Origin of the sequence: Sporosarcina sp. P25 (assembly GCF_002743235.1) — a bacterium.
Lineage (GTDB): Bacteria > Bacillota > Bacilli > Bacillales_A > Planococcaceae > Sporosarcina > Sporosarcina ureae_B.
This window is the reverse complement of the sequence record NZ_PDYV01000011.1, coordinates 57,672-112,485: the sequence shown is the minus strand read 5'-3', so window position 1 is coordinate 112,485 and position 54,814 is coordinate 57,672. Positions and strand designations below refer to the sequence as shown.

General features: G+C 40.3%; 60 protein-coding genes, 1 pseudogene and 1 riboswitch (1 of these 62 running past the window's edge). Of the genes and pseudogenes, 42 read left to right on the top strand and 19 right to left on the bottom strand.

Going from position 1 to position 54,814, the window contains the following annotated elements; all coding sequences use genetic code 11:
- Positions 1–153 precede the first annotated feature (153 nt).
- Entirely contained in the window at positions 154–1,533 is a 1,380-nt protein-coding gene (locus CSV70_RS11135) for a glycine--tRNA ligase (protein ID WP_099626513.1), read from the bottom strand.
- A gap of 315 nt (positions 1,534–1,848) precedes the next feature.
- Between CSV70_RS11135 and ccpN the strand changes: the two genes are divergently transcribed.
- The 9 genes from ccpN to CSV70_RS11090 all read left to right on the top strand — a co-directional run bounded on the left by ccpN (position 1,849) and on the right by CSV70_RS11090 (position 10,821).
- The gene (ccpN, locus tag CSV70_RS11130) at positions 1,849–2,487 is read left to right on the top strand and encodes a transcriptional regulator CcpN (protein ID WP_085133505.1); all 639 of its coding nucleotides are present in this window, start codon (positions 1,849–1,851) and stop codon (positions 2,485–2,487) included.
- 11 nt (positions 2,488–2,498) lie between these two features.
- Positions 2,499–3,317, top strand: a complete 819-nt coding sequence (locus tag CSV70_RS11125; RefSeq protein WP_085133506.1) for a pyruvate, water dikinase regulatory protein — start codon at positions 2,499–2,501, stop codon at positions 3,315–3,317.
- A gap of 167 nt (positions 3,318–3,484) precedes the next feature.
- Positions 3,485–5,293 (top strand): DNA primase, encoded by a 1,809-nt coding sequence (gene dnaG / locus CSV70_RS11120; protein WP_099628935.1) that lies wholly within the window; start codon positions 3,485–3,487, stop codon positions 5,291–5,293.
- 15 nt (positions 5,294–5,308) lie between these two features.
- A complete protein-coding gene (gene rpoD / locus CSV70_RS11115; RefSeq protein ID WP_099626516.1) occupies positions 5,309–6,478 on the top strand; it encodes an RNA polymerase sigma factor RpoD in 1,170 nt (389 codons plus the stop codon).
- Between the two features lie 80 nt (positions 6,479–6,558).
- A complete protein-coding gene (locus CSV70_RS11110) occupies positions 6,559–7,125 on the top strand; it encodes a hypothetical protein (RefSeq protein ID WP_099626517.1) in 567 nt (188 codons plus the stop codon).
- Positions 7,126–7,233: 108 nt separating this feature from the next.
- Positions 7,234–8,373, top strand: a complete 1,140-nt coding sequence (locus tag CSV70_RS11105) for an acyl-CoA dehydrogenase family protein (protein WP_099628934.1) — start codon at positions 7,234–7,236, stop codon at positions 8,371–8,373.
- A gap of 137 nt (positions 8,374–8,510) precedes the next feature.
- Entirely contained in the window at positions 8,511–8,888 is a 378-nt protein-coding gene (locus CSV70_RS11100; RefSeq protein ID WP_198166039.1) for a c-type cytochrome, read from the top strand.
- A gap of 117 nt (positions 8,889–9,005) precedes the next feature.
- A complete protein-coding gene (locus CSV70_RS11095) occupies positions 9,006–9,707 on the top strand; it encodes a tRNA (adenine(22)-N(1))-methyltransferase (RefSeq protein ID WP_099628933.1) in 702 nt (233 codons plus the stop codon).
- A complete protein-coding gene (locus tag CSV70_RS11090) occupies positions 9,700–10,821 on the top strand; it encodes a Nif3-like dinuclear metal center hexameric protein (RefSeq protein ID WP_099628932.1) in 1,122 nt (373 codons plus the stop codon). The genes CSV70_RS11095 and CSV70_RS11090 overlap by 8 nt, the downstream gene beginning before the upstream one ends.
- A 38-nt stretch (positions 10,822–10,859) precedes the next feature.
- Here CSV70_RS11090 and CSV70_RS11085 read toward each other — a convergent pair whose 3' ends face one another.
- Together CSV70_RS11085 and vrrA are read right to left on the bottom strand one after the other, a co-directional pair.
- Positions 10,860–11,825 carry a 4-hydroxy-3-methylbut-2-enyl diphosphate reductase gene (locus tag CSV70_RS11085; RefSeq protein ID WP_099628931.1) on the bottom strand — a complete coding sequence of 322 codons (966 nt, stop codon included), beginning with the start codon at positions 11,823–11,825 and terminating at the stop codon, positions 10,860–10,862.
- 69 nt (positions 11,826–11,894) lie between these two features.
- Complete coding sequence (vrrA, locus tag CSV70_RS11080; protein ID WP_085130367.1) at positions 11,895–12,344, bottom strand: VrrA/YqfQ family protein; 450 nt, start codon at positions 12,342–12,344, stop codon at positions 11,895–11,897.
- Between the two features lie 106 nt (positions 12,345–12,450).
- Between vrrA and CSV70_RS11075 the strand changes: the two genes are divergently transcribed.
- Entirely contained in the window at positions 12,451–13,746 is a 1,296-nt protein-coding gene (locus tag CSV70_RS11075; protein ID WP_099628930.1) for a DEAD/DEAH box helicase, read from the top strand.
- Entirely contained in the window at positions 13,743–14,645 is a 903-nt protein-coding gene (locus tag CSV70_RS11070; protein WP_143560419.1) for a deoxyribonuclease IV, read from the top strand. Before CSV70_RS11075 ends, CSV70_RS11070 begins: the two co-directional genes overlap by 4 nt.
- Before the next feature lie 34 nt (positions 14,646–14,679).
- Here CSV70_RS11070 and CSV70_RS11065 read toward each other — a convergent pair whose 3' ends face one another.
- Entirely contained in the window at positions 14,680–14,922 is a 243-nt protein-coding gene (locus tag CSV70_RS11065) for a hypothetical protein (RefSeq protein ID WP_099626522.1), read from the bottom strand.
- 99 nt (positions 14,923–15,021) lie between these two features.
- Between CSV70_RS11065 and CSV70_RS11060 the strand changes: the two genes are divergently transcribed.
- From CSV70_RS11060 to CSV70_RS11050, 3 genes are read left to right on the top strand one after another with little or no spacing between them, the layout of a single operon-like run.
- Positions 15,022–15,792: a metal ABC transporter ATP-binding protein gene (locus tag CSV70_RS11060; protein ID WP_099661038.1), complete on the top strand. Its 771-nt coding sequence runs from the start codon at positions 15,022–15,024 to the stop codon at positions 15,790–15,792.
- Positions 15,789–16,619 carry a metal ABC transporter permease gene (locus CSV70_RS11055; protein ID WP_085130375.1) on the top strand — a complete coding sequence of 277 codons (831 nt, stop codon included), beginning with the start codon at positions 15,789–15,791 and terminating at the stop codon, positions 16,617–16,619. Before CSV70_RS11060 ends, CSV70_RS11055 begins: the two co-directional genes overlap by 4 nt.
- A 25-nt stretch (positions 16,620–16,644) precedes the next feature.
- Complete coding sequence (locus CSV70_RS11050) at positions 16,645–17,061, top strand: Fur family transcriptional regulator (RefSeq protein ID WP_085130377.1); 417 nt, start codon at positions 16,645–16,647, stop codon at positions 17,059–17,061.
- Positions 17,062–17,353: 292 nt separating this feature from the next.
- Here the strand turns inward: CSV70_RS11050 and CSV70_RS11045 are convergent, their stop codons facing one another.
- The 4 genes from CSV70_RS11045 to CSV70_RS11030 are packed head-to-tail and all read right to left on the bottom strand — an operon-like array spanning position 17,354 to position 20,018.
- Positions 17,354–17,944 carry a hypothetical protein gene (locus CSV70_RS11045; RefSeq protein WP_099628929.1) on the bottom strand — a complete coding sequence of 197 codons (591 nt, stop codon included), beginning with the start codon at positions 17,942–17,944 and terminating at the stop codon, positions 17,354–17,356.
- Positions 17,941–19,068, bottom strand: coding sequence for a flavodoxin-dependent (E)-4-hydroxy-3-methylbut-2-enyl-diphosphate synthase (ispG, locus tag CSV70_RS11040; RefSeq protein ID WP_085130381.1), 1,128 nt, complete (start codon positions 19,066–19,068; stop codon positions 17,941–17,943). The genes CSV70_RS11045 and ispG overlap by 4 nt, the downstream gene beginning before the upstream one ends.
- Positions 19,069–19,123: 55 nt before the next feature.
- On the bottom strand, positions 19,124–19,468 hold the full coding sequence (locus tag CSV70_RS11035) for a hypothetical protein (RefSeq protein WP_085130383.1): 345 nt from the start codon (positions 19,466–19,468) through the stop codon (positions 19,124–19,126).
- A gap of 46 nt (positions 19,469–19,514) precedes the next feature.
- Positions 19,515–20,018, bottom strand: coding sequence for a DUF1189 family protein (locus tag CSV70_RS11030; protein ID WP_099628928.1), 504 nt, complete (start codon positions 20,016–20,018; stop codon positions 19,515–19,517).
- A gap of 242 nt (positions 20,019–20,260) precedes the next feature.
- Here CSV70_RS11030 and CSV70_RS11025 point away from each other — a divergent pair, with 242 nt between their 5' ends.
- From CSV70_RS11025 to CSV70_RS11010, 4 genes are all read left to right on the top strand, one after another.
- Positions 20,261–21,892, top strand: coding sequence for a Na/Pi cotransporter family protein (locus CSV70_RS11025; RefSeq protein ID WP_099628927.1), 1,632 nt, complete (start codon positions 20,261–20,263; stop codon positions 21,890–21,892).
- 21 nt (positions 21,893–21,913) lie between these two features.
- Positions 21,914–22,396 carry a DUF456 domain-containing protein gene (locus CSV70_RS11020; RefSeq protein ID WP_085130389.1) on the top strand — a complete coding sequence of 161 codons (483 nt, stop codon included), beginning with the start codon at positions 21,914–21,916 and terminating at the stop codon, positions 22,394–22,396.
- A gap of 87 nt (positions 22,397–22,483) precedes the next feature.
- Positions 22,484–23,092, top strand: coding sequence for a superoxide dismutase (locus CSV70_RS11015; RefSeq protein WP_085130391.1), 609 nt, complete (start codon positions 22,484–22,486; stop codon positions 23,090–23,092).
- Between the two features lie 99 nt (positions 23,093–23,191).
- The gene (locus tag CSV70_RS11010; RefSeq protein WP_085130393.1) at positions 23,192–25,342 is read left to right on the top strand and encodes a peptidoglycan D,D-transpeptidase FtsI family protein; all 2,151 of its coding nucleotides are present in this window, start codon (positions 23,192–23,194) and stop codon (positions 25,340–25,342) included.
- A gap of 54 nt (positions 25,343–25,396) precedes the next feature.
- On the opposite strand, the gene CSV70_RS11005 is transcribed toward CSV70_RS11010, so the two are convergent.
- Together CSV70_RS11005 and CSV70_RS11000 are read right to left on the bottom strand one after the other, a co-directional pair.
- On the bottom strand, positions 25,397–25,846 hold the full coding sequence (locus CSV70_RS11005; RefSeq protein WP_085130395.1) for a hypothetical protein: 450 nt from the start codon (positions 25,844–25,846) through the stop codon (positions 25,397–25,399).
- On the bottom strand, positions 25,843–26,202 hold the full coding sequence (locus tag CSV70_RS11000; protein WP_085130397.1) for a hypothetical protein: 360 nt from the start codon (positions 26,200–26,202) through the stop codon (positions 25,843–25,845). The genes CSV70_RS11005 and CSV70_RS11000 overlap by 4 nt, the downstream gene beginning before the upstream one ends.
- A gap of 173 nt (positions 26,203–26,375) precedes the next feature.
- Between CSV70_RS11000 and rpmG the strand changes: the two genes are divergently transcribed.
- From rpmG to CSV70_RS10970, 6 genes and pseudogenes are all read left to right on the top strand, one after another.
- Positions 26,376–26,525 carry a 50S ribosomal protein L33 gene (rpmG, locus tag CSV70_RS10995; protein ID WP_029054517.1) on the top strand — a complete coding sequence of 50 codons (150 nt, stop codon included), beginning with the start codon at positions 26,376–26,378 and terminating at the stop codon, positions 26,523–26,525.
- Between the two features lie 55 nt (positions 26,526–26,580).
- Positions 26,581–27,165: a 5-formyltetrahydrofolate cyclo-ligase gene (locus tag CSV70_RS10990; RefSeq protein WP_085130399.1), complete on the top strand. Its 585-nt coding sequence runs from the start codon at positions 26,581–26,583 to the stop codon at positions 27,163–27,165.
- Positions 27,158–27,343, top strand: coding sequence for a YqgQ family protein (locus tag CSV70_RS10985; RefSeq protein WP_085130401.1), 186 nt, complete (start codon positions 27,158–27,160; stop codon positions 27,341–27,343). Before CSV70_RS10990 ends, CSV70_RS10985 begins: the two co-directional genes overlap by 8 nt.
- Positions 27,344–27,468: 125 nt before the next feature.
- Complete coding sequence (locus CSV70_RS10980; protein ID WP_085130403.1) at positions 27,469–29,364, top strand: LTA synthase family protein; 1,896 nt, start codon at positions 27,469–27,471, stop codon at positions 29,362–29,364.
- A gap of 68 nt (positions 29,365–29,432) precedes the next feature.
- A complete protein-coding gene (locus tag CSV70_RS10975; RefSeq protein ID WP_099661037.1) occupies positions 29,433–29,741 on the top strand; it encodes a hypothetical protein in 309 nt (102 codons plus the stop codon).
- Positions 29,742–29,753: 12 nt separating this feature from the next.
- A pseudogene (locus tag CSV70_RS10970) lies at positions 29,754–30,452 on the top strand (YqgU-like beta propeller domain-containing protein); the annotation flags it as partial.
- 151 nt (positions 30,453–30,603) lie between these two features.
- On the opposite strand, the gene CSV70_RS10965 reads toward CSV70_RS10970, so the two are convergent.
- The gene (locus tag CSV70_RS10965; RefSeq protein ID WP_029054522.1) at positions 30,604–30,786 is read right to left on the bottom strand and encodes a DUF2759 family protein; all 183 of its coding nucleotides are present in this window, start codon (positions 30,784–30,786) and stop codon (positions 30,604–30,606) included.
- Positions 30,787–30,944: 158 nt separating this feature from the next.
- Here CSV70_RS10965 and CSV70_RS10960 point away from each other — a divergent pair, with 158 nt between their 5' ends.
- Positions 30,945–31,580, top strand: coding sequence for an MBL fold metallo-hydrolase (locus CSV70_RS10960; RefSeq protein WP_085130407.1), 636 nt, complete (start codon positions 30,945–30,947; stop codon positions 31,578–31,580).
- 60 nt (positions 31,581–31,640) lie between these two features.
- Here the strand turns inward: CSV70_RS10960 and CSV70_RS10955 are convergent, their stop codons facing one another.
- Positions 31,641–31,883, bottom strand: a complete 243-nt coding sequence (locus CSV70_RS10955; RefSeq protein WP_085130409.1) for a DUF2626 domain-containing protein — start codon at positions 31,881–31,883, stop codon at positions 31,641–31,643.
- A 344-nt stretch (positions 31,884–32,227) separates the two neighbouring features.
- Here CSV70_RS10955 and comGA point away from each other — a divergent pair, with 344 nt between their 5' ends.
- From comGA to CSV70_RS10880, 14 genes are all read left to right on the top strand, one after another.
- Entirely contained in the window at positions 32,228–33,232 is a 1,005-nt protein-coding gene (comGA, locus tag CSV70_RS10950) for a competence type IV pilus ATPase ComGA (protein WP_099628925.1), read from the top strand.
- Complete coding sequence (comGB, locus tag CSV70_RS10945; RefSeq protein WP_158232269.1) at positions 33,219–34,271, top strand: competence type IV pilus assembly protein ComGB; 1,053 nt, start codon at positions 33,219–33,221, stop codon at positions 34,269–34,271. The genes comGA and comGB overlap by 14 nt, the downstream gene beginning before the upstream one ends.
- A 14-nt stretch (positions 34,272–34,285) precedes the next feature.
- Positions 34,286–34,597: a competence type IV pilus major pilin ComGC gene (gene comGC / locus CSV70_RS10940; protein ID WP_099626530.1), complete on the top strand. Its 312-nt coding sequence runs from the start codon at positions 34,286–34,288 to the stop codon at positions 34,595–34,597.
- Positions 34,587–35,042, top strand: a complete 456-nt coding sequence (locus CSV70_RS10935; protein ID WP_198166043.1) for a type II secretion system protein — start codon at positions 34,587–34,589, stop codon at positions 35,040–35,042. Before comGC ends, CSV70_RS10935 begins: the two co-directional genes overlap by 11 nt.
- Entirely contained in the window at positions 35,035–35,334 is a 300-nt protein-coding gene (locus CSV70_RS10930) for a hypothetical protein (protein ID WP_085130420.1), read from the top strand. The genes CSV70_RS10935 and CSV70_RS10930 overlap by 8 nt, the downstream gene beginning before the upstream one ends.
- A complete protein-coding gene (gene comGF / locus CSV70_RS10925; RefSeq protein WP_158232412.1) occupies positions 35,331–35,765 on the top strand; it encodes a competence type IV pilus minor pilin ComGF in 435 nt (144 codons plus the stop codon). The genes CSV70_RS10930 and comGF overlap by 4 nt, the downstream gene beginning before the upstream one ends.
- A gap of 162 nt (positions 35,766–35,927) precedes the next feature.
- Positions 35,928–36,434, top strand: coding sequence for a shikimate kinase (locus CSV70_RS10915; RefSeq protein ID WP_085130426.1), 507 nt, complete (start codon positions 35,928–35,930; stop codon positions 36,432–36,434).
- A 134-nt stretch (positions 36,435–36,568) separates the two neighbouring features.
- A riboswitch (glycine riboswitch) is annotated at positions 36,569–36,661 on the top strand.
- Positions 36,662–36,824: 163 nt separating this feature from the next.
- Positions 36,825–37,925, top strand: a complete 1,101-nt coding sequence (gene gcvT / locus CSV70_RS10910) for a glycine cleavage system aminomethyltransferase GcvT (protein WP_099626531.1) — start codon at positions 36,825–36,827, stop codon at positions 37,923–37,925.
- 20 nt (positions 37,926–37,945) lie between these two features.
- Entirely contained in the window at positions 37,946–39,292 is a 1,347-nt protein-coding gene (gcvPA, locus tag CSV70_RS10905) for an aminomethyl-transferring glycine dehydrogenase subunit GcvPA (protein WP_099626532.1), read from the top strand.
- Positions 39,285–40,772 (top strand): aminomethyl-transferring glycine dehydrogenase subunit GcvPB, encoded by a 1,488-nt coding sequence (gene gcvPB / locus CSV70_RS10900; RefSeq protein WP_099626533.1) that lies wholly within the window; start codon positions 39,285–39,287, stop codon positions 40,770–40,772. The genes gcvPA and gcvPB overlap by 8 nt, the downstream gene beginning before the upstream one ends.
- A 536-nt stretch (positions 40,773–41,308) precedes the next feature.
- Complete coding sequence (locus CSV70_RS10895; RefSeq protein WP_099626534.1) at positions 41,309–42,145, top strand: malate synthase; 837 nt, start codon at positions 41,309–41,311, stop codon at positions 42,143–42,145.
- 395 nt (positions 42,146–42,540) lie between these two features.
- The gene (locus CSV70_RS10890; protein ID WP_099626535.1) at positions 42,541–43,527 is read left to right on the top strand and encodes a LacI family DNA-binding transcriptional regulator; all 987 of its coding nucleotides are present in this window, start codon (positions 42,541–42,543) and stop codon (positions 43,525–43,527) included.
- Positions 43,528–43,682: 155 nt separating this feature from the next.
- Entirely contained in the window at positions 43,683–44,957 is a 1,275-nt protein-coding gene (hisD, locus tag CSV70_RS10885; protein WP_099628923.1) for a histidinol dehydrogenase, read from the top strand.
- Between the two features lie 43 nt (positions 44,958–45,000).
- Positions 45,001–46,317, top strand: coding sequence for a GntP family permease (locus CSV70_RS10880; RefSeq protein WP_085130440.1), 1,317 nt, complete (start codon positions 45,001–45,003; stop codon positions 46,315–46,317).
- A 222-nt stretch (positions 46,318–46,539) separates the two neighbouring features.
- Here the strand turns inward: CSV70_RS10880 and CSV70_RS10875 are convergent, their stop codons facing one another.
- The 4 genes from CSV70_RS10875 to queC form a co-directional block, all read right to left on the bottom strand.
- Positions 46,540–48,579, bottom strand: coding sequence for a catalase (locus CSV70_RS10875; RefSeq protein WP_199092922.1), 2,040 nt, complete (start codon positions 48,577–48,579; stop codon positions 46,540–46,542).
- Between the two features lie 269 nt (positions 48,580–48,848).
- On the bottom strand, positions 48,849–49,337 hold the full coding sequence (queF, locus tag CSV70_RS10870; RefSeq protein ID WP_085130444.1) for a preQ(1) synthase: 489 nt from the start codon (positions 49,335–49,337) through the stop codon (positions 48,849–48,851).
- Positions 49,338–49,351: 14 nt separating this feature from the next.
- Positions 49,352–49,903: a VUT family protein gene (locus CSV70_RS10865; RefSeq protein WP_085133510.1), complete on the bottom strand. Its 552-nt coding sequence runs from the start codon at positions 49,901–49,903 to the stop codon at positions 49,352–49,354.
- Positions 49,903–50,568, bottom strand: a complete 666-nt coding sequence (gene queC / locus CSV70_RS10860; protein WP_085130446.1) for a 7-cyano-7-deazaguanine synthase QueC — start codon at positions 50,566–50,568, stop codon at positions 49,903–49,905. Before queC ends, CSV70_RS10865 begins: the two co-directional genes overlap by 1 nt.
- Before the next feature lie 442 nt (positions 50,569–51,010).
- Between queC and CSV70_RS10855 the strand changes: the two genes are divergently transcribed.
- Together CSV70_RS10855 and CSV70_RS10850 are read left to right on the top strand one after the other, a co-directional pair.
- Positions 51,011–51,442, top strand: coding sequence for a DUF1801 domain-containing protein (locus CSV70_RS10855; RefSeq protein ID WP_085130448.1), 432 nt, complete (start codon positions 51,011–51,013; stop codon positions 51,440–51,442).
- A gap of 81 nt (positions 51,443–51,523) precedes the next feature.
- Positions 51,524–52,072, top strand: a complete 549-nt coding sequence (locus CSV70_RS10850) for a DUF7010 family protein (RefSeq protein ID WP_085130450.1) — start codon at positions 51,524–51,526, stop codon at positions 52,070–52,072.
- Positions 52,073–52,265: 193 nt separating this feature from the next.
- Here the strand turns inward: CSV70_RS10850 and CSV70_RS10845 are convergent, their stop codons facing one another.
- The 3 genes from CSV70_RS10845 to CSV70_RS10835 all read right to left on the bottom strand — a co-directional run bounded on the left by CSV70_RS10845 (position 52,266) and on the right by CSV70_RS10835 (position 54,646).
- Positions 52,266–52,430 carry an aspartyl-phosphate phosphatase Spo0E family protein gene (locus tag CSV70_RS10845; protein WP_085130453.1) on the bottom strand — a complete coding sequence of 55 codons (165 nt, stop codon included), beginning with the start codon at positions 52,428–52,430 and terminating at the stop codon, positions 52,266–52,268.
- A 494-nt stretch (positions 52,431–52,924) separates the two neighbouring features.
- Entirely contained in the window at positions 52,925–54,190 is a 1,266-nt protein-coding gene (locus tag CSV70_RS10840; RefSeq protein WP_099628922.1) for an AAA family ATPase, read from the bottom strand.
- 60 nt (positions 54,191–54,250) lie between these two features.
- Positions 54,251–54,646, bottom strand: a complete 396-nt coding sequence (locus CSV70_RS10835; protein ID WP_099628921.1) for a rhodanese-like domain-containing protein — start codon at positions 54,644–54,646, stop codon at positions 54,251–54,253.
- 129 nt (positions 54,647–54,775) lie between these two features.
- On the opposite strand from CSV70_RS10835, the gene CSV70_RS10830 reads away from it, so the two are divergent.
- Positions 54,776–54,814 carry the 5' end (the start) of a lipoate--protein ligase family protein gene (locus CSV70_RS10830; protein ID WP_085130459.1) on the top strand. 795 nt of this gene lie beyond the right edge of the window, so the window shows 39 of its 834 coding nt (coding positions 1–39); its start codon is at positions 54,776–54,778; the stop codon falls past the right edge of the window.

Genomic DNA, 54,814 nt, shown 5'->3' with positions numbered 1-54,814 from the left:
TGCTTGTTCTTTTAAGGTAAACAATCGTTCAGTCACATTCATCCGCTCCCACATCTTTTTATTCATTATAAACAAAAGTACCCTATAGGATAGACTTTTTTCAAAGTGTCTATCTTATAGGGTACATTTTACTTCTTCTGGGCTTTTTTATAATTAAAATTGTAGGTGTTTTTGAATATATGCTGTAACGTCTTCAATAGGCATACGTTCTTGCTCCATGGAATCACGGTGACGAACAGTCACTTGTTTGTCTTCCAACGAATCAAAGTCAAATGTAATACAGAATGGAGTTCCGATTTCATCTTGACGACGGTAACGACGTCCGATGGATTGAGAATCATCATATTGTACTGGGAAATGCTTTGAAAGCTCCGCATATACTTGTTGTGCATCATCCGCAAGCTTTTTGGATAATGGAAGGACTGCTGCTTTGATTGGCGCTAATGCTGGGTGGAAACGAAGAACAGTACGTGTATCGCCGTCTTCAAGTTCTTCCGTATCGAATGCGTCACATAAGAAAGCCAACGTTACGCGGTCCGCACCAACGGAAGGTTCGATACAGTAAGGTACGTATTTTTCATTCGTAATTGGATCTTGGTAATGGAAGTCTTCGCCTGAATATTCCATATGACGGTTCAAATCGAAGTCCGTACGGTTAGCGATCCCCCATAGCTCTCCCCAACCAAATGGGAATTTGTATTCGATATCCACAGTTCCTTTAGAATAGTGGGATAGCTCATCTTCATTGTGTTCGCGAAGACGAATATTATCTTTCTTCAAACCAAGTTTCAATAATAATCCTTCAGACTGGTCAATCCAGTACTTATACCATTGCTCATCTTCGCCTGGTTTACAGAAGAATTCAAGTTCCATTTGTTCGAATTCACGAGTACGGAATGTGAAGTTACCCGGTGTGATTTCGTTACGGAAACTTTTTCCTACTTGTGCGATACCAAAAGGTACTTTCTTTCTCATAGAGCGTTGAACATTCTTGAAGTTCACGAAGATTCCTTGTGCCGTTTCAGGACGTAGGAAAATTTCGTTCGCAGAGGAATCTGTTACGCCTTGGCTTGTTTTGAACATTAAGTTGAATTGACGGATTTCCGTATAATCCAACGCACCACATGTAGGACATTTGATTTCGTGTTCTTGAATCAAATCGAACATTTTATCAAACGGTAGGCCATCGACGACCATTTCAATTCCCTTTGCATCCAATGCTTCTTCGATTAATTTGTCTGCACGGTGACGGGTATTACATTTTTTACAGTCGATCATCGGATCATTGAAGTTTCCGATATGACCGGATGCTTCCCAAACTTTCGGGTTCATCAGGATTGCGGAATCAAGACCTACGTTATAAGGTGATTCCTGGATGAATTTCTGCCACCAAGCGCGTTTGATATTGTTTTTTAGTTCGACACCTAGAGGACCGTAATCCCAAGTGTTTGCCAAACCACCATAAATATCAGACCCTGGGAATACGAACCCCCGTTGTTTTGAAAGATTGACTACTTGTTCCATAGATAACATTCTAAACGCCTCCAATTAAAATAAGCACACGTCTCCGGACATAGATCATGTCCGGGGACGAGTGCATGATAACCCGCGGTTCCACCCCGATTGGTTTTTCAACCCACTTTCATAATGAATGTTTCAACTCCCGGCTGCCGTTTTCGTGTAGGTACAGGCTTTCACTATCCCTGTTCGCTCAAAATATACACTACTTATTGACCGTTCTTCGTTTACTTGATTCAAAATTAGTTTAGCATGCTTCTCCTTTCTTCGCAATAGCGAGCGTGTTGATATATAATTAGACAGTAAATACAACTTTGAAGTCTGAAGGCGGTGACATGTTTGGAATTAAATACACGTCAGAATGAAATCCTCGACATCGTCAAAGGAAACGGTCCGATTACAGGGGAGCAAATTGCTGAGCGTTTACATTTGGCGCGCGCTACGATCCGGCCGGATTTGGCAATCTTGACGATGGCTGGATTTTTGGATGCACGACCGCGTGTAGGTTATTTCTATTCTGGCAAGAAACCTATCAAATCCGTTGCAGATGGCATGGTGGATATGATTGTAGCCAATTACCAATCGAGGCCAGTCGTCATCACTGAAAATCTATCTGTCTATGACGCGATTTGCCAGCTGTTTTTAGAAGATGTAGGTACGCTATTCGTGGTGGACCAACAGTCGTTATTGACAGGCGTTGTGTCACGAAAGGATTTACTGAGAACGAGCATCGGAAGAACAGAATTAGAAAAGATACCCGTGCATGTCATTATGACAAGAATGCCGAATGTCACATATTGCAAAAAAGAAGACACACTCATTTCCGTTGCCAAAAAAATGATGGACAGTCAAATCGATTCATTGCCTATAGTTCAAGAGCGTGAAAAAGGACTAGAAGTAATGGGACGGGTGACGAAAACAAATATTACTGCCGCTTTTCTTTCATTAGTGGAAGATCAAGATGTATGAGGAGTGACTGCATGACAAAATTCACATTATTTATTGTCTCCGATTCTGTCGGGGAAACTGCAGGTCTTGTGACGAAAGCGGCTGCGAGTCAATTTCGACACGATTTGGAGACGGTTTCAATAAAAAGATTTTCGTATATAGAAGAGAATTCACAATTGGAAGAGATTGTATTCTTAGCAAAGCAACAGCAAGCATTGATTGTCTTTACCTTAGTCAAAAGCCAGATGAGAGAGCAGCTACATCTACTTTGTGAAGAATTGAAAGTACCTTTCGTAGACTTGCTCGGTCCATTGATTGAGAAGATGGGAGACCAGTTGAAACAAGAACCATTTGAAGAGCCCGGTCTTGTCAGGAAGTTGGATGATGATTATTTTAAGAAGATTGAAGCCATCGAGTTTGCAGTTCGCTATGATGACGGAAGAGATACACGTGGCATATTGGAAGCGGATATGGTCCTAATCGGTGTTTCGCGTACATCCAAAACGCCGTTATCTCAATATCTTGCGAATAAAGGTTTTAAAGTGGCCAACGTACCGCTTCTGCCAGAAGTGGACCCGCCGTCAGAACTTTTTTCTATTGATCCTGCAAAGTGCTTTGGCCTATGTATTTCCGTTGAGCAATTGAATTCGATTCGGAAATCTCGCTTGAAGACATTAGGCTTGAAAGATGATGCAAACTATGCGAAAATAGCACGTATTCAACAAGAGATTGACTATTTCAATGAAATTACTACACGTGTCGGTTGTGAAGTCATCGATGTGACGAATCGCGCGGTAGAAGAGACAGCCAATACGATTCTTAAAGCATTTTTAGCAAGGAAGGCCAACTGAAAGAATTAGTTGGGTCTTCTTTTTTCTGTGTGTCTCCACTCGACTAACATGTCATAAATGTGACATAAATGCAGATACTAAAAATATTTATAGCAAAAAATGTCGATAAAGAAGGATTTTTGTGAAGCGTCTAGAATTTATGTATATAGAGTGGAAATGGTGATAGAATGACAAGAATATCTGATGATACAATTGAGGAAATCCGTTCAGGAACCGACATCGTCGATTTGATCAGCGAATATGTCCAATTAGCAAAAAGAGGTAAAAACTGGTTTGGACTTTGCCCGTTCCATGAAGAAGGCAGTCCGTCTTTCTCTGTTTCCGAAGACAAGCAGCTTTTCCATTGTTTTGGTTGCGGCGCAAGCGGAAATGCCATCACGTTCATGATGGACATGGAAAACCGGTCATTCATCGACTCCATCGTCAAACTAGGCAGCCGAATGGGATTAGAATTGGAAAGTTCCCAAACAGACAACCAAGCGTCAAATTCCTCGTCTAATCAAAAAATGCTGAAAGCCTACACACTGGCTGCTAATTTTTATAGCCATCTGCTCTTAAACACCATAGAAGGCGAAAAAGCATTAGAATATCTAGAAAAAAGAGGATTTACGCGTGACGAGATAGAACAGTATGAAATAGGATGGTCTCCCATTCAATCAGATGCCTTATCGGCACTGCTAAAGAGACAAGGTTTTGATATGAAGGAAATGGAAACGGCAGGGCTTTGTTTCCATAAAGAAGATGGCTCAGGTTATTTTGACCGTTTCAGAGGAAGGATCATGTTTCCGATTCAGGATGATAATGGTGCAACAATCGCATTCTCCGGCAGAAGGTTGGAGGATTCTTCTTCTGACGCTAAATATATCAATAGTCCAGAAACTCCCGTCTTTGAAAAGAGTAAGGTTTTGTTTAATTTTCACCGTGCACGTCTTAATGTTCGAAAAACGGGTAAAGTAGTATTATTCGAAGGTTTCATGGATACGATTGCAGCAGATCGTGGCGGAATAGGAAATACAGTGGCTGTTATGGGTACTGCATTGTCCGCGCATCATATCGTGAAATTGAAGCGAATGGCAAAAAAGATCGTCATTTGCTGCGATGGTGACTCAGCTGGCTGGGGGGCTGCCAAACGATTTGCTGACCAATTAATGGATAGCGGAATGGATGTACTGATTGCCACCTTACCTGATAAAATGGATCCTGATGATTATATCAGTCAGCATGGTTCAGAAGTATTTTCAGAAAAGGTGCTTGATCAAGCGTTATCTTATATTTCTTTCGTAGCGGCCTACTATAGAAGAGATAAGAATTTATCCGTTGATCATGATATCAAGCAATATGTACACGAAGTATTTGACGAACTGGCTCACCGTTGTTCTCCTATCGAGAAGGATTTATTGATCCAGCAACTCCACAATGAAACACATGCTTCAAAAGAGTCACTTGGTCAAGAATTCACCAAGTCGATTGCTAAGAAAGCGAAACAATCGCGAGATACAAGTCCTGATGAAGACAGAACTGTACAAGTTACGAGAGCCCCGGTGAATCGTGCGGAAACAGATCGTGCGGAACAATTACTTCTTGCGCATCTGCTGATGGACGCAGATCTATTCGAGGAAAAACGACTGGAACTTCAAGATTTATTTGTGCGAGATGATATCATCAAAATATTCTTTAAGTTAGCAGCGTTTTATGAACAATATGATTTGCCAAACTATCAGCGATTTGCAGAAACGTTGGAAGACCGGCAACTAAAGAAAGTAGTCATGGAAGCCATCTTAACTGAACGTTCACAGGAGCATATTACACAAGAAGTGAATGACTGTATCCGTCATTTGAAAAAAAATCAAATCAAACGTCTAATTGATCAAAAACGACATGAATCAAAAGAAGCAGAAAAAAGGAACGACCTACTGAAAGCAATGGAGTTGGCCTCGGAAGTAATCCAGCTTGTGAGATCGTTAAAGGTTCTGTAAGGAGGTATAGTCACTATGACAAAAGAAGAACAAACGGGAGAAGTAGAATTGACTCTTGAAGAAGCAAAAGCAGCTATTATTGAAGCAGGTAAAAAAACAGGTGAACTAACACTAGAGGATGTAACAGAGAAACTGGCATCCTTTGAAATGGAACCAGAACAATTTGAAGAGTTTTTAGATCAGATTGAAGCGCAAGAAATCGAAATGGATAGAAAAGAAGAAGTTGATCCCAAGGCTGAAAAAGAAGAACAATTCGACTTAAATGATTTAAGTGTACCACCTGGCGTCAGAATCAACGATCCAGTCCGTATGTATTTAAAGGAAATTGGACGGGTGGATTTATTGACAGGTAAAGAAGAAGTAGAATTGGCGATTCGGATTATTGATGGTTTAGCTGCTGAAGCTGAGCTTGAGGAAACAGGAAAAATGACACCTAAATTAGAGACAACTATTATTCGTGGTGAGAATGCCAAAAAGAAATTGGCTGAAGCGAACTTGCGTTTAGTTGTCAGTATCGCAAAACGCTATGTCGGTCGCGGTATGCTATTCCTAGATTTGATTCAAGAAGGAAATATGGGCCTGATTAAAGCTGTTGAGAAATTTGACCATACGAAAGGCTTTAAATTCAGTACGTACGCAACTTGGTGGATCCGTCAGGCAATCACACGCGCAATTGCGGATCAGGCACGTACCATCCGAATTCCTGTGCATATGGTGGAAACGATCAATAAATTGATTCGTGTTCAGCGTCAATTGCTTCAAGATTTAGGACGAGAGCCTTCACCTGAAGAAATCGGTGAAGAAATGGACTTGACTCCAGAAAAAGTTCGTGAAATCTTGAAGATTGCCCAAGAGCCGGTATCATTGGAAACACCAATTGGTGAAGAAGACGACTCCCATCTTGGCGATTTCATTGAAGACTCAGAAGCGCAGTCTCCTTCAGACCATGCAGCTTATGAATTGTTAAAGGAACAACTTGAAGATGTTTTAGATACGTTAACAGATCGTGAAGAAAATGTATTACGTTTACGTTTTGGTCTAGATGATGGCCGCACACGTACGCTTGAAGAAGTGGGCAAAGTATTTGGTGTTACGCGTGAGCGTATTCGTCAGATCGAAGCAAAAGCACTTAGAAAGTTACGCCACCCATCACGCAGCAAACGACTCAAAGACTTCTTAGAATAATAGGTGCATCGGCTGGAAATAGCCGATGCTTTTTATTCTTTATTTTAAAAAAGAAGATTGATACTATTGGAGGAGAAAGGATGGCTATAGATAAGAAACAGATCATCATTTCTGAAATCCGATATTGGAAAGCCAATAAACTTCTTCCCGAACATTATTGCGATTTTCTAATTACTTTGTATGCGCAAGGGGAAGATCCCGATGAAGTGGCAGAGAAAGAATCTTCCACACTTCAAAGTGAACGCAGAAAGTTACGAGCCAAACAATTTATGATTTTGCTTATTAGCTTATTGCTTGCAGGTATAGCATCAGTGGCTATGTTTGTACTAACGGAATATCCAATCGCTACATTGATTATTGCGACTGGATTGGCTATAATTTTCCTAACGTTCGTGTCAGGAAAAACGTTCATTAAGAAAGGTTTTGCACCATTTCTCTACATATCGATGGCTTTTCTTTTATTGATGATGTCATTGAAGATTTGGACTACATTTTTCGATGGAGACACGACAGTATTAATCGGACTCCTCGTGTTGAATTGCGGTTTGTGGTTATTTACTGGAAGAGTATTAAAGTTACTATACTTCACTATTTCAGGCTCACTAGGTCTATTGACAGTAGTCGCATTTTTAATATTATCTATATAACCGGACGGAATGTGTTGCTACATTCCGTCCGGTTTCTATATACTGTCATGTAAGGGCTTACAAATTCATTGGAAATAGAATCGTATAAGTGCAGAGAGGATGATCAGGATGAACTTTGATTTAACTCAAGAACAGCATATGGTGAAAAAACTAATGAGAGATTTTGCGAATGAGGAAGTAGCGCCAGGTGCAGTAGATCGTGATCGCTCAGGAAAGTTCCCAGTGGAGATTTTTAAAAAGCTCTCAGAAATGGGCATGATGGGCTTACCATTTCCCGAGAAATATGGTGGAGGTGGAGCAGACACGATCACATTTGCAATTGTTACGGAAGAATTAAGCCGTGCATGTGCCTCAACGGGCATTACGTATTCTGCTCATATTTCACTAGGCGGTGCACCTCTAAACTTATTTGGAACGGAAAAGCAAAAACAGAAGTACTTAACGCCAATCTGTGCCGGCGAATCTTTGGGTGCTTTCGGTTTGACAGAGCCAAATGCTGGATCTGACGCTGGCGGAACAGAGACGTCTGCTGTGCTTTCTGACGGTCAGTATACGATCAACGGCACAAAGGTCTATATTACCAATGCAAGCTACGCTAAACATCTAGCATTGACTGCTGTGACGGGGCGTGCAGACGGTAAGAAAGAGATTAGCGCAATCGTCGTACCGACCGATTCAAAAGGCTTCAAAATTATGGATAACTATGAAAAGATGGGCTTGCATGCTTCCAATACAACAGAATTATTGCTTGAAGATGTAGTAGTTCCGGAAGAGAATCTACTTGGCGAGAGTGGTAAAGGGTTCCAGCAATTCCTTGTAACGCTTGACGGGGGGCGTATCGGTATCGGTGCTATGGCAGTAGGTATTGCACAGGCAGCTTACGAGCGAGCTTTGAAGTATTCAAAAGAACGTAAACAATTTGGGAAGACGTTATCTTCTTTCCAAATTACACAATTTAAACTCGCTGATATGGCGATGAAGATTGAACTTGCACGAACTATGGTTTATAAAGCGGCATGGTTGAAAGACCAAGGCAGAAAGTTTACAAAAGAAGCCTCGATGTGTAAATTATATGCTTCAGAAATTGCGATGGAAGTTGCCAATGAAGCAATCCAGATCCATGGAGGCTATGGCTATATGCGTGAATATGAAGTCGAACGTTATTTACGAGATGCCAAGCTTCTTGAAATTGGAGAAGGTACTTCAGAAGTACAGCGGATGGTCATCGCTAGACAACTAGGTTGCTAACCTCGAATTATGGCGATTCTGTCACAAAAGACGAAAAGTCACTCAATAACGCTTTCAGTTTTCTTATAGATACAGTACAATGTTAAGTGTATACTGTATCTTTTACAGAATAGATTCTGGTGAAGGAGGGTAATCCAATGAATAAAAATCCTGTTGTACCATTTTTTCTAATTTTCGCACTCGGAATTGGACTGATTTTCTTCATGTCGCTTTATGGTCTAGATCAAAAAGAGGAAATTGCTGGAGCTAACGAAGAAGGCACTGAGCAAGGAACTGAAGAAGAAAGTGCAAACACTGGCGAATTTGATGCAGAAGCAGTTGCTCAGCAGAAGTGTATTAGTTGTCACGGTGACGGCTTGACTGGCGGAATGGGGCCAGCTTTAAATAGCTCACTTGACGCAAAAGTAGCACATGATGCAATCAAAAACGGTGTTGCTGGAACTGCAATGCCAGCTGGACTAGTTCCTGATGAGAACATAGATGAAATGGTTGATTACATTTTATCATTAGACTGATTGTCTACTTAATTTAAAGAGCCAGTAAACCGGAGTAACTCTCGGTTTACTGGCTCTTTTGCATTGCATGAAATGAGTGGCGATTATACAATAGATAAGAATGAAAGGCGGGGAAAGATGAATACCAATCAATTATCGGAACGTCTGGCGATGGTGGCCAGTTTTGTTCCGAATCATACTGTGCTTGCGGATATTGGTAGTGATCATGCCTATCTACCATGCTATTTAATGAACAAAGGCAAGATACGTAAGGCCATTGCAGGAGAAGTAGTGAAAGGTCCCTTTGAAGCAGCGACACGCAATGTAGATCTTCATGGTTTTGCGGACCGTATTGAAGTGCGCCTAGCAAACGGTTTACAAGCGATAGAAGATGCAGATAACGTCGAAACCGTAACGATCGCAGGAATGGGTGGTACATTGATAACATCCATCCTAGAAGCAGGTAAGGATCGTCTGAAGTATGTACAGCGAATCATCGTACAACCCAATTTGCACGCGATCGCGATTCGAGAGTGGGCCGTAGCGAATGGTTTTTGCATCATAGACGAAGAGATTTTGCAAGAAGATAGTAAAATTTATGAAGTCCTAGTGTTAGAAAAAGGGACGGCTGATTATTCGAAAACGGATTTACTCGTTGGTCCAGTTTTACGACGTAAACTATCTTCTGTGTTTCGAGCGAAGTGGGAGCGGGAAATGCTAGAATGGCAACGGGTCATAAAAGCTCTTGATCATGCAGAACAAACAGAAGAAATTAAACAAAAAAGAGCAAACATACAAGAAAATATAGAATTAGTCGGGAAGGTGTTAGCACATGAATAAAAGTAATGGACATCAGATCATTGAACTATTTGAAAAGTGGTCACCGAAGCGACTTGCATTTGAAGGGGATCCAATCGGACTGCACATCGGTCAATTGAATCGTTCCGTAGATAAAGTTCTTGTTACGCTTGACGTCAACGAACAAGTGATTGATGAAGCAATTGAAAATGGGGCAACTCTAGTGATTGCACACCACCCGCCATTGTTCCGTCCTGTTAAATCTATTATGACTGATACACCACAAGGGAAAATGATTGAGAAATGTATCAAGCATGATATTGCAGTCTACGCTGCTCATACCAATCTTGATATTGCAGCGGGTGGTGTCAATGATATGTTAGCGGAACGTCTCGGCATACAAGAAACGGAGCCGATCGACATTACAAACTCTGAACATTTGATGAAACTAGCGGTATTCTGTCCGTTAGAAGATGCTGATGCATTACGTCAGAAATTGGCAACTGCAGGAGCGGGTGCGATTGGTGATTATCGGGCATGCAGTTTTAGCTCACAAGGCACCGGACGATTCACACCGGTAGCTGGAGCGAATCCGACAATCGGCGAGATAGGCGAGCCGACGCTCGTAGACGAGGAGCGAATTGAAGTCGTTTTTGCGGAAAGTCAGCAAGTTAAAGTCATCAAAGCAATGTTTGTCGCGCATCCTTATGAAGAACCAGCATTTGATATAGTTAAAATGCAGCAAAAAACGAATGAGCAAGGGATTGGGCGTATCGGACAAATCGCAGAAGAGATGACGCTGAAGGAATTTGCACAACATGTAAAAGACGTTTTCGAAGTTCCTGCATTACGTTTCGTAGGTGATCCGGAGAGAAAAATTCATAAAGTGGCAGTTCTTGGCGGTGACGGAAATAAATATATTACGGCTGCAAAGAGAAAAGGAGCCGATGTATTAGTGACAGGGGATATGTATTATCACGTCGCGCAAGACGCGCAGGCACTCGATCTCGCCATTGTAGATCCTGGTCATAATATCGAAAAAATTATGATTGCTGGTGTTGCGAATAAAATGACAAATCTTTGTAAAGAAAATAAATTACCTGTTGAATTTATTGAATCCAAAGTCATTACAGAACCTTTTCAATTCCTATCGTAAACAAAACCGTCGAGCGTACTCGACGGTTTTTCCTATACTTATGGTTCGATCCGGATCACAGGAGTCGGGTTTTTGACTTTCGGCAAGATTTTCTCAAGCTTAAACTTTCTTTCCGGATGATGTGTTGTAGGATCTTTTTGATCAAATTCGTTTAGGAACGCTATAACTTCTCTAACGATTATTGTAGGTGTAGAAGCACCTGCTGTGACCGCTACTGTCTCAATGTCCATTAACCATGCTGGATCGATTTCTGAGACGTCTGAGACCCGGTAGGAAGGTGTGTTTGCGATTTCTACAGATACTTGCGTTAAACGGTTGGAGTTATTACTTTTTGGATCCCCAACAACAATTAGCAATTCTGCCTCACCGGCTTGTTCTGCTACAGCTTCTTGGCGAACTTGTGTAGCCAGGCAAATTTCTTGATGAACTTCGATATGAGGGAATTTACGTTCCAACTCTTCCATAAGATGTGCAACATCCCATTGACTCATCGTTGTTTGATTCGTAACCAATAGTTTGTCATTGGTAATCTCTAGATTATCAATGTCTTCAAGACGTTCAATTAAATGAACAGAATCGGGGGCTACACCGATCGCGCCTTCAGGTTCCGGGTGGTGCTTCTTGCCGATATAAAGAATGTCATAGCCTTCAGCTACTTTTTCTTCAATTAAGTCGTGTGTAACGGAAACGTCAGGACATGTGGCATCGATTGCGACCAGCCCTTTTTCTTTCGCTAATTGGCGAACTTCAGGTGAAACACCATGTGCCGTATAGATAACCGTTCCCTTATCTACTTTACGTAAAATTTCCAGACGGTTTTCACCATCCAACGTAATGATCCCATCTTCTTCAAACGCATCTGTAACGTGTTTGTTGTGAACGATCATGCCTAATATATAAATGGGTCTCGGCAGGGTAGGATCTAGCGCAGCATTCCTCGCAATGACCATCGCATCAACTACACCATAACAATAACCTCTTGGTGATATCTTGAGTACTTTCATTTATTCCACTCCACTCCTCTACTAACTTCTCTTTCATTATAGCGGAGATTCGTGAACGATTCAAAGAGTTCAGAAGGGAGGTTGGAAAATTCGCGGTATAGATGGCTGATTAGTGGCTTGGGAAGATGTAGGACTAGGTGTTTGCGGGCCACTTGGACGTGGAGCAGAAGAGACTGACGGCGCGTCCGGCATAGATTGTACCCCTTTATATAATCTCCACATAGCAGGTAAGTTTTGGACAAGTGGTGCAAACTGCTGAACTAATGGTGCAAATTGTTGGGCGGTATTAAAAAACCGATTGGCGGTTTGCATGTATTGATCAGCCCGTGAAGGACCGGTTTCTTGCATGCCTGCTTGCTGTTGAGGAGCACCGCCGCGCATTTCTCGGGGACCTCTGGGATTACCTTGCATGCCTTGGGGAAAGGGCATGGGCGCTCTGTGTTGAATAGGCGGAGTGTCAGGTGTCATCCTAGGCTGAGGTGGCTGATTGCTGAACGGATAAAATGATTGATATCTCATCACGAACTCCTTTCTAATTTTTTAGTTTCCCCTATATCCTATGCGAAAAAAACCACTGATGGCACCGAATCATGGTACAATAAGAATTATCTAGAGGAGGAACGATATGTCTAAATTTACTGATTACCAATTCAAACCATTTTTGAGGGGAGCCATTCAAAAATTAGGGTTTGAAGAACCAACACCGATTCAAAAAGAAATGATTCCATTGATCATGAAAAATACAAGTGCAATCGGACAAGCCCATACAGGAACAGGAAAATCCCATAGTTTTCTAATTCCACTTGTTGAAAAACTCAAACCGGAGCGCGACGAACTGCAGACGGTTATTACAGCACCTACACGTGAATTAGCAGTTCAGCTTCATGATGAATTGAAAAAGTTAATCGAAGGAACGGATATTAAAAGTGCAATCTTGATTGGCGGTACAGATAAAAAACGCTCTGCTGAACGATTGAAGAGCACACCGCACATCATCGTCGGTACACCAGGACGTATCCAAGATATGTCGGAAACCGGCGCATTACCGATCCACACGGCTACTCAGCTTGTCATTGATGAGGCGGATCTTGCGTTTGATATGGGCTTCATTGAAGACATTGATAAGTTTGCTTCCAGAATGCCGGAGAAGATCAGCATGTATGTATTTTCTGCAACGATTCCTGAAAAACTAAAGCCATTCTTGGCGAAGTATATGAACTCACCTGTTCACGTGCGGATGGATGATAAGAAACCATTGACGGAGAATATGCATTATTCATTAGTTCCTGTCAGAAGTATGGATAAAAATAAGAAATTACTACACGTGATGGATGCTCTTCAGCCGTATCTTGCAATTATCTTCACGAACACTAAGCAAAACGCTGATCGTCTCGCTACTTATTTAGCGGAGCATGGGCATAAGCCTGGTAAAATCCATGGTGATTTAACGCCTCGTGAACGTACACGTGTTATGAAGCAAGTGCGCGATCTAGAATACCAATACATCGTGGCGACTGATTTGGCAGCAAGAGGGATCGATATTCCTGGTGTCAGTCACGTCATTAACTTCGAGTTACCAGATGATCTGGAATTTTTCGTTCACCGCGTAGGACGTACAGCACGTGCAGGCATGCAAGGGCATGCGATTACATTGTATGAACCGTCTGATGAAGATGCAATTAATCAAATTGAAAAGCTCGGTATTCCTTTCGTTCACGAAGATGTCAAAAATGGCGAATGGATTGAAGTGAAAGAGCGTCAAGCGCGTAAGAAACGTGTACGTGAAGTAGATGAAATTGATAAAAAAGCAGATTCTTATATTCGCAAACCAGATAAAGTGAAGCCAGGCTATAAAAAGAAGATGGCAGAACAAAAAGAAAACTTTAAAAAGAGACAAAGGAGAATAAAGAAGAAATCATGACACAAAATGATATCCTTCTAGGTTCTCACGTATCCATGAGTGGTAAAAAGATGCTGCTTGGCTCAAGTGAAGAGGCTCTTAGTTATGGAGCCAATACATTCATGATCTATACGGGAGCACCTCAGAACACACGACGTAAACCAATTGAAGAATTGAATATCGAAAGTGGTACACAGAGTATGGAGGCAAACGGTCAATCTAATCTCGTCATCCATGCACCGTATATTATCAATCTTGCGAATACCACCAAGCCTGAAACGTTCCGCCTAGGTGTAGACTTTTTGCAACAGGAAATCCAACGCACTGAAGCGCTTGGTGCCAACCAAATAGTCCTTCATCCAGGAGCGCATGTGGGTGCAGGAACAGAAACAGGTATCGAAAAAATTATTGAGGGCTTGAATGAAGTGTTATCTGAAGACGCAAATGTTCGCATCGCACTTGAAACGATGGCCGGTAAAGGAACAGAGTGTGGGAGAAGTTTTGACGAAATTGCCAAGATCATCGACGGCGTGAAGTATAACGAACGACTATCCGTTTGTTTTGATACATGCCACGTCCATGATGCAGGCTATGATATTGTTAATGACTTCTCAGGCGTCTTGGAGCAATTTAACAGCATAATCGGATTAGACCGAATTTCGGTCATTCATGTGAACGACAGTAAGAACATTTGTGGCGCTGGAAAAGACCGCCACGAAAATATCGGCATGGGACATATCGGTTTCGAACCGTTGGCTTATATCGTTCATCATCCGGTGTTTAAAGACATTCCAAAAATTTTGGAAACGCCATTCATCGGGACGGATAAAGCGAATAAAAAAGCACCGTATGCGGTGGAAATTGAAATGTTAAAAAACCATCAATTTACTCCTGCTCGATTGGAAGAATTGCATAACTGAAAAATCTAAGCGTTGCGCAGCCGCAACGCTTTTTCTATTGTAATTTATAGTGCTCCAAATACAGCATGGTTTTCTCATATCCAATGATCATAGTGATTTTTTCGATAAATGCGGACGGGATCCCTGTAAATAGCCAAGTGAATGAAACTTCATCCAGTAAAGGACGTAACTGCCTCACTTCTTTAGTAGATAACTCTACACCATAACTTGCCGCGTAACGTACAGCTTCCTGATCAGGCAATTGTTTAATTTCCTGAATTAACTGAAGTAAATCCATCTTCATCAATTCCTTTCAATTGGTTGTATCCCTCCACGTCTTACTATATAATTCATAAAGTAATCGGAATGATTCCGAATTAAAGGAAGGGATATGTATATGACAAATTCCATTATTAAACTAGAGCATATAACGCATAAATTTAACCATTCCGTTGCGCTTTCTGATGTTAGTCTAGAAGTGAAACAAGGGGAGTTTTGGGCTTTAATTGGTCCAAATGGTTCAGGTAAATCCACATTATTAAAGATCATATTAGGGTTGTTAAAACCGTCACAAGGCACGATTGAACTATTTGGCGGGCCGATTGACTCTTTTAACCGACAGCAAAGAATCGGCTACGTTTCTCAAAAGTCCAATGCATTTACGACGAAGTTCCCAGCTACTGTATTGGAAGTCGTGAAAAGCGGGTTGACGAGTAAAAAAGGACTCTTTAAGCGATTTGATAAAGAGGATGAACAGCGGGCGATTGACGCGTTACATGTTGTGAAAATGGCAGACCGTAAAGATGAGAGTATAGGAGATTTGTCTGGAGGTCAGCAACAGCGTGTCTTTATTGCGAGAGCTCTCGTGAGCCATCCCGATTTGCTAATCATGGATGAGCCGACAGTCGGAATTGACAGACAAAACGTTGAATCCTTCTATTCTATGCTTAGCGAATTGAATCGTGAGTACGGAATAGCGATTTTACTCGTGACACATGAAATTGATGTCGTGACGAAGCTTGCAACACATATTGCGTGCTTGAATCGTTCCATCCATTTCCATGGCGTCCATGCAGATTATGAAAAAATGAGTGACACGGAATTGTCCGGCTGGTACGGTCATCCTATTCGTCGGCTCCATCAAAAAGAAACGGAGCCGGTTAAATGATTGAAGCTATTTTCACTTATGAGTTTTTACAAAATGCTGTATTATCTGGGCTGATTATCGGCTTAATTGCTCCGATGCTCGGATTGTTTATCGTAGTGCGCCGTATGGCGATGATTTCAGATGCGCTTAGTCACGTAGCGCTTGCAGGGATTGCAGGCAGTCTCTATTTAAGTCAGCAAGTATTATTCTTTGCAGCGCTTAATCCCGTATATTTAGGAATGGCCGCAGCGGTAGTCGGCTCGTTATTGATCGAGCGATTGCGCAGAGTGTATAAAAGCTTTGAAGAACTGGCGATTCCGATTATTTTATCTGCCGGAATTGGATTTGGAGCAATATTCATATCACTTGCTAAAGGATTTGGTACAGATTTAGTTGGTTATTTATTTGGATCCGTATCAGCTGTGAGTCGGCAAGATCTATACATTGTAATGTTAATTGCTATTATTGTGATCGCATTTATATATTTCTTATATAAAGAGTTATTTTCATTGGCATTTGATCCTGAGTATGCGCGGGTATCTGGGATTAATGAACGCGTCATTCAGGCGGCTTTTATGATCATCACAGCACTAGTCATCGGTGCATCAATGCGGATCGTCGGGATTTTGCTTGTATCTTCGTTGATGACATTGCCTGTGGCGGCGGCTATTCAAGTAGCTAAAAGTTATAAGGGGGCACTCGTGTACTCCATAGTGTTCGGGGAAATCGCGGTAGTCATTGGATTGATATCTGCGTATTATTTAGATATCGCGCCTGGTGGGACCATTGTAGTTACGTCGGTGTTCATTTTACTGTTAGTACTTTTCTGGAAAAAAGTACGGTCATGAGAAGCAGGAAAGGTGGCGTTATGATATGTCGATAGATGAAGCATGGAGAATTCTATTGAAATATGATTATAAACGAACAAAAAATCGAGAGATCTTATTGCAGTTTTTTGATCAAGCAGATCGCTATGTAACTGCTATGGAAGTTCGCGTGGCGGTGGAACAGGACAATCCAGGCATTAGTTTTGATACGATCTACCGGAATCTTGCAATGTTCTCAAAGCTCGGAATTTTAGATGAGACGGAATTGAATGGTGAGCGACTTTATCGGATGCAATGCGCAACAGATCATCATCACCATCACTTTATTTGTACAACATGTGGTGGCACGAAATCAATTCCGATTTGTCCGATGGATAGTGTGACCGTAAATTTGTCGGAGTATGAGATAGAAGGTCATAAGTTTGAGGTGTATGGTAGATGTCCGAGTTGTAAAATAGGGTAGTCTGAATAGATCAAGAGGGCGGTACATCATGAATAAAATGATGTACCGCCTTTGCTGTGGGGAATATTCAAATGCAAGGAAATATTATATCAATCGCGTGCCGCTCATTAATTTGGTTGAGTGCTCATAGTACTACTCTAATTGCTCTATGGTATGTTGTTTCAGCTCTATCTTCATCATTAATCGCTCTAAGGAGATGCGTGAGCGCTCTATCAGCCTCCGCAACCGCTCATTAGCCCCGTCCTTTAATTCACAAAGTAAAAAAGCACCGCAATATGCGATGCTTCACCAATCACTTATTCTTTATCATTTCCGTCGCATGAAACAACTGCCTAACATACTCATCAGCCTGTTTCCAATTCGCTACACGTATGACACCTTCTGGAATCGGGTCCTGGTTATAAGGTGTATCAAACAAGAACACGGGAATATCCAACTCTTCGTGGATTCCTACCGCATTGTCATGCTTGTCCTCGAAAAATACATCTACGTTAAATTGCTTAGCGGCCTCAATTTTATAATGCGTGCCGATCAACTCTACGTGGTCGTAAGGTATTTGTTGCTCGTGGAACCAGTTCGTTGTAGATTCGAGTACATTCTGGCCACGTGCTGAAATATAATACAACTCGAACTGCTTCTGCCAATTCGTTAATACTTCTTTTGCAAACTCTTGAGCAGGGGAGGTCTGATAGATCAATTCCTCCGTTTCCTTGTACCATTGCCCAAACTGAATAGGGTCCACATCAAACGCCTTCGTCAAGTCATATTCTTTAATATCATCAAGTGTTAGACTAGAGCCGAAATGTTTGTTGATATGGGGCAGAAGAGCTGTCGGGGTAGTTACCGTTCCGTCAATGTCGATTCCGAAACGAATACTCCTCATTCAGAAACGCTACCTTGTGCTGCAAGTGCTTCTTCTTGTCTTTTCTTCTCAAAATATTCTTCAGCCAAAATGTCGATTTCTTTTTTTAATTCCTCGACCATTGTCTCTTCGGGAACTTTTCGCACTGTTTTACCATGCATGAAGAGTAATCCTTCACCACGAGCTCCAGCGATACCGATATCTGCTTCACGTGCTTCGCCTGGGCCGTTTACCGCACAACCAAGAACAGCTACTTTCAACGGTGCTTTAATGTTGGAGATATACTCTTCCACTTCATTAGCAATCGAAATTAAGTCAATTTCGATTCGGCCACATGTAGGACAAGAAATTAATGTTGCAGAGTTAGATGATAAACCGAATACTTTCAGCAACTCTTTCGCTACTTTGATTTCCTGAACTGGATCTGCACTTAACGATACACGCATCGTGTTACCAATACCAGCTGATAGAAGGGAACCGAGTCCTGCTGCACTCTTAATCGAGCCCGCGAATAACGTACCGGATTCTGTAATGCCTAAGTGCAATGGATAATCGAATGCTGCTGCTGCAAGCTTGTACGCTTCGATCGCTAAGTTCACGTCAGATGCTTTAAGTGACACGATAATATCGTGGAAATCCAAGTCTTCAAGGATTTTGATATGATGCAATGCACTTTCGACCATGCCTTCTGCTGTAGGGTAGCCGTACTTTTCAAGAATTTTTTTCTCTAATGAACCTGCGTTGACACCAATACGAATTGGAATGCCTTTCGCCTTTGCGGCGTTGACAACAGCTTCTACTTTTTCCTTACGGCCGATATTGCCTGGATTGATACGGATTTTATCTGCACCTTGTTCAATTGCAATCAATGCTAATTTATAGTCAAAGTGAATATCCACCACTAGCGGAATATTGATCTGCTTTTTGATTTCACCAATCGAATACGCTGCACGCTCATCGGGACATGCTACACGTACGATTTGGCAGCCTGCATCCTCCAAACGTTTAATTTCTGCAACTGTTGCTTCGACATCATGTGTTTTTGTCGTCGTCATGCTTTGCATAAACAACTCATTGCTTCCCCCTATAGTCAAATTACCGACTTTTACGGGACGGGTATTGGAACGATGAATCATTTCAGTCATTATGTCTCTCTCCTTCAAATGAGTAAATACCATCGAAATTCGATGGAATATAAAATTATCCTTTTTCGCTTTCTTCGCAAACCGATTCTACTTGTTCACCGATAGGCAACTTAATTTGTTCGCCAGCTAGAAATTGTTGGCGTTCGAGATGAGGGTTCATGGAATAAAATTGCTCCAACCTCTCAAGAAAGTTTTGTGTTGAATCTGGATATAATGCGAATAACGATTCTATTGTATCACCTTCAACCACTCGAATGACAATTGAATGATTTGGAGTTTCCTCTATACAGGACGATTCATCTTCAAAAAAGGCTGCAAGAGGGATTGTCCCTTCCGTTAAATCCATTCGAACAAAATGAACTGTGCAGAATACAGCAAGTGCGATCAGTAAAATTCTCATCATGCATCCCTCCTGCACTACACTATGCAGACAAGAGGAAGTCTATTCATCGTGGTTGTTTTGGATAATAGACTGCTGCCCTCCATACGTAGAGTAAATGGACTAAAGATGCGATCCACAAACTAGACGATTGCATGGCTGGAACAAATTCAAATACCATCGTCAGCAAGATAGGTAATGTGGCAGCAATCGCTGCTGTTCGCCACATAAAACGGAATTCGCCACGGCGACGCAATAGTTTCAATAGCAATACCCCTATGATAGCAAAAATACTGATGCGAATAAATAAATACGACGTAATAATGACCAATTGCAACACAAACGCAATTGGATAGATCAAAAAGCCGATCGTTTCGCCAATTTCCGCTAATTCAGGAGATGACTGGAACAGTGTATGATCACCTATTACAAATTGAAAAAACGATACACAGGTGTAAAGAAAGATAAACACAAATATGTATTGAATGACTTTACCGATTGATAACATACGAAACGCCGCAAGTTTTTTCGGTTCATGTAAAGAAGCTTTAAAAAGTTGATGGAATTTCACTAAGCCGGCCTCCCTTTCTCCATACAGTCTACCATTTATTTAAAACATACTGCTTTGCAGAAATTTCGACATTCTTATGACATTTTATTGCTACATTGTTAAGGTGATGTAAAGATTGCATTAGGATACTTTACAATTGACGTATATAACTCTCATAATAGGTTGAAACTTCACAACGAATTTAAGTAGTGAAGGGCTGTTAAAAATCATACATAAAAAGTTTAATGGAGGTTGACAATTCAATGGAAGTGAACTGGCAGGAAGTAGTGTTCCAATTTCTTGGGGGATTAGGAATTTTCCTATTTGCAATTAAGTATATGGGAGACGGATTGCAAAAGGCTGCAGGGGACAGACTTCGTGAAATCTTAGACCGTTTTACCACTAATCCATTTATGGGTGTTCTAGTTGGTATTATCGTAACCGTGTTAATCCAATCTAGTTCTGGAACAACTGTTATTACAGTCGGTCTAGTAAGTGCTGGATTCATGACACTTCGTCAGGCGATTGGCGTCATCATGGGCGCCAATATCGGTACGACAGTGACTGCATTTATTATTGGTCTAGATGTAGGCGCATATGCATTACCGATCATGGCATTCGGTGCCTTCCTGATTTTCTTCGTCCGTAAAGCTAAAATCAAGAACCTAGGAGAAGTCATCTTCGGCTTCGGAGGATTGTTCTTAGGTCTTGAATTAATGAGTGACGGTATGAAGCCATTACGTTCATTAGAAGCATTTGCCGATTTCACTCTCGCAATGAGTGAACATTCACTGCTTGGTGTCATAGCAGGAACAATTTTCACACTGATCGTACAAAGTTCCAGTGCGACTGTCGGAATCTTGCAAGGTCTCTTTGCTGAAGATCTGGTAACAATGAAAGCCGCATTGCCTATTCTTTTCGGTGATAACATCGGTACGACTATCACTGCGGTACTTGCGGCACTTGGTGCATCTGTTGCAGCAAGACGAGCGGCAGCTGTACACGTACTATTTAATGTTGTTGGAACCATCATCTTTATGATCCTGCTCGTACCATTTACGGCATATGTCGAATGGATGGCGAGTGCCTTGAACCTTGAAAGCAAAATGCAAATCGCATTTGCGCACGGTTCGTTTAATATCGCTAACACAGTTATACAATTTCCATTCATCGGCGCTTGGGCTTATCTAGTCACGAAGATGATACCGGGCGAAGATGTGACGATCGAATATAAACCGAAACACTTGGATCGTCGTTTCATCACGCAATCCCCAGCCGTTGCGATAGGACAAGCTAAAGAAGAAATTATCCGCATGGGTGATTTCAGTGTCCGTGGTCTTCAGGAATCATTCGAGTATTTGAAGACAGGCCAGAAAAAACATGCTGAAACGGCGTATCAGATTGAAGATGCCATCAATAATCTCGACCGCAAAATTACAGACTATTTAGTTGAAGTATCAGTAGTAATCGTTTCACCAGCTGAATCCGGCCGTCATGTGTTATTGATGGATTCTGTTCGGGATATCGAGCGAATTGGCGACCATTTCGAAAACATTATCGAGCTGATAGATTTACGTGAAACGAATAAACTGAAGCTTACAGACGATGCGTTGGAAGATTTAACAGAAATGTTCACATTGACAATCGAAACTGTACAAAAAGCTATTGAATCGTTAGACCAAAATGATACAGATCTAGCGCGTATCGTTTCAGAAAAAGAAGATTTAATCGATAATATGGAACGTAGATTCCGCAAAAATCATATCGTCCGTTTGAATGAAGGACATTGTAGTGCACAAGCTGGTATGGTATTCGTCGATATCGTTTCAAACCTCGAGCGAATTGGTGATCATGCAGTGAATATTGCAGAAGCAATTTTAGGCAAGCACGCATAATCAATTAAAGGAGTGACAACTATGTTATGGATAGGTTGGACATTGGCCATTCTCATGTTTGTGATCGCGTTTGTCGGATTGATCTATCCAATCATTCCATCCGTTGTGTTTTTATTAGTAGGCTTCCTGCTTTACGGTGCATTTGTTTCATTTGAAGAGTTAACGTGGTTGTTTTGGGTAATCCAAGTATTATTCGTTTTATTATTATTTGGAGCGGATACGATCGCAAATCTCGTCGGTGTCAAACGTTTCGGTGGCAGCAAGGCAGGAATGTGGGGAAGTACGATTGGACTGCTTATTGGTCCATTCGTCATTCCGGTCGTGGGTATTCTAGCCGGACCTTTCCTTGGTGCAATCCTTGCAGAACTAATTTTTACTCGATCTGGGATCAAACAAGCTTTCCGCACCGGAATCGGCTCTGTTGTTGGTTTTCTGACATCAGTTGTTGTAAAAGGTACCATTATGTTGGTCATGATTGTCATATTCCTATTTTTTCTCCGTTAACAGTCCATTTTCTTTGAATGCTGACTCATATTTTGATAATGTGAAGTGGTAGGGCAAAACAGAGATAATTTAGAGGAGGAATGGAAAATGGCTTATACATTACCAGAACTACCATACGCATATGATGCGTTGGAGCCACACATCGACAAAGAAACGATGAACATCCATCACACGAAACACCACAACACGTACGTAACGAACGTGAACAACGCACTAGAAGGTCACGAAGAACTTCTTAACATGCCTGTTGACGAATTAGTTGCAAACTTGGACAAAGTTCCAGAGGACAAGCGCACAGCGGTCCGCAATAACGGTGGTGGGCACTCTAACCACTCATTGTTCTGGACAATCCTTTCACCAAACGGTGGCGGCAACCCAACTGGAGAAGTTGCACAAGCAATCGACAAGAAGTTCGGTAGCTTTGACGCTTTCAAAGAAGAGTTTGCTAAAGCTGCAACAACGCGCTTCGGTTCAGGTTGGGCTTGGCTTGTTGTAAACAACGGTGAAATTGAAGTAACATCAACTCCTAACCAAGACTCACCTTACATGGATGGTAAAACACCATTGCTAGGTTTGGATGTTTGGGAGCATGCATACTACTTAAACTACCAAAACCGTCGTCCTGACTACATTTCAGCATTCTGGAACGTAGTAAACTGGGATGAAGTTGAAAAGCGTTACCAAGACAATAAGTAATTGAAACCTGACACACATCTAGTTCGTCTAGATGTGTGTTCTTTATTATTTTCATGCTATAATTCTTATACATAAACTTCCTGAGAAAGGAGATTCCTGTTGAAGAGAAACCCAAAAAAGACGGAGCCGCCAAAAACGGGTCAACGTCAACATATTGCATTTCGAATGAATTTTTTATTTGTAGCGATTTTTGTCCTTTTTTCCTTACTCATATTCCGTTTAGGTTATATGCAAATCGTCAAAGGGGAAGATTATGCACGCAGTCTTGAACGAACGGAGGAAATTGCAGTCAACACGAGCACACCGCGGGGAAGGATTTTCGACCGTACAGGGAAAGTGCTCGTAGACAATGAAGCGAAAAATGCCATCACGTATACGAAAACTTCCTCCACGACGACGAAAGAAATGCTTGCGCTTGCTAGGAAAATTGCGAAGTTGATCGAACAGGATACACAACGTGTCACGATGGGCGATAAACGAGATTTCTGGATTTTATTGAATCCTGTTAAAGCAGCTGATAAAGTACCCAAGAAAGAACAAACCGAACTCAGTAAAGATGAAAATAAATCTCAGAAAGATATTCAACGAGAAATTAACCAACTGACGCGCGACCGGATCACGGACGAAGAGCTAGCTACATTATCGGCGGAAGATTTGGAAGTACTCGCAATTTATAGAGAAATGATGGCAGGTTATGCCTACTCACCACAAATCATCAAAAGCGATGGTGTGACCGATAAAGAACTAGCTGTTGTATCTGAAAGATTGGATCAACTACCGGGTGTCAATACGACTACAGATTGGGATCGTGTCAAAAAATCTGATAGTGCGATTCTCGGTTCTACTACAAGTCCGGTAGAAGGGATTCCGCGTTCCCACTTAGACTACTTCCTGGCAAGAGATTATTCGCGTAATGATCGTGTAGGAAGAAGTTATTTGGAATCGTATTATGAAGACTTACTGAAAGGTCAGAAGACGATTGTGAAAAACGTCAAAGACCGTACAGGAAAAGTCGTTGAAACGAAAACGGTGAAAGAAGGACAGCCAGGTAAAGATCTGGTCTTAACTACAGATACCGATTTGCAGAAGGCGCTCGAAGATGTCGTGTCCAATAAATTATTGCGTTTAAAACAAGGCCCGAATTCAGGCGCGTTGGAATCAGCGTTCCTGGTTATGCTGGATCCGAATAACGGAGAAATTCTATCGCTTGTCGGTAAGAAAGTAGCAAAGGACGAAACGACGGGACGATGGGCAATACAGGATTACACATTCGGTACGTTTACTTCAGCGTATGAAGTCGGCTCCACAGTCAAATTAGCGACAATGCTTACAGGTTATAATGAAGGAGCCGCAAAAATCGGTGAAGTTAAGATTGACCAACCGATCAATATTGGCGGCAGATACAAACGATCATTGTTTAATCCAAATGGTCGGGTGGCATTAAACGATATTGCTGCTATCGGTCGTTCTTCCAACGTGTATATGTTCCGAATTGCAATGGGATTAGGAAACGCAACATACCGACCGGGCCAAGGATTACCAATTGACAAGAAAGCCTTTGATACATTCCGAGAGAACTTTGCGGCGTTCGGATTAGGTGTCAAAACAGGCATCGATTTACCAGGCGAATATACTGGTGTTACGGGTACGGAAACGATTCCCGGAAAACTCCTCGACTTTTCAATTGGTCAGTTTGATACGTATACTCCTCTGCAAATGGCTCAATATGTTGCAACCATTGCAGCGGACGGTAATCGAATAGCACCAAAAATTTTGAAAGAAATCCGTGAACCTTCTCCAGATGGGGAAGTACTTGGTGAATTGGTGGAGGAAACACCTGTGAAAGTGTTGAATCGCTTGAAAAACTCACAATTGGAAATCGATCAAGTGAAGAAAGGTATGCATTATGTTTACTATGGTGCGAACGGCACTGCTTCTGGATTACTAGCAGGTGCACCATATACAGGAGCTGGAAAGACAGGTACTGCCGAGTCGTTTTATTATACAGGTAATAAATCCAACCCTGTTATTCCGACGATCAACTTGTCTCATGTAGGATATGCACCTGCAGATAAACCTGAAGTTGCGTATTCAGTAATCATCCCATATATTTCAACGAATACGAAACGCTATCCATCCGCCACGGCAAGTGAAATAGCTAAAGAAGCACTTGATGTATTCTTTGAACAAAAAAGACAGAGAAACTCAAAGGCTGACAACGCGTCTCCGGACGTGCAAATACAGAAATAACACGGGTTGATCAATACAAAAAAGACGAAAGCCATATGGTTTTCGTCTTTTTTATTATAGGCGTAAAAAGATTTTAGCAATCTCAGGAAAACGCATATCAGAGCGTAATTCATATGTACCGGTTTTGATTTTTCGTGTGTAATCATTTTCAATTATATATAGTTCAAATTCTTCGGCGCTTTTTATTAATTTTTCATTTTCTAATTCACGTGATAACTCGGCAGGTGTAATGCCTGCTTTAACTGTGAAACTCTTCGCGACGATTTCTTCCGCTTCATTTTCCTCTGGAATCGTATCTTGTTCAGATTCTGGTTGACGAATAGCATCTTTCCGCGACAATGTCTGTGCAATCGCCAGCTCTTTCTTAAGAATAGCTATATCTTCTTTTGAATCAGCCAATTGCTTTTGCAAAGTCCCTTCGGATGTCTGTTGCTGTACAAAATACACAATGCCGCCAGCGATCAAACAACCAATTCCAACAGCACGCAATATTTCCTTGATCATGACAACCGCACTCCTTTAGAATGTAGCACTTCCGTTACTTCTTTTTCACTAAGTGAAGCGCGCTTTGCAATCTCAGGGATCGTGTAGCCTTGTTTGTGAAGTGACGTAATTTGATTGACAATAATTGCGTGTATCGTTTTTTGTGGTGCTGGTGCGGGGGGCTCTGAAGAAGGGGATGCAACCATCAATTCTTCTTCAAGCAAACGAATTCTCTTCTTGAGATTACTTGTTTCCTGATGGAGACTGATCGAAATATTTTCCAGTTCATCATCCATAGCACGCGTCTTATTTCCTACAAAAAACGAAGTAATGACAGCCAGTACACCAATACTGAGTAAAATTAAGGGGATATCCATACTGTTTCCCTCCAAAATAACTAGAATTTCCTTCATAATACCATAAGCACATAATGAATGATATTTGAAAGTTTTTGCTGTACAATGAATGAATCCATGGTATAATATATTAGTCGTATAAATCATGCTCATGTTTTACTTATATCTATAGCTATTGAGTGGGAGGGACAGTAATGCGCGTAAACGTAACACTCGCTTGTACAGAATGTGCAGAGCGTAATTATATTACTAAGAAAAACAAGCGTAACAATCCAGAACGTATTGAAATGATGAAATATTGCTCACGTGAAAAAAAGCAAACTTTGCACCGTGAAACGAAATAATCATTAAAACCAAAACCTGCTTCGGTTTTGGTTTTTTCTTACGGGAGGTAGTGCAGTGGAAAAGCAGCATCTTCGAAAACAGGTTATACAGCAATTACATCAATTAACTCCATCTGATCACGAACGGAAATCCGCTATTATAGTAGAGAAAGTTCTTGCTTCGGATGAATTTAAGTATGCAAAGACCATCGGAATCACATTATCGAGATTTCCGGAAGTGGATACGCATCGTTTGATAGAAATCGCTTGGCAATCCGGGAAGCGAGTTGCGATTCCACGATGTATTTCTTCTACGAGGGAAATGGATTTTCGTTTGATTGATTCATTTGATCAGACCGAAGTAGTCTATATGGATTTAAAAGAACCGAAAATAGAAGTAACAGAGTCTATAAATCCACAAGAAATAGACTTGCAGATCGTACCAGGTGTCGTGTATTCAGAGACTGGATACCGGATTGGATTCGGTGGTGGGTATTACGATCGTTATTTGATAAATTTTCCATTTGAAACGATTTCACTGGCATTTGATTGTCAAATCCGCCATAATATAGCTAGGGAGCCGCATGATATTCCGGTGTCCTATATTTACACAGACGAACATATTATAGATTGTCAGAAAGCACGTGAAGCGAATGAATGAATTTTATGACGTGATGAAATTGCTTAAACGTTTTGGTGTAATCATTTATACGGGAAATAAAAAACAGGACAGCATGGTAATGGAGTCCGAAGTGAAAGAACTGTATGACCATCAATTTATTGACCAACAAACATATATTCAAGCATTGCTTGTTTTGAGAAGGGAACAAACTAGCTAACCACTAGTTAATACTATACGAACTACTCATTCCTCGACTCATGTGAAACTTTTCACGCATTCAAACGTCTAAATATATGATGACTATAAAAACAGTATCTAAACGAAACGAAAGGAAGAGATGGAATGAGAAAATTTTCATGGCCTAAGCATTCCGTACTCATTATCGCCGTAATCGCAACTTGGTTGACTACCTACATCGGGTATTTCACCAGTTTCAATATGAAGATCGATAATGCTATGCAACAGTTTATCTTACTAATTAACCCTCTAGCATTTATATTGTTTGTTTATGGGGTTGCGCTATTTATTAAAAAGACGAAAACACGTAACCGATATATTTTAGCGGTTAGTTTCATCACATCTTTTGTCATGTTTGCCAATGCGGTGTTCTATCGTTTCTTTACAGACTTTATTACACTGCCACTATTGTTCCAAACAAGTAACTTTGCGGATTTAAGTTCTTCAATTACAGAGAATTTGAGACTTCTTGATCTATTCTTTTTCTCCGATGTTTTGATTATTTTAGTGGCTATACGTTTCTTCAAGCAAGAACCAGTTCAAGAGTCCAACCATAAAATGGGACGCAAAGTGTATTTTGCGGCGGCGGCTACGTTGATGATGTTCAACTTAGCGCTTGCAGAAGCTCAACGTCCACAGTTATTGACAAGAAGTTTCGACCGTGAATTGCTCGTTAAAAACATTGGTACGTATAATTATCATCTATATGATTTATTTGTCCAATCAAAATCCCATGCTCAGCGTACATTTGCTGATGGCACGGAATTGACCGAAATAGAGAACTATGTTAAAGCGAACCACGCGCAGCCGGATCCGAAAATGTTCGGTACTGCAAAAGGTAAAAACGTAATTCTCGTTTCACTTGAATCGTTACAAAACTTTGTTATTAATAACGATATGAATGGACATGAAATTACCCCATTCTTGAATGAATTAACAAACGATAAAGATACATTTTACTTTGACAATTTTTATCAACAAACTGGATTAGGGAAAACGTCCGACTCCGAGTTTATCGTAGAGAACTCATTATATGGACGTAACGGTAGTGCAGTATTCTTCACACACAGCGGTAACACATATAACTCACTTTCAGAACGACTAGGTGAGAATGGTTATGCTACAAGTGTCATGCACGCCAACAGTAAGAGCTTCTGGAACCGCGACATTATGTACAAAGCGCTTGATGTGCAGAAGTTCTATGATGTAGATAGCTACACAATCGGTGAAGATGAAGCAGTTAACTGGGGAATGAAAGATATCCCGTATTTCCATCAATCTGTTAATTTGATGAAAGATATGAAGCAACCATTTGCTACACGAATGATTACACTAACAAACCATCATCCGTTTGATTTGGATGAACAGGATAAATTAATTCCTGAATACACATCAAATTCCAATACGTTGAATAAGTATTTCCAAACAGTTCGATATATGGACGAAGCGGTTAAGGAATTCTTTGACGACTTAAAGGAAAGTGGTTTGTATGAAAACTCAATTATCGTCATGTACGGAGATCACTATGGTATTTCCGAAAATCACAATAAAGCAATGAGTATGTATATGGACAAAGAAATTACACCATTTGATAATGCGGAACTTCAAAAGGTTCCATTGTTCATTCATATGCCTGGGTCTGGTGAAGGTAAGCAAATGCATGAGCTTGGCGGACAGATAGATATCCGTCCTACTATTCTTCACCTACTGGGAATTGATACGAAAGCAGATATGCAGTTCGGTTCGGATTTATTCTCACCGGATCATGAACCATTTGTTATTTTCCGTGACGGTCGTCTCGTCACAGACAAAAACATTTATGCACAAGAAGTTTGCTATGACATCGAAACTGGGGAACCGTCAGAAGATGAAACGCAATGCGAGCCGTATATTGAGCGTGCTAATACTGAATTGAATTATTCAGATACAATCATCAATGGTGACTTGCTGCGATTCAAAGAACGACCAGATGGCAGTCCTGAAATGAAAGAAAGCAAATAAGTTGATGAGCTGCGCGGCTGCCTATGCCGCGCAGCTTTTTTAAAACCAAAAGAAGAGGAAGTGAAAAAGTGAAGAGAATACTGATCCCAGTAGTATGCGCATGTATTTTAATAGCATGTACGCCATCTGAAGAAGTTGAAAACGAAGAACAACGAGTAGAAAATGAAACAGAGCCAGTAGAAACCCTTACAGCTTCTAAAGAAGATATTCGTTTTGTTGCAGGTTGGTTGAATGAAACGGCAATTTTGTTCGTCGATCACAAAGATGATGAAGATCGGTTACTGTCGTTTGATTTAAAGACAGGAGACATACATACCTTATTTACGTCCACTGCAACGATCTCTGAAGTGCAAGTTCATCCTAGCGCTTCGCAATGACTAGTCAAAACAGCAGACGACTCAACGGAGGCTATCATACATATACTTGATCATGCAGGTACTCTACTAAATGAAGTGTCGATAGAATCCTCGGAACTTGAAATTCAATGGAATGATATCGACGCTTCACAATTACTAATCACCGCTTTCTCTGATGATTGGAGTTACGAAATCATGCGCTATGACGCGAATGACGATACATTGGTAGCAGTAATGCTCCCTGATCCATTTCCTAGTTGGCTAGATGCAGAAGAGTTGGTATATATGGAAGACCTAGATGTAGTAAAACAATTACTCTCTACAGGGGAAAAGACTACGCTTGCGAATAATGCCAACCAATTCCATTCAGCTACAGATCAGGTATTGATTGAATCATTTGAAGGTGAGCAGATACGATATGCAGTATTAAATGCAATCGGAGAAGAGAAGTACTCTTGGTTTGTTGAAGATCATTCATTCGTGATGGAACAAGCTGTATTTTTAGATGAGAATACATTGATGATGACTGTCACCGATCAAACTGAGATGATGCCAACTAGTTTTCTAGTGAAGATACAAGACGGTGAGGAAGTAAAGCGCCAAAAGTTACCAGAAGGCGGTTCTTTAGATTGCAAAGGCGACAAGTGTTTAATAGGGTATAGTCTAGATACTTGGATTAATATAGAAACCGGCGAAAGGGTAAAGTGGTTGGAAATTGAACCGCTAGAATAAGCTTTACTTATAAGTGGTGAATTACTATCTAGGAGGAGTTTGAAACGCCAGCTGGAATGCGTTCCGCCGAAGTATCAATTCTACCTATATCGATGAAAACAATAAAAAATAAGGACATCCCCTGTGAAAGGGTGTCCTTATTTTTTGGAACTTATTTGTGTAGTTGTGGCGGGTATCCAGAATATATGACAGTAGCGATCGTAAATCCTCCGATAACTACAACCGTTACCACATTGAATACTATACTTAACAGATTCCGCTCTTTAAAAGCTTGGACCGTTCCAAAGACTGCTAAGATTGCAATCAATCCAAAAATGATGACTAATAAATTCATTGAGTAGACACTCCTTTCAACATTGAAAAAATGAATGCCATAAAGCGATATTCCTCCTCTATTGTACTGTTAATGAATCGTTTTGTCGAGATTAAATAATGACGATTATTTGAAGTTTGTGTCCACAATCATTAATATTAGACATAGAGGTGAGGTAAATGAGGATACATATACATCCATTAGGTCCAATTCAGACAAATTGCTACATAGTGGAAGATGAAAAGAAAAATTGTTTAGTATTCGATCCAGGCGAAGATGGAGAGGCGTTACTATCAGAATTGCGAAAGTTATCTCTGAAGCCTGTTGCCATTTTGCTGACACATGCACACTTTGACCATATCGGGGCAGTAGAAAAGATTCGAACTGCTTTTGATATCCCTGTGTACTTGCATGTGGCGGAAAAGAAATGGCTTGCGAATCCTGAGTTAAATGGTTCAGCCAAATACCCCGTATTGCCTGACGTCATTTGTAACCCTGCTGACGTGCTACTTCATGATGAAAAACATTTGGAAGTGGGGACGTTTAAGATGGAGACGCGTCATGTGCCAGGACACTCGCCAGGAAGCGTTTGTTATATCTTTGAAGATGAAGGATTCGCAATTGTAGGGGATACATTGTTCCAAGGTAGCGTAGGCCGTACCGACTTGCCAGGCGGTGATACGGAAACATTGCTCAAAGCGATTCACGAACAGTTATTGACGCTAGACGACGAGATGTTACTTTATCCCGGACATGGGCCTGCGACAACACCTGGAGTCGAAAAAGACCAAAACCCGTACTTACACGGATTTTGATCAAAATCAAGCAAACAAAAAACAGCTTTCCGTTGAGGAAGCTGTTTTTGTTTGTGCGGATTAGTGTCCTCCACCAGGTACATGAATGAAAATAGAATAGTAACTAAAACCAACCATGAAGATCATCAGGTATGCTCCGAATAGGTAAACATACATACGCTCTGAAAGCTTCAAGTATCCAAGTAGAACAAAGAAAATTGTGCCTGCTACCATAAGTAAAGCAGCTGGAACCATATTCCCAACATAGAACATTACCGCAAAAATACCTGACCAGAATCCTAAAAGTTTAAACATATTATCCATCTAAGAATCCCTCCTTCACAACATTACAATAAGCTCTTATCCATTATAATAGAACGTCAGCCTAAAAGTAAACTCCAATCGATTTCACATTGTGTCAAAAGAGTGTACTTGTACGAACAGATTCAGATAGTAGCTGCTTACAGTATAACAGAACCTACAATGAAAATAATATGAAAATTGATTTTTGATATTGAATTGACGTAAAGAAATGAATTTTGACCCAATATCATGATGAAAAAATGAATTAACATAAATGTAGTGCATTTTCAAACAATTTAATTCCCATATATACTTCTTTCTAAGATAAAAAGTGGTCTTTTGTCGAATAGAGAAAGGAGAGAACTATGGAAATTGAACAGAACCCTATAGAAAAAACGTGTTTACAGTTGCTTGAGAAAGCAATTCATTCTGAAGCGACAGATATTCATTTTGTACCTACGATAGAAGGATATGACGTGACAATTCGCAAGCACTCTTATTTTTCGAAGATCGGTCAATATCCTCATACATTAGGCGGTCGGTTAATTTCATTCTATAAATTTTTATCTTCTTTAGATATAAGTGAACAACGACGCCCGCAAAGTGGTTCCTTCCACCGGTCTTTCTTAGACTGCAGCTTCTCTTTTCGCGTCTCGACAATCCCATCTATCCAATTAAAGGAAAGTGTCGCGATCCGCATTCAGAAACACGATAAAATCGTTCCGCTCAACCAGCTATGTCTCGATCCTGACTGGACACAGCAATTGGCTGAAGCTGCTGCTTATAAGCAAGGACTGTTTCTCGTCACCGGACCAACTGGTTCTGGTAAAACGACCACATTATATTCATTGACTTCTCATTGTGTATCCGAACTCAAACGTCATGTCATTTCACTTGAAGATCCTGTAGAGAATAATCATAGTCATCTGCTACAAATTCAAGTGAATGAACGTTCTGGTATTACCTATTCTGCTGGATTAAAAGCGATTTTACGACATTCACCCGATGTCATCATGATTGGTGAAATACGTGATGCTGAGACAGCCAAAATCGCAGTTGAAGCTGCGTTGACAGGACACTTAGTTCTTAGCACAATCCATGCGAAAGATCCTGTGGGTTGCTTGTATCGTTTATTAGACCTCGGTATTCATGTAGAAGAGCTAAGACAGACCATTATCGCGATATCTGCTCAGCGTCTTATTACACAACAGTCAGGAGAGACGGCAGCAGTTTTTGAAATATTGCAGGAGTCGGATCTACAATTAGCTACGGAATCAATGGTGAATGGCCTACGGTTTACGATTCCTGTTAATAAGAAAATCGAAGTGCAGCAAGCTTTGTATGAAAAGGTGCTATATGGAACGGATTAAATTTTTCGGTCCATCCTCCAATAAAAAAATTATAAAGCCAGCGGAGTTTCTAGTACGACTTTCGGTGTTATTACAAGAAGGATATACCTTTCATGAAGGTCTCATTCTAATATTGCCCTATCATACGAAAGAGTATGAGGAAAAACTTCGACAAGTAGAAGAAGAGTTGAAGATGGGGTATGGTGTTTCACATATTTTGAAGAGTTTAGGTTTTGGCAAAAGTACGATGTTGCCGATCGTTATTGCGGAAGTGGATGGCAATTTGATACGCGCCTTGAAAGAAGTAGCGGATCGTGTCAATCGAAAGACGGAGAAGCAAAAACAAGTTCGTAAACTGTTGGCGTACCCAAGTGTCCTGTTTTCCTTCTTATTGATTTTGTTAGTCGCTTTTCGGCAATTTTTCTTACCGAATTTTGAAGCATTGACTGTAATGCGGGCGGATGACAATGGAGGAATCGTTCACTTATTACCAAAACTCGTTTCATCTATACCAGATCTCTTATTGTCCATGGCTATTATATGTGCTGTTGGTTTTCTTTTAGTTCGAATGTGGTTAACTAGATTGTCCCCGTCTGAAATTTTACGCCATATATTAAAAATACCTGGAATCAAAACATTCTACGGTGAAATGAAAACTAGAGATTTCGCCAGTGAGCTCGGAAGTTTGTTGCAGTCTGGACTTTCTATGCAAAGCGCATTAGCTGTTCTAGCGGAGCAGACAGAGGATCCTATATTAGCGGTCATCACAAACGAATTAAGTGAACATGTCATTTATGGTGAATCATTGCACGAAGCAATCCGTTTAACAGATGGTCTATCGCCACGTCTCGCAGATTTTGCAAAACACGGGGCTGATACGGGATACTTACCGAAAGAACTTATGCTATATAGCGAACATACGAGTGAACAATTGGAGGAGAAGGTTAATCAATGGATAACGATTTTACAGCCTGCCTTATTTGGTGTTTTGGCGGTTTGTATTTTATTGTCCTATTTATCTATTTTATTGCCTGTTTATAAAATGATCGACAACATTTAAAAGGAGGGAAAGTGTTGCTGAAGAATGAAAAAGGTTTTACGTTGATTGAAATGATGATCGTGTTGCTAATAATTACTGTTTTAATCTTGATTGCAATCCCGAATGTTACGAAGCATTCTAAATCGATTGATGAAAAGGGCTGTGAAGCGTATGTCAAAATGGTAGAAGGCCAAGTGCAGGCATACAAGATGGATAAAAAAACGATTCCAACGATTTCATCACTAACTACAGAAGGGTATTTACCAGCTGAACCTGCGTGTCCGAATGGCAGTGCAATTTCGATCGATATGGAAGGAAAAGTAAAGGCTGCAAATAGTGGAGGTTAAGCGTATTTTCAATGATCAACATGGATTCACCTTTTTGGAACTCTTGTTGGTCCTATCCATCATGACGATATTGACAGCCATCATTCTTCCTTTTAGTGAAAAACACCTGGAAAAAGAATCCGAAAAGGATGCACTGAAGCAATTCATTGCGTCTGTTCATGAGATGCAGCTATATGCAATGACACATAAAGAAAGTGTTGCTTTGACATTTGGTGAAAGTGGAGCAACTTATAAGGCGGAAAAAATTGATATGAAAGAAACGCTAATACGTGGAATATTTCCTGAAGGCATGTACAGGACTAAACATTCTCCGCTTAAAAGAATAGAGTTTTCTGAAACAGGATACATGGTGAAAACAGGAAAGATGTATTTTTCTACACAAAGCAAAGGTGAAATTTTTATCTCGTTTCAGTTTGAGAGAGGAAGGATGATAGTCAATGAATGAAAAAGGGCAATCGTGGCCGGAAGCTATGTTGTCGTTACTCGTTGCCATGGTGATATTTGGATCTCTAATACCGATGGCCAACATATTGACATCGTCCGCCACCGGAAAAAAACAAGCGATGATTGCCAGTCAAACAGCCTACCAAGCAGCTATTCTAAACAAAGCATCGGGACAAGTGACAGGGAGCAGATTTCACGAAGATCTACAGTATGATTGGATCGTTAGCGATAGTCGAATTTGTGTGGGCTATGAAATACAACAAGTCGCAAATCATAAATGTGTGAGTCTATGATGCAGTTGAATGAAAAGGGATATTCACTAGTTGAGAGTATCATTCATCTACTTATATTCATGATGCTAATTCAATTAACAGTTTTATTTTTCTACTGGAAAGCACCCGTAGATAATGTTTACCACGGAGATCTGCTTGGCGAGTGGGAGTTATTTTCTTTGGAATTACAGGAATTATTGGAAAAAGTAACTGTAGTGGAGGAAGTGAAATCTACGCTCATTACGTTCCATACCCAAAAAGGAAGCATTACTATACAGCAATACGATAAAATGCTTCGTAAGGTTGTGAATGGAACAGGTCATGTCCCTTTGTTGATGAATGTGAAATCCAGTAAATTTACTGTGAAGGATAGCGAATTGAAGCTTGCTGTCAAAATGAAGGATGGTATGCGTAAAGAAAGGACGTTTGCTATTGGATTATATCAAGAATGAGAAGGGAGGATCATTTATTTTCGCGATTGTTTTATTATTTTTGGTAAGTCTCTTTCTTTTCTCCCTCGTTTCATGGCATGATAGTATCTACAGAATATACGACTGGCTCGAAATCTATTATGAGCGTAAAGCAGTTGAATTAATGAAACGGGATGGATGAAAATGAAAAGGATTTATTTAGTGGGATTCATGGGATGTGGAAAAAGCGCAATCGGTAAACGGCTGCATACGTTAACAGGCATTCCGTTCTTTGATATGGATCATGAAATTTCAGAACAAATGCAAATGACGATTCCTGAGATATTCGATCAGTACGGAGAGTTGTATTTCCGGCAGTTGGAGACGGAATTCCTCGAAAAATTTCCAGAAGAATTTTGTATTGTAGCCACTGGTGGAGGCGTGGCGGTAAAGGAAGAAAATATACAATTGATGCGTGAAACGGGCATCGTATTTTTCCTCAATGCATCATTCCGCGATATTTGGCGCAGAATCTCGACTGATGTCAATCGCCCTATTGTACAACAATCTTCGCGGCAAGAATTAGAAGCGCTCTATAAAAAACGTAAGTCGAAGTATTTACAGTCTGCTCATTTCACTGTGGAGACTACGGGCAAATCTTTAACGGACATTGCAGAATATATTATCTTTCAAATTGAGAGATATCAATAATTCGTTGAAAAAGCGAATGATTTGGTTTATAATCAAAATATCATTCGCTTTTATGCCTTCTTAATAAATAGATTGCGCTTACTTCTATGAAATGTTAAGATATCAGTGAAGAAAAAATTAACTCAATAATGCGAATGATTGTATGGGGAGAGCGCGCATTAGGCGCCGCCGAAGGAGCAAGTAACGAATGTTATGAATCTCTCAGGTAACAAAACGCATACATGACGCATCTCTGGAGAGTGCTGAGCAATCAGCGGCCGAAGAAAGTATGGAAACTGTAAAGCTTTCAGGCAAAAGGACAGGGGTTCTCTTTTATAGGAGACCCCTGTCCTTTTTTTGATGAAATACATACTGATCGTTCTTTGATCAGAACAAAAAGGAGGAAACAGTTTGACGAATCAATTATTGCGCACGCCGTTATTTGAAAGTTATAAAGAGTACGGAGGTAAAACAATCGATTTTGGCGGCTGGGAGTTGCCTGTGCAGTTTTCTAGTATTAAAGCAGAACATGAAGCCGTTCGGACAAAAGCAGGTTTGTTTGATGTCTCGCATATGGGAGAAGTGTTTGTTAGTGGTAGCGGAGCACTCGACTATTTGCAGAAGCTCGTGACGAATGACGTATCCAAACTAACGATTGGCCAAGCACAGTATACAGTGATGTGTAATGAGCAAGGTGGAACGATCGATGACTTTTTAATTTATAAATTAGAGGAAGAGCGCTATTTATTGGTAGTCAATGCATCGAATATTGAAAAAGATGTAGCTTGGATGGAAAAACAACAAATTGACAATGTCGTCATTGATAACCAATCTTCCAATTACGCTTTACTTGCACTGCAAGGACCGGTGGCGGAGTCGGTATTACAGAAACTGACGGATGAGTCGCTTAAAGAAATCAAATTTTTCCGTTTTAAAGAACATGTTCAAGTGGGCGGAGAAGATGTACTTGTTTCACGTACGGGTTATACAGGAGAAAATGGGTTTGAAATCTACGGTACACCTGAAGCAATCCAGAACCTGTGGTCAAAAATTTTACAAGAAGGCAAAGAAGACGGTGTGGTACCTGCAGGCCTTGGTGCACGAGACACATTGCGCTTTGAAGCGGGACTCCCTCTTTACGGTCAAGAACTGAGAGAGGATATTTCTCCATTAGAAGCAGGCCTTGGTTTCGTCGTAAAAGTGAAGAAAGAAGAGGATTTCATTGGTAAAGATATTCTTGTGAAGCAAAAAGAACAAGGGATAGAACGTAAGCTTGTCGGACTTGAAATGATCGATAAAGGAATTCCGCGTACTGGTTATAAAGTGTTTGAGGGTGACCGAGAGATTGGCGAAGTCACAACTGGTACGCAATCTCCTACATTAAAAAAGAACATCGGTTTTGCGCTTCTATCCACAGAATTTGCGGAACTTGGCACGGAAGTAGAAGTCGAAATCCGCGCAAAACGTCTGAAAGCAAAAGTCATTGCAACACCTTTCTATAAAAGATCATAAGTGAAAAGGGGTAAAAAATTATGAAGCATCGTTATCTACCTATGACGGAGCAAGACCAGAAAGATATGCTCGAAACAATCGGCGTTTCTTCCATTGATGAACTTTTCTCGGATATTCCGGAAAAGGTACGTTTTAAAGGCGAATATCAAATTAAACCAGCCAAATCCGAAACATCTCTCCTAAAAGAACTGGGGCGTTTGGCTGCGAAAAATGTCAACGCTCAAGAGTATGCATCGTTCCTAGGAGCGGGAGTTTATGATCACTATCGTCCGATTATCGTAGATCATGTCATTTCACGTTCTGAGTTTTATACAGCGTACACACCATACCAGCCCGAAATTTCACAAGGTGAGTTACAGGCGATTTTCGAATTCCAGACGATGATCTGTGAATTGACAGGGATGGAACTAGCGAACTCTTCCATGTACGACGGAGGAACGGCACTTGCAGAAGCAGGAACACTTGCTGCAGGGCATACGCGCCGTAAGAAGTTACTTGTGTCCGCTACTGTTCACAATGAATCACACGCAGTCGTGAAATCATACGCTGACGGACAATACATTGAAGTCGTAACGATCCCACATACAAACGGTGTAACGGATATCGATAAGCTAAAAGAACTGATTGATGATGAGACTGCAGCAGTACTCGTTCAATATCCGAACTTCTACGGACAAGTAGAGGACCTTCAGGCAATCAGCGATATTGCACATGACAATGGTGCACTATCGATCGTCTCAGCAAATCCACTTGCACTGGGGCTATTGACACCGCCTGGAGCGCTTGGAGCGGATATTACAGTTGGAGATGCACAACCATTCGGAATCGCAGAATCATTCGGTGGACCACATTGTGGATATTTCGCAGTATCGAAAAAGTTGATGCGTAAAGTTCCTGGCCGTCTAGTTGGTGAGACGAATGACGATCAAGGGCGTAGAGGATACGTACTGACATTGCAGGCGCGTGAGCAACATATTCGTCGTGACAAAGCAACATCCAATATTTGTTCGAACCAAGCTCTGAACGCTCTTGCGGCATCTGTTGCGATGACAGCTCTTGGTAAGGAAGGAATTAAAGAAATCGCATATCAGAACATCGCGAAAACGGCCTACGCGAAACAAGCATTTGAAAAAGCTGGATTCGAAGTGAAATTTGGTTCTGCGCATTTTAATGAACTTGTAGTGGATTGTAAATCACCTATTAAAGATGTCAATAAACGCCTGCTTGAACAAGGAATTATTGGTGGATATGATCTAAGTCTAGTAGATGAAAGTCTAGCGAATCACGCACTGATCGCTGTTACAGAACAACGTACGAAAGAAGAAATCGATGCATACGTGCAAGAACTGGAGGCTATCCATGCATAAGGACAATCAATCACTCATTTTTGAACTATCCCAACCTGGCCGAATCGGTTATAGCTTACCTGAATTAGATGTACCTGAAGTAGATGTTACATCCATTTTATCTCAAGGTGTAATTCGTACGGAAGAAGCAGAACTGCCCGAAGTATCTGAGTTGGACATCATGCGTCACTATACTGCATTGTCCAATCGTAATCACGGTGTCGACACAGGATTCTATCCATTAGGTTCTTGTACGATGAAATACAATCCGAAGATCAACGAAGCAGTAGCACGTTTCCCAGGATTCGCACGCGTTCACCCGCTGCAAGACGAATCTACTGTACAAGGTGCACTTGAAGTAGTGTACGATTTGCAAGAACACTTGGCTGAAATCACGGGTATGCCACAAGTTACATTACAACCTGCAGCAGGCGCGCACGGAGAGTGGACAGCATTGATGATGATTCGTGCTTTCCATGAAGCGAATGGTGATACGCAGCGTACGAAAGTACTTGTACCCGACTCCGCTCATGGAACAAACCCGGCTTCTGCAACGGTTGCTGGCTTTGATACCGTGACAGTGAAGTCGAATGAAAAAGGCTTAGTAGATCTTGAAGATTTGAAATCAAAAGTAGGTCCTGACACGGCAGCGTTGATGTTGACGAATCCGAACACGCTTGGTCTTTTCGAAGAAGATATCTTAGAAATGGCGGCAGTGGTTCATGGAGTAGGCGGAAAGCTGTATTATGACGGAGCGAACTTGAATGCGGTTATGTCTAAAGCACGCCCTGGCGACATGGGCTTTGATGCGGTTCACTTGAACTTGCATAAGACGTTCACAGGCCCTCACGGTGGTGGCGGACCAGGTTCAGGTCCAGTTGGAGTAACGGAGGAATTGGCTGCTTTCATGCCAAAACCTGTTGTTGAAAAAGTAGATGATCGCTTCATATTGAACTATGACGTGCCACAATCCATTGGTCGTGTGAAGCCGTACTACGGAAACTTCGGTATTTACCTACGTGCATATACGTATATTCGTTCAATGGGTCCAGACGGCTTAAAAGCGGTTACGGAATACGCAGTGCTTAATGCCAACTATATGATGCGTCGCCTAGAACCATACTTTGATCTTCCCTATACACAGCACTGTAAACACGAATTTGTTTTATCCGGTCGTCGTCAGAAGAAACTTGGCGCACGTACACTCGATATGGCGAAGCGTTTGCTAGACTTTGGTTATCATCCGCCAACAATCTATTTCCCTTTGAACGTGGAAGAAGCCATGATGATCGAGCCGACAGAAACAGAATCAAAAGAAACGTTGGATAACTTCATTGAAGCGATGATTCAAATCGCCAAAGAAGTAGAAGAAAATCCTGAAATCGTTCAAGAAGCACCACATACAACAGTCATCGGCCGCCTAGATGAAACAAAGGCAGCACGTAAGCCGGTGTTGCGTTATATAAAAGAACAATCACCAGTAGAAGAAACGGTACAATAATAAAATAGATTGAATGGAGCGCCGCTAAAAGTTAGCGGTGCTCTTTGAATTGCAAATAATTTAACCATTTAATAACTCTTCTGTTATACATGTTCCGTTTGAAGAATACTATATTAAGAGTGCATAGTTAGTTGAAGGAGAATTAATGATTCGATTTATATATGTGATAAACTTCATGAATCATGGAGATATCCTGCAATATGTGAAGCCTACATATCAATACTATTAAGACTAAAACTAGTTCTAAACACAGTCTTGTAAAATCAAAATCGTATATTATACGATAAACAAATGATCCGTGTCAACCGTAAATTTGAGAAATTTCTAACAATGTGTTATACTGTATATGTACAAGTAATCAGGACGGCTGTAACAATCCTGCGCAACTTATTCCAGCAAGGAATGAAGGGCGCCTTTTTTTGAATTCGAAAAATGGGTTGTTCCATTTCAATGAAATAAAGTGTGAAAACACAGAATGTTTTAATTAGATTTGCTGTAAAGTATTTATCAAGGAATTTATAGGAGGAGATTGGCTAGTGAATTTAATTAATGAAGAAATTACTCATAACGTGTTTGGTGAGGGAAATATTGTGGAACACGAGGAGTCATTCATCACTGTTGATTTTAATAAGGATCTTAAAAGATTTGTCTATCCCGATGCATTCGAGAATTTTATTACGTTAAACAATCGAAGTATGGCAGAGTCTTTAGAGAAGGTCTTTGTGGAACGAAAAGCAGAAGAAAAAATATTGGAAAAGAAGCGTAAAGAAGAAAAGGCTATCCAGGTGCTTGAGCAGCAGCGTAGAGAAATATTAAAGAACCATAAAATTCATGAAAGTTCACAAATTGTTTTCTGGTTAGATAAAGAAAGACAGTCAGAAGTACTTGGCGACTGGGAGATATCGACTGGAAGTATACAAAGTGGGAAGAATAAAGGATTACCTAACCCGGTGACTCGTTTGCGTCCGAACAGTGCAGGTGTTCTAACTGTTAGAACCGCAGATCAAGCAGAAACTGAAAGAACTATTATTGGTCTCTTCATGGTTGGTGATACGTTTACTGGAAGTATCGGTGAGGATGGTTTGGTGCCTACCCACCCTGAATATAGAATTCAACTTACTGAAGAAGAAGCTGAGAAAATGCTTTTCTGGAATTACTATAAAAATAAGAACTATCCTGATCGTACTTCATGGAATTCAGGTACATTCCGTTATTTTGATAATATTTGGACTGCTCAAATTTTAAACGATATTATTGCATTAAAAACGGATGAAGAGCAAATCAAAGAAGCGCAAGAGTTTATGAGCTATTTCTGTAAATTGAACGCTATTGACATGAATAATATTCCGGAAGCAGAAGGCTCTTTACGTTAACAAGTAAAGTCACTTTAGCCGAAGTGCTTTAGAAAATTACACATAAAACTGCCAGGTACGAGCACATGAGGACTGTGTTGGTACCTGGCAGTTTTTCATCTTTCAATTATTCTGTTGATATAGCATTTAACAGGCTAACGAGAACGTTTCAAGTGATTAGAAACTTACAGTGTATAGAATAAAAAGTGGCTATAAGCGAATACATTGCGGATCATCATTTTCAGTACCATACAATTTCTATAAAAAGTAAACGAATTGTTAGTGTGAACTAGCCACTAAAAAGTTTCATTTTAAATCTTTGAATATATACTATATAATTTACTAAATTGAATAAAATAAAAAACAGTATTGAGAATAACACATAAAATTAAAATCATTGCAAAGGATTGAATTAAATGAGAGAAACGGTAACGGCGATGGATGTTGCTAAGCTAGCGGGCGTTTCACAATCGTCGGTTTCAAGAGTATATTTTGAAGGTGCTTCTGTTTCGGCTAAAACTAGAAAACGGGTTCTTGAGGCAGCGGCAGAGCTCGGCTATCGTCCCAACGTATATGCCAGAAGTCTAATAACAAACCAGTCTAAAATTATTGGACTTGTGATGAAAAGTGTTCACAATCCATTCTATACACACGTATTAAAACGATTTAGTTCAATCTTCAAACAGCAAGGTTATAGCATCTTATTTGTCTCCACTAATAATGATGAAATTCAAGAGGAAGATGTGGAAACATTACTTAACTATAATGTAGCGGGCGTAGTTGTAACAGATGCTACGATATCAGAAACAGTTGGAAATGAATTCAAAAAGAATCACATACCTCTTGTTTTTTTTAATAGAAAGCCTAAGACTGAAGTTTTTCATTCAGTAAGTTGCAATAATTTAGAAGCTGGACGTTCTATTGCTTACTTTTTAATTGCAAAAGGGTCCATGGAACTAGTATTGATCACGGGAAATGAAGATACCTCTACAAGTATAGAACGTAAAAAAGGTTTTTGCGAAGTCTTGGATCAGCAAAATATTGTGTATCGCACGTATAGTTCGGACTATACGTATGAAGGGGGATATAACACAGCTACCACTCTGATTGAAGAGAATCAATTACCATCTGCTATATTCGTGGCGAATGATATTATGGCACTAGGGGTATTAGATGCACTTCGCAAACATGAAATCCGAGTACCTGAATACACAAGGGTAGTTGGATTTGATAATATCGGTATGGCTTCTTGGCCTGCATACGAATTGACGACATGGGAACAGCCTATTGAAGAAATGATTGAAGCAACCGTAACGTATTTGCTGGAAGAAGTGACATCTTATACAGGATCTGTGCAAACGATAGAAGTGGATGGCAAATTGATAGAAAGAAAAACTACATAAAGTTGTTGACTTTGACGAATATTTAGACTATTATTTTAACGTAGAGTTATTTGCATACGTATGCAAAACGGAATTCGCATACGCATTCTAAATATTACCCAAGTTAGTGTGTAGATCAAACAAAATGTAAGCGTTTAAAAATAGGAGGCAAAATCATGGTAAAAGTAATCAAAGCGGGTAAAACACAAGAAGAAGTAGTAGCAAATGATACGAAGGTATCTGAAATAGTTTCTGAGGCGTTAAAAGCAGTGGAAAATCGTGGAGATCAAGCGGTACGTGAACTTTCGGAGAAATTTGATAAATGGTCCCCAGAATCCTTCAGACTTAGTGAATCAGAAATTAAAGAAATTGTTGCGCAAGTGCCTGACAGTGTAATCGAAGACATTAAATTTGCTCAAACTAATATAAAAGCGTTTGCAGAAGCGCAGCTTGCTTCTTTGCACAATGTGGAAGTGGAAAATATTCCTGGTGTTATTCTAGGACATAAAAATATTCCAGTAAACAGCGTAGGTTGTTATATACCGGGTGGAAGCTATCCGATGGTTGCATCTGCACATATGAGTGTATTGACTGCAAAAGTTGCAGGAGTGAAGCGGGTCATTGCCTGTACACCACCAATCAATGGCGAAATTCCAAAAGCGACCATTGCGGCAATGTATTTAGCAGGTGCAGACGAAATTTATTTACTTGGTGGCATTCAAGCGATGGGGGCAATGGCTATCGGGACAGAAACAATTGAATCTGTCGATATGATTGTCGGACCGGGTAATGCATTTGTTGCTGAAGCGAAGCGACAATTATACGGTCGCGTAGGAATTGATTTGTTTGCAGGCCCAACAGAGACACTGGTTGTAGCAGACCATACAGCAGATGCAGAAATGATTGCAATTGATCTTCTTGGTCAAGGAGAGCATGGACCTACTTCTCCTGGAGCGTTGATTACGACTTCAGAAGAACTTGCACACGAAACAATTAAAGAAATTGAACGTCAGTTGGAAACACTTCCAACAGCAGACGTAGCAAGTGTGTCTTGGGAAGATTATGGTCAAATATTGGTTGTGGATTCTATTGAAGAGGCACGGATCGAAGCAGATCGCCTAGCATTCGAACATGTGGAGATTTTAACAGAGAATCCCGATTACTTCCTAGAGCACATGACGAACTACGGCTGCTTGTTCTTGGGACCGGAGACGAATGTAGCATACGGAGATAAAGTAATTGGAACAAACCATACTTTGCCGACTAAGGGAGCTGCTCGTTACACAGGCGGATTGTGGGTTGGAAAATTCATCAAAACGGTCACTTATCAGAAGGTAACTCCTGAAGCCTCTGCATATATCGGTGAGTACGCAGCACGCCTTTGTCTTCTAGAGAACTTTGAAGGACATGCTAGACAAGCGCAACTACGTGTAGATCGTTATAGCAAATAATAAAGTACGTAATAAAGGAACAAGGTAATTAGGAGGAATGAGTATGTTAGGAATGATCGGCCTTTTTGGGGGACTTGCGATCTTGATTTATTTAACAATGAGAGGTATGAACCTTCTCATTGCGGCACCCATTACCGCACTGTTGATCGCAATTATGAATGGCATCCCGCTTTTCCCACAGTTGGCAGAAGAAGGCGCGGTTAATTTCTTAACCAACTATATGGGTGGATTCACAGGATTTATTGCTTCCTGGTATTTAATGTTCTTAACTGGAGCTATATTCGGTAAAGTTATGGAAGATAGTGGTGGTGCCGATAGTATTTCAAAGTGGATTGTCAGTAAAATTGGTATGAAAAGAGCAGCGTTAGCGGTCGTTATCGCTTGTGCAGTGTTAACGTATGGCGGGGTAAGTTTGTTTGTTGTTGCGTTCTCGGTCTATCCGATGGCGTTAAGTCTGTTCAAACAAGCTGACTTGCCAAGACGATTCATTCCAGCTGCACTAGCATTTGGTTCTACAACATTTACGATGACATCTGCAGGATCTCCTGAAATTCAAAACTGGATTCCAATTGAGTTCCTTGGAACGAGTCCATATGCGGGATGGGAAGTCAGTATTCTCGTAGCAGTCTTCATGTTCTTGTTCGGCTATTGGTGGCTGAAGCGAATGATTTCCAAAGCTGTATCCAAAGGGGAAAGGTTTGTTGCAAGAGATACGGATAAGGAAGTAGATATGCAAAGAGCTCTTCCGAATCCAATACTGAGTATGATTCCATTAGTAGTAGTTCTTGGAATCACGTTATTATTGCACAAATCTCTTGGAACCTCGGCACTAATTATCTCTTTAAGTGGCGGTATATTAGCAACATTTATTTTGAATAAAAAGTACTTCCAAAATTTTGGTCATGCAGTAGGAGAAGGTGCGATGGGTGCAGTTATTGCTATTGCTAATACAGCTGCAGTCGTTGGTTTTGGCGGGGTAGTCAAGGCGACGCCGGCTTTTGATGCGGCAGTAAATGTCATGACAGATATTCCGGGAAGTCCCTTAATCGGTGGAGCGCTTGCGGTAGCAGTCATTGCTGGATTAACCGGTTCATCGTCAGGTGGACAAGCAATTGCTTTGCCACTATTAGCACCACACTATTTAGATCTAGGTGTAGATCCCGAAGCATTGCATAGAACGGTATCCATCTCTTCAGGGTCGTTGGATTCACTTCCTCAAGGGGGATATGTTGTAACAACAATTCGATCTATTGCTGGCGAAACACATAAAGACGCATATCCGGCATTTGGAGCTTTGTCTGTCGTTGTACCAATACTAGGCGCAGCCTTAGCAGTCATTCTGTTTTCGATCGGACTATAAAATAAAGACCTAACGAATCAAATATATAGTTCATCTAGACTCTTAATTTCCCAGGTAATGAAAAGCACGACATATGTAAGCGCAAAAGGCTTAAGGTTTCTATCTTTTCGTAAATGACAACGTAATCTTATTAATATGTTGTATTTTGAAAGAAATAATAAGGGATTAGAATATAAAGAAGCGTCACTCATCATTCAGAGTGACGCTTCTTTCCAGGAAGAATTAGTAAATATCTCGTTTCCAAAAACGTTGCTGGGTAATAGCGAGTATAAAATCATCGTTAAAAGTAGCGTTATTTTCCGCAAACACAATACCAGGTCCCTTTTTTGCGTCAGATGCTGTGAAAATAGCGTTTCCGCTTTTGGCAACGCTAATCGGTTTATAATGTCTGAATGCCTCATTGATGAAATAGACGCTATCCGAATTGAACTTTGCTTGATCCGCTGCGTTTCCGCCTACTACATAAAGAGAATCGAATAAAACGGGGGCTGTAGTCAAAAACGTTTCATTGACATGAATCTCCAGGCCGTTCTTTCCTCTCACCGTACCAAGTTTTTCACCAATTGTATATACCCAAACTCCATACTTTGCTAGATGTTCAATTGTCGATTTCACTTCCTCGTCAGAAAATCCGTCACCAATGAGAATACCGACCTTCAAACTGTATGGGTAGCGGGGAGTATTTTCCTGGCTCAGCGCAGGGGATGACGCTGTAACTTTGACTTGTTCACCAGTTGGTTTATTAACTCCTACATTGTTTGCGATTATGGTAGCCATTTTCTGATCAACGTTAGCGAACATATCCACTACTTGTTGTCTAATACTTATACTATTCACTTTTCCAATTTCAAAACTAAACGCGTTAATAATATGTTGTTTTTCGGGCGGTGACATACTATTCCAGAAAAGTCGGGCTTGAGAAAAGTGATCCTTGAATGATTCGCTCCGTGCTTGAATGATGCGCCCTTCCACTTTTTCAGCATAGTGAACAAATCCGCCTTCTTTTGCTGTGGAAGTGGCAGGCGTATTATCAGCCAAAGAATTTTTATGATAACTTACTTTGCCGACATCAATGCGCTGTCGGTTGAATCCATTTCTCTGATTGTTATGGAATGGACAGACTGCACGATTAATCGGTATTTCTGTAAAGTTTGGTCCACCGAGACGGTATAGTTGGGTATCGAGGTAGGATAAAAGTCTGCCCTGTAAAAGTGGATCATTAGTGAAATCTATTCCGGGCACTACGTTACCAGGATGGAAAGCGGCTTGTTCGGTTTCAGCAAAGACGTTTGTTACGTTTTGATTTAACGTCATTTTCCCAATGATTTTAACAGGCACGATCTCTTCGGGCCACAGTTTTGTTGCATCGAGAATATCAAAATCAAACATGAATTCATCTTCTTCTGCAATCAATTGAACGCCGAATTCATATTCAGCAAAATATCCTTTATCAATACATTCCCATAGATCTTTGCGCTGGAAATCTGCATTTTTTCCAGCGATTTTCTGCGCTTCATCCCATACTAATGAATGCACGCCGAGTATTGGTTTCCAATGAAATTTTACGAAACTAGCTTGACCTTCACTATTAATCAGCCGGAATGTATGGACACCAAAGCCTTCCATCATTCGCCAACTTCTAGGAATGGTCCGGTCTGACATTTGCCACATCACCATATGGGCGGATTCTTGATTGTTAGCTATGAAATCCCAAAACGTATCGTGAGCTGAAGCTGCTTGGGGCATATCTGTGTCCGGTTCAGGTTTTACTGCATGAACAAGATCGGGAAATTTCATGCTGTCTTGAACAAAAAACACAGGTAAATTATTTCCCACCAAGTCGTAATTTCCTTCTTCTGTATAAAACTTCACCGCAAAACCTCGGACATCCCTTGCTGTATCAACAGATCCTAAATTTCCTGCTACGTTAGAAAAGCGTGTGAAAACAGGTGTCTTCTGTCCTGCTTTCTGGAGAAAGGCAGCTGTTGTATAGTCTTTCATTGATTCATATAACTCAAACTCACCGTGTGCTGCATATCCTCTCGCATGAACAACCCGCTCAGGAATCCGTTCACGGTCAAAGTGCATGAGTTTTTCTTTTAAATGAATTCCTTCCATTAATGTAGGCCCACGTACTCCTGCTTTCAATGACTCTTCATCATTGGACACTTTCACTCCTTGATTGGTCGTAAGCTTTTTCCCTCTATTGTCAACTTTAAATTGTTCCAACTGCTGAACTTTTCGATTCTTTTCTCTATTCATATTTTCGTTTGCCGATTCATCTTTCAAGAAATTCCCTCCGTTTATTAGTATATGATGATGAAAACTTCACATCTCACTTATACTGTATGTATAAGTGATGATAAAAAGCCCGCTCATTTACATTAAGGAATAAAAAAGAATACATTTTAGTGGAAGGGCTCAGAAAGGATTTATAGTAGTATAGCTTTTTTGACATGTGATTCGGTTAGTATAGTAAAATGCCAGGCATGGAGACATTTTCAAATTGTCTCTGTGCCTGGCATAAAAAATTATCTATTATCTATCTTCTCGGGATATATATCATGTTGAAAAAGTCTTTCTTTAGCCATTTGTTCGAAATACGTTCCAGGTTTTCCGTAATTACAATACGGATCAATGGAGATTCCGCCACGCGGAGTGAACTTGGCCCACACTTCAATATATCGTGGTTCCATTAAATGAATTAAGTCTTTCATAATCAGATTTGCGCAATCTTCATGAAAACCTGGATGGTTTCTGAAACTGAACATGTATAGCTTTAATGATTTACTTTCTACCATTTTCACATCAGGAATATAGGATATATAGATGGTAGCAAAGTCAGGTTGGCCAGTGATTGGACAAAGGCTAGTGAATTCAGGAATGTTAAATTTAACAAAGTAATCATTGCTTTGATGTTGATTCTCAAACGTTTCTAAAACGTCTGGATCATATTCATAGTTATATGTTGTCTCTTGATTTCCGAGTAATGTAAGGCTGTTTTTACTGTTTTCTGGCATTTTCCAAACTCCTTTTAATGTGCTTCTGAAATATTTGGTTCATATATATTTAACTTAATCACAACTTGTCTAATCCCCCCGGCAACGATCAACTGCATCAACACTTTCGCTATCCATTGTCCGAGTATTGCATATGGAACTAACTCCCACGGGACGAAGTTAAGCCCTAGTGGACCAATTCCAATAATTACAAATAAACTTGAGTCTAAAAAGCCAGCCACCACACCCGAGAACAGTACTCTTTTTACAAAAGGTAATTTAAAGCGGGTATAAATTTCAGTATCTGCTGTTTCTGAAACAATAAAACTAAGCGTACTTGCAAAGACGATCCATAATTGATCTCCTAATAAATGACTGGTAACAGCGGATAATAACAGTGCGACTGCAATCAATATGTATGTTTGACGTCTTCCGAATCTGTTTTGGACCATATCTCTCATGACAAGTGTTAATCCAATGAACAAAGTACCGTAGGGGATAATTAATGGACCAAGTTCAAGTGGAGCAAATCGTGCTGTAATGACATTGGCAAGAATGATAGATAGTAAATAAATCGTAATTCGGATCATGAGACGTGCTGTCCTTGTAAGTATTTCGCTAACCCATCATTTCTCAACTGGCAAGCGGGGCATTCCTTGCAACCATCTGCAATAACACCATTATAGCAAGTTAGCGTGTTCTCTCGAATATATTTCAGCCGTCCCATTTGATCGGCCATTGCCCAAACTTCTGCTTTGTCTTTCCACATTAAAGGAGTGATCAAATCAAATGGATAGTCCATTGCTAAATTCAAAGTCGTATTCAATGAACGAATAAACTCATCCCGGCAATCAGGGTATCCACTAAAATCTGTCTCACTTACACCGGTAATAATCGCTTTTGCCCCAACAGTTTTAGCATAGATTGCCGCAAATGAAAGAAATATGTGATTCCGTCCCTCTACAAATGTATTGGGTACACTTCCTTCTTCTACTTCAATTTGCATACCATCTCGGGTCAATGCGTTCGAAGTTAACTGATTGAGAACGTCCATTTGAATGATCTTTTGTTTAACACCTAAGTCTTTCGCGATTTTTGTAGCGCAATCAACTTCTAACTTATGTCTTTGCCCATACAAAAATGTGACGGTTTCTACTTCGTCGAATTCTTCCATTGCCCATAACAGGCAAGTGGTAGAATCTTGTCCGCCACTAAATACTACAACTGCTTTACTCACTCTACATTCCTCCATAGTTTTGTTTTTAGAGGGGATGGTTACGAACCCTCTGCAATAATCGAAGTGGCTTAGTTATATATTCCTAAGACAGCTATGATTATTAGTAGTTAAAATATACACTTTAATCGTCCTTTCCACAAGCGGATTGAGAATGCTACCTGTTACTGGTATCTTTAATAAAACATAATGAAAGATGAAGCATTATTCATGTTAGATAATCTGTTTATAGACGCGACGATTAGGAAAGTGCTTGTAAAAAAGATTAATTTTTCTGGTATTTAAATAATACAAAGGGATATGTGTGATACTAACGTCAACGGGACGACAGTGCAATGACGTTTCCATAAAATCAATAGAGGATACCAGTGCTGTAATCAGTCGTCCTTTCTGGCATTATGATCTAGAAATCATGATGAATTTCGCGCAAACCAAAAAATAGTAGAATGGAGATAATTCAATGTACGAATTAAAAACTAAAGAAACCGATAGTAGTGTTATTGAATTTATTGAGAACATTGATCAACTTAGAAAGCGTGAAGATGCTTTTAGTTTACTGGATATCTTCACCGAGACGACGGGGTATAAAGCTAAAATGTGGGGACCGAGTATTATAGGTTTTGGCAAATATCATTACAAATATAGTTCTGGTCATGAAGGGGACGCGCCAATCGTAGGTTTTTCCCCACGAAAAGCTAAAATTAGTTTATATGTAACGCTTGAAAATGAACAGCGAGAGAAACTGTTAAAAGATTTTGGGAAACACACAACAGGTAAATCTTGTATATATATCAACAAAATCGCGGATGTTGAAATAGAGATATTAAAGAAATTAATAGAACAATCTGCGGCTTTTATTAAAGAAATCTATCCAAATACAGAAAAACTATAGAGCGGAGTACGTGTACTAGATATACTTTGCCTAATTTAGCAATACTGTTTTACAAGAGAAGAGGAAAGGTGGAAGATTTCTTTGACGATATATGAGATGAAAAATGATTTATCGATTAAAGGGAGAAATGGGATCTCATTTATCCTATCTGCTAGTGTGATTTGGTTGATTATTACCATTATATTTATGCAGTCATTAGAAATAACGCAGAAAAATATAGGAATGCTTTTTTCGACAGGTTTAATGTTCCCTCTCTCAGTTGGTATTTCATATATACTAAAGGCCGATTGGAAATTTAAAAATAACGCCTTAGGTAGTCTAGGGTTATATTTGAATCTAGCACAGATTCTCTATTTTCCGATACTTTTTTGGAGTATGTTAAAAAGTCCACAGGATGCAATTATGATATTTGCTATTATTACAGGGGCGCACTTTTTTACGTACGGATGGTTTTATAATGCAAAACCTTATTATATATCGGCTCCGATGATTGCGATCGGCATAATGTTTTTAGGCCTTTATACAACGGCAGACAATCTATGGATGATTCCTCTCTCAATGGTAAGTGTATTATTGCTATTAAGCTTTGCACTCCATATGGATTATAGAAAGGTAGTAAAGCGAACATAACTGGTATTTACTAAACTATTTTCTTCACGCAATGGGCAGCCAAGCGATTTCCATAAAATCAAGTGATCGTGAATGTCGGATTTTATTGAAGTGTTGAATGACAATGTTTCAGACAATACAAAAAGACAGTTCCAAAACGGGAACTGTCTTTTCTTTGGAACTATTATTGATACTATAGATGTAACTTCAATAGTTAAGAATAAATTCCTTGTACTCTGTTCAATAAGCTATCTAGTCGTTGGCTGCTTTTTACAACGCTCGGATGTGCGATTCCTAAGAATTCAGCTTTCTTATACATGATAATTCTTTTTACTTCAATTCTAAACAATAGTAAGTTTCTTTCAATAGTTTTAATCATTTTTTCCTCCGTAATATATATTACGCTTCACGTCATGTAGCGGTTAACTTGCTAGGTTGGAAGCAACTTTCTTATCATATATAAAGCGAATTGAAAAGTGTGTCGCTTTTTGACTGACTCCTATATTGTTTATAGATTATGACATAAATGTGTATGATGATTGAAAATTCAATTATATTAGGTAGGATAAAATAATCCTTTAATCGACACGAGTGTTGTTTTATTTTTAAATCTTCGTGAATAAAAGAAACGTACTATTAGATATTTGTCATAATAAATAATTGCTTAATATACAAATTATGACAGTCCTTAAAGGCAATGAGCTTCTATTTGGCGCGAAGGTAGGGGCTTATAACAAAATAATAGTTGACCTGACGAAAGCTAGAAGTAGCTGGATAAAAATCAATAACTAGAATGAGTGACTTTGCGTAAACCTATTCACAATCAAGCAAAAGAGGTTGCCTTGAAAGATTCAAGGCAACCTCTTTTGCGTCTTAATAACCAATTGTTGAATCGGTTTCCCAGTCATGTCGAGTAGTTTGTCTATGTTGCTTCTGCAACTGACGGATTCGTTCTTCATATTGAATATTCGCCTCATAATGGTAGGTGAGCGCAATTGACATATATAATTCATTCAACTGTGATACAGAAAGGCCTTTTGTCTGCTTGGCTATTTCCTCCACTTGTTCTAGAGAAAGTATCTTTTTGCGATCCAGTTTTTCCATGTATAACCTACGGACTTCCAGTGTCGGAGACTTGATTTCATATGTGCTGTCAAAGCGGCCTGCACGGTTGATGAGGGCAGGGTCGATGCGTTCAGGGTAATTAGTCGTCCCGATGATGAATAAACCATCACGGACATGTACGCCATCTAGGATGTTTAGAAATGTGCTTCTCATATGTTCCGGCATGGAATCGATGTCTTCGATTACAAGGATAGCGGGTGCGAGCCGTTCGACTGTATTGAACACTTCTTGTACGGAATGACTCCCTGTGAATTCCGTGATTTGCCAATAGACAACAGGTGCGTCAGTTGTTCCGGTAATGGAACGTACGAGTGTCGTTTTACCGTTACCGGGAGATCCATACAGCAAGATTCCTCTTTTATATGGTAGTCCGTATTCTTTAAAGAAAGCCCCGCCATCTCGGAAGAATTCATCGATAGAACGAAATAGATCATTCTTCAAACTTTCATCCAGCAGAACGTCACTGCGCTCAATTTGTGCGCCGGCGCCATACGTCTTTTTTTCCATACCTTCTTCGGTATCCACTAAGTACGTAATATTCGTTTTCATCGCGTCTCGTTGAAGTTGATTGAGCACTTCGATGAAATCTTTGACGTGACTGGCCGATGGCGCGAATACAGTATGTTCTGACCAAGTAGAGCCGGTTGCGACATAATAGCTAATGTTGGCGATGGCAATTTGATGTTCAGGAAAGAATAGCAACTGATTGTCGATTGTTTCAGCACCTTGTAAGGAAAAAGCATCAGTTGATACGTCTTGTTGAATTTTTTGTGTCGGCAATGTGGCGTAAATATGACTAAGTGATTCGTAAGGCAATTGTTTACGATGAATCAACTCAGGAAGCATGGTTTCTGTATAAGAAGAAAACTCATCCACTTGGATAATTTTCCAATCAGCCGGTGAACGTTGTTGAAGTGCGTCTAGAATCGCTTCAATGACGACGCCATAATATTGATAATGTGTCAGCTTCTCGTATTGTGCGGACTGTAGTGGAATTAAAAAAGATGGTTTCATTAATTTAACACTCTCCCTATAAATAAGTAGATCCTCCTTAAAAAGGAGGATCCGCAATGATTATTTTGTTTTGATTTTACCTGACCACTTTTTAAATCCACCGCGTAGCTGGTAGATTTCTGTACAACCTTTTTTCTTCAAGAATAACGCAGCACGGCCTGTACGGCTTGTGTTTTGGTCATAAAGATAAACGGGTTTGTCGGGGCGGATTTCCTTATAGCGCTGCGTGAACTGTGTAAATGGAATATTCCGTGCACCTAAAATATGTCCAGCATCGAAATCTTTTGGTTCGCGCACGTCGATCAATTGTGCTTTGCGATAACCTTTAATAAACTCTTCTTGCGTTAATGTAGTCAATGCTTTTCCGACCCGTATGTATGTGATGACGAAATACAAAATGACCGCGAGCACAGCTGCTCCTAAAATATAATAACTCAAAAAAACTTCCCCCTTCATCAATATCTCTATTATAAAGATTATCTGGCATCAGTTCAATCCTAATGATAAAATGAAATGCGTTATTGTTTTTTTCATTGACGACTTCCTATACTATAGGTGGAGTATAAACACGAAGGAGAATAGATTATGACAAAAGCCGTATGGCATTATGTAGACTCTGGAAAA

Excerpts from the sequence above, each read along its gene's own strand:
- comGB (WP_158232269.1), top strand. The coding sequence starts at position 33,219 with ATGGAACGGATTAAATTTTTCGGTCCATCCTCCAATAAAAAAATTATA.
- CSV70_RS11105 (WP_099628934.1), top strand. The coding sequence starts at position 7,234 with ATGAACTTTGATTTAACTCAAGAACAGCATATGGTGAAAAAACTAATG.
- vrrA (WP_085130367.1), bottom strand. The coding sequence starts at position 12,344 with ATGAGATATCAATCATTTTATCCGTTCAGCAATCAGCCACCTCAGCCT.
- ispG (WP_085130381.1), bottom strand. The coding sequence starts at position 19,068 with ATGACTGAAATGATTCATCGTTCCAATACCCGTCCCGTAAAAGTCGGT.
- CSV70_RS11100 (WP_198166039.1), top strand. The coding sequence starts at position 8,511 with ATGAATAAAAATCCTGTTGTACCATTTTTTCTAATTTTCGCACTCGGA.
- CSV70_RS11050 (WP_085130377.1), top strand. The coding sequence starts at position 16,645 with ATGTCGATAGATGAAGCATGGAGAATTCTATTGAAATATGATTATAAA.
- CSV70_RS10855 (WP_085130448.1), top strand. The coding sequence starts at position 51,011 with ATGTACGAATTAAAAACTAAAGAAACCGATAGTAGTGTTATTGAATTT.
- CSV70_RS10880 (WP_085130440.1), top strand. The coding sequence starts at position 45,001 with ATGTTAGGAATGATCGGCCTTTTTGGGGGACTTGCGATCTTGATTTAT.
- dnaG (WP_099628935.1), top strand. The coding sequence starts at position 3,485 with ATGACAAGAATATCTGATGATACAATTGAGGAAATCCGTTCAGGAACC.
- CSV70_RS10875 (WP_199092922.1), bottom strand. The coding sequence starts at position 48,579 with ATGAATAGAGAAAAGAATCGAAAAGTTCAGCAGTTGGAACAATTTAAA.
- CSV70_RS11060 (WP_099661038.1), top strand. The coding sequence starts at position 15,022 with ATGACAAATTCCATTATTAAACTAGAGCATATAACGCATAAATTTAAC.
- hisD (WP_099628923.1), top strand. The coding sequence starts at position 43,683 with ATGGTAAAAGTAATCAAAGCGGGTAAAACACAAGAAGAAGTAGTAGCA.
- CSV70_RS11035 (WP_085130383.1), bottom strand. The coding sequence starts at position 19,468 with ATGAGAATTTTACTGATCGCACTTGCTGTATTCTGCACAGTTCATTTT.
- CSV70_RS10960 (WP_085130407.1), top strand. The coding sequence starts at position 30,945 with ATGAGGATACATATACATCCATTAGGTCCAATTCAGACAAATTGCTAC.
- CSV70_RS11065 (WP_099626522.1), bottom strand. The coding sequence starts at position 14,922 with ATGGATTTACTTCAGTTAATTCAGGAAATTAAACAATTGCCTGATCAG.
- CSV70_RS10955 (WP_085130409.1), bottom strand. The coding sequence starts at position 31,883 with ATGGATAATATGTTTAAACTTTTAGGATTCTGGTCAGGTATTTTTGCG.
- CSV70_RS10980 (WP_085130403.1), top strand. The coding sequence starts at position 27,469 with ATGAGAAAATTTTCATGGCCTAAGCATTCCGTACTCATTATCGCCGTA.
- CSV70_RS11045 (WP_099628929.1), bottom strand. The coding sequence starts at position 17,944 with ATGAGGAGTATTCGTTTCGGAATCGACATTGACGGAACGGTAACTACC.
- CSV70_RS11075 (WP_099628930.1), top strand. The coding sequence starts at position 12,451 with ATGTCTAAATTTACTGATTACCAATTCAAACCATTTTTGAGGGGAGCC.
- queF (WP_085130444.1), bottom strand. The coding sequence starts at position 49,337 with ATGCCAGAAAACAGTAAAAACAGCCTTACATTACTCGGAAATCAAGAG.
- comGF (WP_158232412.1), top strand. The coding sequence starts at position 35,331 with ATGATGCAGTTGAATGAAAAGGGATATTCACTAGTTGAGAGTATCATT.
- gcvPA (WP_099626532.1), top strand. The coding sequence starts at position 37,946 with ATGAAGCATCGTTATCTACCTATGACGGAGCAAGACCAGAAAGATATG.
- CSV70_RS11090 (WP_099628932.1), top strand. The coding sequence starts at position 9,700 with ATGAATAAAAGTAATGGACATCAGATCATTGAACTATTTGAAAAGTGG.
- CSV70_RS10890 (WP_099626535.1), top strand. The coding sequence starts at position 42,541 with ATGAGAGAAACGGTAACGGCGATGGATGTTGCTAAGCTAGCGGGCGTT.
- CSV70_RS10840 (WP_099628922.1), bottom strand. The coding sequence starts at position 54,190 with ATGAAACCATCTTTTTTAATTCCACTACAGTCCGCACAATACGAGAAG.
- CSV70_RS11095 (WP_099628933.1), top strand. The coding sequence starts at position 9,006 with ATGAATACCAATCAATTATCGGAACGTCTGGCGATGGTGGCCAGTTTT.
- rpmG (WP_029054517.1), top strand. The coding sequence starts at position 26,376 with ATGCGCGTAAACGTAACACTCGCTTGTACAGAATGTGCAGAGCGTAAT.
- CSV70_RS10845 (WP_085130453.1), bottom strand. The coding sequence starts at position 52,430 with ATGATTAAAACTATTGAAAGAAACTTACTATTGTTTAGAATTGAAGTA.
- gcvPB (WP_099626533.1), top strand. The coding sequence starts at position 39,285 with ATGCATAAGGACAATCAATCACTCATTTTTGAACTATCCCAACCTGGC.
- CSV70_RS11000 (WP_085130397.1), bottom strand. The coding sequence starts at position 26,202 with ATGGATATCCCCTTAATTTTACTCAGTATTGGTGTACTGGCTGTCATT.
- CSV70_RS11005 (WP_085130395.1), bottom strand. The coding sequence starts at position 25,846 with ATGATCAAGGAAATATTGCGTGCTGTTGGAATTGGTTGTTTGATCGCT.
- comGA (WP_099628925.1), top strand. The coding sequence starts at position 32,228 with ATGGAAATTGAACAGAACCCTATAGAAAAAACGTGTTTACAGTTGCTT.
- rpoD (WP_099626516.1), top strand. The coding sequence starts at position 5,309 with ATGACAAAAGAAGAACAAACGGGAGAAGTAGAATTGACTCTTGAAGAA.
- CSV70_RS11020 (WP_085130389.1), top strand. The coding sequence starts at position 21,914 with ATGTTATGGATAGGTTGGACATTGGCCATTCTCATGTTTGTGATCGCG.
- CSV70_RS10965 (WP_029054522.1), bottom strand. The coding sequence starts at position 30,786 with ATGAATTTATTAGTCATCATTTTTGGATTGATTGCAATCTTAGCAGTC.
- CSV70_RS11110 (WP_099626517.1), top strand. The coding sequence starts at position 6,559 with ATGGCTATAGATAAGAAACAGATCATCATTTCTGAAATCCGATATTGG.
- CSV70_RS11055 (WP_085130375.1), top strand. The coding sequence starts at position 15,789 with ATGATTGAAGCTATTTTCACTTATGAGTTTTTACAAAATGCTGTATTA.
- CSV70_RS10915 (WP_085130426.1), top strand. The coding sequence starts at position 35,928 with ATGAAAAGGATTTATTTAGTGGGATTCATGGGATGTGGAAAAAGCGCA.
- CSV70_RS11070 (WP_143560419.1), top strand. The coding sequence starts at position 13,743 with ATGACACAAAATGATATCCTTCTAGGTTCTCACGTATCCATGAGTGGT.
- CSV70_RS11125 (WP_085133506.1), top strand. The coding sequence starts at position 2,499 with ATGACAAAATTCACATTATTTATTGTCTCCGATTCTGTCGGGGAAACT.
- CSV70_RS11015 (WP_085130391.1), top strand. The coding sequence starts at position 22,484 with ATGGCTTATACATTACCAGAACTACCATACGCATATGATGCGTTGGAG.
- CSV70_RS10835 (WP_099628921.1), bottom strand. The coding sequence starts at position 54,646 with ATGAAGGGGGAAGTTTTTTTGAGTTATTATATTTTAGGAGCAGCTGTG.
- CSV70_RS10985 (WP_085130401.1), top strand. The coding sequence starts at position 27,158 with ATGAATGAATTTTATGACGTGATGAAATTGCTTAAACGTTTTGGTGTA.
- CSV70_RS11085 (WP_099628931.1), bottom strand. The coding sequence starts at position 11,825 with ATGAAAGTACTCAAGATATCACCAAGAGGTTATTGTTATGGTGTAGTT.
- CSV70_RS11135 (WP_099626513.1), bottom strand. The coding sequence starts at position 1,533 with ATGTTATCTATGGAACAAGTAGTCAATCTTTCAAAACAACGGGGGTTC.
- CSV70_RS10930 (WP_085130420.1), top strand. The coding sequence starts at position 35,035 with ATGAATGAAAAAGGGCAATCGTGGCCGGAAGCTATGTTGTCGTTACTC.
- CSV70_RS11025 (WP_099628927.1), top strand. The coding sequence starts at position 20,261 with ATGGAAGTGAACTGGCAGGAAGTAGTGTTCCAATTTCTTGGGGGATTA.
- queC (WP_085130446.1), bottom strand. The coding sequence starts at position 50,568 with ATGGAGGAATGTAGAGTGAGTAAAGCAGTTGTAGTATTTAGTGGCGGA.